The sequence below is a fragment of the Devosia ginsengisoli genome, from assembly GCF_024707105.1.
GTDB lineage: Bacteria > Pseudomonadota > Alphaproteobacteria > Rhizobiales > Devosiaceae > Devosia > Devosia ginsengisoli_A.
In genome coordinates this window covers 55745-109161 of sequence record NZ_JANQAJ010000012.1, presented here as the reverse complement: position 1 = coordinate 109161, position 53417 = coordinate 55745, and the positions used below count along the sequence as shown (strand labels likewise).

The window sequence follows — 53417 nt, the reverse complement described above, 5'->3', positions numbered from 1 at the left end:
TTTGCGGCGTGGTGTTCCAGAACCAGAGCCGGCGCAATTCCTGCCAGTTCTCCTTTGCCTGCGATGGCATTCCCGAGACCGTCAACGACCGCAAGTCATGGGCGCAAGCCGAGGATATTGCCAAGAGATTTACCGATGGTCAGCTCTACCTGACCGAAGTCGGCGACGCCACACACTACCATGCCAGCTATGTGCGTCCGGCCTGGGCACCCCGCATGACCAAGGTCACCCAGATCGGGCTGCATATTTTCTACAAGTTCAAGCGCGGTTGGCTGTTCGGCTAGCGGTTGAAGCCGTAATAGACGAAGGAGCCGGCGGTGCCGGTGCGGAAAGCCGACCAGCGGCCGTTGGTCCAGTAGCTGAAGAAGTTGCGGTCGGGTTCGGCGGGGGAGACAGTTATCCCCGGATACTGGACGTGATTGGAGAACATCGCGTCGGTTGAATAAGTGCCTGATGCGGTGGTGGTGATGCTCACATAGCTGACCTTGCCGGCCTCGACCTTCTTGACCCTGATAGTCGAGAGCGGATCGGTGGCGACCCAGTCTTCATAGTCGACGAGATAGTCGCGATCCTCGAACTTGACGAGCTTGCTGGCATCGACGCCGCTGGGCGCGAATTCGTCGGCCAGGGCGGTAAAAACCATGCCGGGGCCGATGGCCGCAACGCCGGTGGCGCAGATGGCGCCGAGGGTCATGCCAAGCAGCAGGCGGCGATCTGGCAGGTTCATGGCTGTTCCGTCCCGAAATGAAGCGATTGGCGACATTGTCTTAACGGTTCAGTAACCATGGCGGCCCCATGGGGGGCAAAGTTCATCTTTGATTAAGGTTAATGTCCACAGGCCCGCCGGCCCTTGGCCCTAGACCGAAATCGCCTCGAAGGCGGCGATGAAACGGTCATGCGCCTCGCGCGTCGGCCAGGGCCGGATTAGCCGGTCGAAGGCGTCCACGTCAAAGGCTGGCAGGCTGGGTTCGCCGAAGAATTTACGGGCCTCGGCCTCCTCGAATCCGGCCAGGTGGATGGCCTCGAAAAAGGCGGCTTCCCGGTCGGCTTTCTTGACCTGCTTGGCCAGGGCCGCCGGCATGGAAGCGGGCAGGGAGAAGCGGAGGTAGATCGCCGAAAGCAGGCGGTTTTCGACATCCTTGTAATTGCCGCCCATGGCCGCCTTGAAGGGCGAGATGATGTCGCCCATGACATATTCGGGCGCGTCATGCAGCAGCGCCTGGGCCTGGGAAACCGAATCGCAATCGGGGCTGTGGGCGCGGAATAACTCGAGGACCAGCACCGAATGCTGGGCTACCGAAAATGGGTAATCCCCCTCGGTCTGGCCGTTCCAGCGGGCGACGCGCGCCAGGCCGTGGGCGATGTCGGAGAGCTCGACATCCATCGGCGAGGGATCGAGAATATCAAGCCGGCGCCCCGACAACATGCGTTGCCAGGCGCGTGCGCTAATGCGTGCCATCGGTCCCCAAATGCTAACAGACTGTTAGCATCGACAGTAGCATCGGGGCTCGATTCGGAGAATGTCGCTACTCTTCCGCGACCACGTCGCCCAACTTGTAGGTCGCCCAGACCGGCAAAGCCACGCTGACCTTCTTGCCGCCCACCGTGACGGCTTCGGGATCCGTGATGCGATCGAGGCGGAGTATGGCGACGGCCATGCCATCGACCACCTGGCCGATCGTGCCGGCTTCGCGGCTGCCGGCGACCACGGCGCTGCCGGCGGGGGCGTCGATGCCCGAGACGATGACCGGACGTCGGCGAGCGGTGCCGCGATGCTTCATGCGGCTGACGACTTCCTGGCCGACATAGCAGCCTTTCACGAAGTCGATGCCGTCGAGGATGTCGAGGCCGATATCATGGGCGAAGGCGTCGTTGGCGGGAAAGTCATTGCCCTGATGGGCAATGCCGACGCCGATCCGCTCGGACTGGTAGAAGGTGTCGTCCTGCACCCAGCCCGAGGTCGCTTCGACCGGGGCAATGGTGCGCCAGCCCATGTCGATAGGTCCCATACGATCGGTATGGCGGATGCCTGACGGCTCCTCGTCCTGCGCGAAGCCGACCCGGTGGGTTTCGCGCAGGTCATCGATCACGGCCTGGGCGCGCAGGCGGTACATCTTCATGCGCTTTAAGAAGTCATCGGCCACGGACTGATGCACATCGACCCAGATGGCATCCTCGGCATGGCCGGCGAGACCCTCGGCGAGAATCTTGCCCTGCGGCGATAGCAGGGCCCAAGCCGCGGCTACTTCGCTTTCGCCGGTGCCCGTGGCCGGGATTTCGCCGGTGACCACATCGTTCAGCAGTTTATGCGCGTCGGGCCCGGAGAACCGGAACACGGCACGGTCGGCGCGCAGATGGATGGTCATGGCCTTGCCTCTCGAAGCGTCCGTCGCATATGTGGTGCAACATTCATGCTACAGATGCGACAAGCAGCAGGACCCAAGACATGGCGCAGTACGATACCATTTTCAAGAACGCGACCGTGGTCAATCAGGACGGCGAGGGGCTGGCCGATATTGCAGTCAAGGACGGGCGGATCGCGGCGCTGGGCAGCGTCGGCAGCGATGCCGCCGAGGTGGTGGATTGCACGGGCCTGCATATCCTGCCCGGCGTCATCGATACGCAGGTGCATTTCCGCGAACCGGGGCTGACGCATAAGGAAGACCTCGAATCGGGTTCGCTCTCGGCCGTCATGGGCGGGGTGACGGGTGTGTTCGAAATGCCCAACACCAATCCGCTGACCACGACGCGCGAAACCTTTGAAGCGAAGATCGCGGCCGGCACCAACCGCATGCATTGCGACTTCGCCTTCTATATCGGCGGCACCCACGAAAACGTCGATCAACTGCCCGAACTGGAACGGCTGCCGGGCTGCGCCGGGGTCAAGGTATTCATGGGCTCGTCCACCGGCTCGCTGCTGGTGGCCGATGACGACGGCGTTGAAAGAATTCTGCGGGCAATCAGCAGGCGTGCCGCCTTCCATTCGGAAGACGAATACATGCTGGAGGAGCGTAAGCATCTGCGCGTGCCCGGTGATCCCAGCAGCCACCCGGTCTGGCGCTCGCCCGACGTGGCGATGAGCTGTACCACGCGGCTCGTGAACCTGGCCCGCAAGACCGGCAAGCGCATCCATGTGCTGCACATCTCGACCAAGGAAGAGATGGTCTACCTGGCCGCTCACAAGGATGTGGCCAGCGTGGAAGTGACGCCGCACCACCTGACGCTGGACGAAACGGCCTATGTCAGGCTCGGCACCTATGCGCAGATGAATCCGCCGGTGCGGGACAAGGCGCATCGGGAAGGCATCTGGAAGGGCGTGGCCAATGGCGTGGCCGATATATTGGGCTCGGACCATGCGCCGCATACGCGCGAGGAAAAGGACCATGCCTATCCCGAAAGCCATTCGGGCATGACCGGGGTGCAGACGCTGGTGCCGACCATGCTGGACCATGTGAATGCCGGCAGACTGAGCCTAGCTCGGTTCGTGGACATGACCAGCCACGGGCCGAACCGGCTGTTTGGGATCGCCAACAAGGGGCGGATCGCGGTGGGCTATGATGCCGACCTGACGGTCGTGGACATGAAGCGGCGAGAGACGATCACCAATGACTGGGTGAAGTCTCGGGCCGGCTGGACACCTTATGATGGGGTGACCGTGACCGGCTGGCCGGTGGGCACGGTGGTGCGCGGCAATACTGTGATGTGGCAGGGGGAACTGGTGACGCCGAGTGTCGGGCAGCCGATGCGGTTTCTGGAGGCATTGCCGCCGGTCGGAAACTAGTCGAATTTGTCCGGCCATTGCCTGGCCGTATGAACAACGGCCAGAATCTCCACCCTTTTGGTGACGCGATAGACAATGATATAGGGCAGGTCTCCCAAGACCAGTTCACGCGTTCCCCGTGCTCGTCCAATGCGCCTGATCATCGGATTGCCGGCTAACAGCCGATTCGGTCGCTCCGTAAGCGCAACGGCCAGGTTATAAGCCGCAGCCGGGCTATCTTGCGCGACATAGTCCTGGATTTCCTCGAGGTGGAGCAGCGCCGTTCGCGTCCAGGCGACCTGCATCTACGCCGGACGGTATTTGTTCACAATGGCAGCAAGTTGGTCATCGGTGGCAAAGGCTTCGCGGTCGGCATCGTCGAGGCCGGCGGCTACTTTCTCCAGAAAACGCTCCTGCCACTCCAGCGAGTGACCATTTTCGAGAGCATCGGCGATAACCTGCGAGGGGGACAGACTGGAACGCGCGGCGATGGCATCGACGCGAGCTTTCAGATCGTCTGCAATATCGAGCGTGATCGTCATGGCGTTACTATGCCAGTTTTAATGGCTGAAATCAAAACGCCTGACGCTCAATCCCCGGCGACGAATGCCTGCCATTCGCCATCCTGGCCGATATAGACGCGCCACCAGAACCAGCCGCCGAACTGGTGCATGTCTTCGAGCTGTTCTGGCGTGATCAGGCGGAAGGCGTCGACACTCTGTTCGGGGGTGAGATTCTCGATGTCGGCGAGGGCGAGATAGGGCCAGACATAGTTGGGTGTGTCGCTGGAGGCGCCAAGCACGGCATAGGGCATTTCGAGCAGGTTGCGCAGGAGGGCCAGCATCTGCCGGCCTTCCGGATCGGCCGATTGTTCCCTGAGATAGGCAACCGGGTCATCGGGTCGGCCGAAGCTGACATTGGGTGGGGTGTCCTGCGCCTCGATGATAGCGCGCAGGCTTTCGATATCGCCGGTTTTCGTCGCCTCGACCAGTTGCGCATGCTTGAGGCGCACCGCCTCGGGCAGGGCGCTCAGGTCGTCGCTGACCACCATGTCGGCATAGGGATCGTAATCGGCTGCATCTTGGGCCAGGGCGACCGGCATTGATAGCAGCAGGGCGCTGATGATGGTGATAAAGAGGCGCATGGTTGAATCTCCCGGTGACGGACGCTTCGACGCTAGCACGGGGACATGCCGGTTCTGAGGCAGGCGCTATTGCAGGATGCGCTCGAGATTGTATTCGCCCGAGCGGATGCGGTCGGGCAGCAGGGCGATGAGGTCGGCGGTAGCATCGTCGCCATGCATCTTGACGAAGGTGGCGAGCGCCGCGAACAGCGAGGCATGGGCCAGCGACGCGCTCTGCACGCCATCGTCTTCGGCACAGTTCCAGGCTTCGGCGAGATATTCGAGCGCCAGTTGCCGTTCGCCCTGATCGCGGTCGAAGACGGCAGTCCCGGAAGCGGGTGCGAACATGGTTTTGCTCGTGGTCATGGCATCGGGACTAGCATGGCGGCGGCGGGGTGGCGCGCAGGAAGTAACCCGAAGGTTAACGGAGAGTGCGCACTTGTACGGAGAGGCCCTTATATGCCCGTTCCCGCCTATTCGGCAAAGCGCGTATGGATGTCGCGCGCCGTGGTTTCGGCTTCGACCAATAGCCGGGTCAATGCCTCGCGGGCGGCCGGCGTGCAGGCGCGGTGGAAGCGCGAATAGGCAGTGTAGCCGACGTTGAAAGCGCCGGCCAGGCGCTGGCGGCGGTCTTCATCGGGCTCGTCCAGCGCGATGAGCTCGGCCATCTGGGCGCGCCAGTCCTCGGTGCCGGCATCGCAAAGCGGCTGCAGAAAATAGAGGCTGCCCATGATCTCGGCGAGCCGCTCCATCTGTCGCTGATAGGGCGGATCGATGGCGAGGGCCGGGGCAGTGCCCAAGGCAAGCAGCAGGGCGATGGCAAGGCGGATGCGCTTCATGGCCGATTGCTTATCACCCTTGCGCCAGAACTGCGAAGGCTCTCGCAAGCACGTCATCGAGCCTAGTGGTGGTGCGCAGGGCGATGAGGGCGGCGGGGTCTATCCACTGGTGACCGGCCACTTCGCTGGAGGGGCGCAACTGGCCGGAGAAATCGCGCGTGGCAAAGACTGCGAGACGGAAGGCGCCGTCGCGGCCCAGCGGCTGGACGAGAACCGGGCGCGGATTGCGGATGGTGAGGCCGACTTCCTCCGCAATCTCGCGAATGGCGCATTGCTCGATGGTCTCGCCCGGCTCGATGCGGCCGCCGGGCAGGGTCCACAGGTGCTGATAGGGCGCGAAGGCACGCTTGATCAGCAGCACCTTGCCGTCGCGGACAATGGCGACGCTGGCGGCATTGGGGACTTCGTCGGTCAATTGGGGCTCATTTGCGATTCGGTTGCGCGCAGACTACCTGTTGTTTGCTGATTCAGGAGTGCGATCATGTGCGGACGCTATGCTTCGACGCTGCCGCCCGAAATGATGGGAGAATTGTTCAAACTGTTCAATTCCATCGATCTGGTGCCGCGCTACAATATCGCGCCGACCCAGCCGGTGGCGGCCATCTGGGAGGCGCATGGCAGGCGCGAGGCGCATTTCGCCCGTTGGGGGCTGGTGCCCGGCTGGGTGAAGGACCCGCGCGACTTTCCGCTGCTGGTCAATGCGCGGGTGGAGACCATGGCCGACAAGCCGGCCTTTCGCGATGCGCTCAAGCATGGCCGCTGCATCATCCCGGCCAGCGGCTATTACGAGTGGCACACCAATCCGGACAAGTCCAAGCAGCCCTATTACATCACCATGGAAGACGACCGGCCGATGGCGCTGGCTGGGCTCTATACAAGCTGGATGGGGCCGAATGGCGAGGAGATCGACAGCGTGGCGACGATCACCGTGCCGGCCAATGGGCAATTGTCGGAAATTCATCACCGGATGCCGGCGATCCTCGAGGGCGAGGCGATCGACGACTGGCTCAATGTGCGCGAAGTGCGGGCGCGCGAGGCGGGGCAACTGGCGCTGCCGCTGGAAGACGGGGCGCTGAAGTTTCATCCGGTCTCGACGCGGGTGAACTCGGCGTGGGACGACGATGCGGGGCTGATCGAGCGGGTGACGGTGGAGCGGCCGCAGCCGAAGCGAACGGACAGGCAACTGGACCTGTTCTGAGGGGAGCTATCCCCCGATCCCGAAATAGCCCAAGGCATCGCCCATGGCGTCTTCTTCCCAGCCAAGATGGGAGAGCAGCACGCGTTCGAGCGCGTGATAGACCGTCCTGGCATCCTCGAAGCGGGCCGGGGTCGGTTCCTCGGCCAGGGCATTGAGGGCGGCGACGAGGCGTTCGAGCAATTCGTGGACCACGACATGCTCGGCGCGCAGGCGGTCGGCAATGGCCTTGAAACCCGGCCCCTGCTGCGCCAGAGCCGGGAAAATGGCGTAGTCCTCGATATTGTGATGCATGTCGACAATGCCGCAATGGTGGCCGCAGAGATTGCCGAAGCGGCGATAGTTGGCGACCATGGCCAGATCATCGGTTTCGGCGGCGATCTCGGCCGACGTCACGCCGCCTGCATTGGCGCGCTCGATGAGCTTGCCGAGGGTGAGCATATTGGCGCGCAGGTGATCATGGATCTGCCGCAGATGCAGGCCCGGCGCGCGCTGGGCATCGGTCAGGCCGTCGAGCTTCTGGATGGGCGGGCGGGTGGCGTCGTCGAGGAAGTCGATATTGAGCAGCATGGGCGGATAGATGGGCCTGCTGATGCGCCGGCGCAAGGCGGCACCGGTCGGTAACTCGATTACACCGAGGTTACCCGAGCATCTTGCCAGGGTTGAGGATGCCCCTGGGGTCGAGCGCCATCTTGATGGCCCACATCATGTCCAGCGCCACCGGGTCCTTGACCTGTCTGAGCAGGTCCACCTTGAGCTGGCCGATGCCGTGTTCGGCCGAGACCGAACCGCCCAGGCGCAGGACGATTTCGTAGATCGCCTCGTGCAGCATTTCGTCGGCGCTGGCCATGAATGCCTTGGGATCGGCGCCGACGGGCTGGCTGAAATTGAAGTGGATATTGCCGTCGCCCATATGGCCGAAGGGCACCGGGCGAATGCCGGGCACCAGCCGCTCGGCGGCAGCGCTGCCCTCGGCGATGAGCTGGGGGACGGCGGCGATGGGCACGGAAACGTCGTGCTTGATCGAGGCGCCTTCCTTCGATTGCACCTCGCTCATCTGTTCGCGGAAAGCCCACATGCGGGTGCGGTCGGCAAGGGATTCGGCGAAGACGGCATTGTCGAGCAGGCCTTCGGCAAAGGCCGCCTCGATGGCGGCCTGCAACGCGCCGGGCGCGCCGCCCTTCATGCGGCTGACTTCGATCAGCGCATACCAGGGGGAGGGACCGGCGCTGGGATCGCGATCGAGCACGCCATGGCGCAACTGCATGTCGAGGCCGATATGGGGCACGATCTCGAAAGCGTTGAGGCGGCTGCCGACGCGCTCGCGCAGATGCTGGAACAGGGTGAGGGCGGCCTCGGGGCCGGCAATGCTGATCAGCGCGGTTTCGTAGTCCTCCGGCTTGGGGAAGAGCTTGAGCGTGGCTGATGTGATGATGCCCAAAGTGCCCTCGGCGCCGACCAGGAGGTCTTTGAGGTCGTAGCCGGTATTGTCCTTCTTGAGGGAATTGAGGCCTCGGTAGAGGCGGCCATCGGCCAGCACGGCCTCGACGCCCATGGTGAGTTCGCGGGCATTGCCATAGGCCAGCACGTTGACCCCGCCGGCATTGGAGGAGAGCAGACCCCCGATGCGGGCCGAACCCTGCGAGGCCAGCCAGAGCGGGAAGATCATGCCCTCGGCTTCGGCGGCCTTGTGGGCGTTTTCGAGAATGGTGCCGGCCTCGGCCGTCATGGTGCCGGCGGCGGCGTCGACGGCACGGATGCGGTCGAGCTTTTGCAGGCTCACGATGACCTCGTCGCCACGCAGGGGAACCTGCGCGCCCACCAGTCCGGTATTGCCGCCCTGGGGGATGAGACCGACCTGATTTTCATTGGCCCAGCGGACCACGGCCTGCACCTGCTCCACCGAAGCGGGCAGGGCGACGGCAACCGCCTTCTGGTGGAAGCGCCGGCGCGGTTCGTTGAGGTAACCCGACATCCGATCCGGCTCGCCGATGATGCCACTGGCGCCAATGAGCGCGGTGAGCTGGGCAATTGTGTCGGCGGGGGAAAGTGTCATGGAAAAACCGAGGCTTGGCGGGCTGTGCAGGCAGGCGAACTTGCCCCGCTGGGCCGCCATGTGCCACAACCGGCGCGACAACTCCAGCAAGGGATAATAACAATGGCCACTGGATTGATGGCAGGCAAGCGCGGCCTGATCATGGGCCTTGCCAACAACCGTTCGATCGCCTGGGGCATTGCCAAGCAGTTGCATGCGCAGGGCGCCGAAATGGCCTTTTCCTACCAGGGCGAAGCGCTGAAGCGCCGCGTCGAACCACTGGCCGCCGAGGTGGGTTCGGACTTCCTCGTCGAATGCGACGTGACCGACGATGCGGCGATGGACGAGACCTTCCGCCAGATCAAGGAAAAGTGGGGCAGGCTGGACTTCGTGGTCCATGCCATCGGCTTTTCCAACAAGGATGAGCTGGAAGGCCGCTATATCGACACGTCAGCCGACAATTTCGCGCTGACCATGAACATCTCGGTCTATTCCTTTACCGCCGTCGCCAAGCGCGCCGAAGCGCTGATGAGCGAAGGCGGCGCGCTGCTGACGCTGACCTATTACGGCGCGGCCAAATATGTGCCGAACTACAATGTGATGGGCGTGGCAAAGGCGGCGCTGGAAGCCTCGGTGCGCTATCTCGCGGTGGACCTGGGCAAGGCCGGCATCCGCGTCAACGCCATCTCGGCCGGTGCCATCAAGACGCTGGCCGCCTCGGGCATTTCCGGCCTGCGCGACATGCTGCACTGGCAGGAGGCCAATTCGGCCCTGCGCAAGAATGTCTCGATCGACGATGTGGGCGGCGCGGCGACATATCTGCTGAGCGATCTTGCCGGTGGCGTTACCGGCGAAATCCACTACGTTGATGCGGGCTTCAATATCGTCGGCATGAAGCTGCTCGACGATGCCGCGCCCGAGGCGAGCGAATAGGCGCTCGCTTCCACCCCAATTGCAGGACGCGCCGGCTCGGTGGCGCGGGAATATCATGACAGCCCTCGTCTGGCCGGAAATCTACTTTGTCCGGCATGGTGAAACGCCCTGGAATGCCGAACGTCGCTATCAGGGGCGCAAGGACATTCCGCTCAATGACAAGGGGCGCGGCCAGGCCAGCCAGAACGGCAGGACGCTGGCCGCCCTGTTCGCTTCGCGCGGGCTCGACCCGCAGGCATTCGAATGGCACGCCTCGCCGCTGGGCCGGACGCGCGAGACCATGGACCGGGTGCGCGCCGGCTTCGCGGGGCACCTGCCGGATGTGCAATATGACGTGCGGTTGATGGAGATTTCCTTCGGCGTGCTGGAAGGAGAACTGTTCGAACAGCTTCCTGCCAATATGGCCATCGCGCCGGGCGAGCGTACTGAGGACTACTGGGACTACCGGCCCGAGAACGGCGAGAATTATCGCGATGTCGAGGCGCGGCTGGCCGAGTTTTCCAGCGTGCTCAAGGGACCATCGGTGGTGGTGGCCCATGGCGGCATTGCGCGCACCCTGCGAGTGCTGATCGAGCATGCCCCGATCGTCGAAGTGATCAACTGGGCGCCGCCGCAGGACGCGATCATGCATTTCACGCCGGGACGGATGGAGCTGCTGCGGGGGTAGGTTGTTTGCTGGCGCGATCAGGCATATGTTATGGCATATGCCTGATGGAGGCGCCGATGAATGAGATCAAGATCGATAGGGGGCAGACCCGCACGGCGAGCCTGTTTCGCAATGGGCGCAACCAGGCCGTGCGTATTCCGGTGGAGTTCGAATTGCCCGGAACCGAGGTGACCATCACCAAAGATGGCGACCGACTGGTTGTGGAGCCGAAAGTAAACCGGAAAAAAACGTTCCTCGATGTCGTCGCCGAATATGGTCCGGTGGACTTTCCCGATATTGACGACTCCGATCTGTTGCCCTTGGACGAACCCCAGCTATGAGCCTGAGGGTCCTGCTGGACACCAACATCGTATCGCGGCTGATGCGCGACGGGCAGGGCAAGCTTTGGCACAAGGCGATGGCATTCGGCCATCAACATATCGGTGTAAGCATCGTAACGGCTTGTGAACTGCGGTTCGGCGCTGCCTATCGGCAATCTGAGCGGCTTTCACGAGAGGTCGACGAGTTTCTGAACGGGATTGCGGTCGTGCCAATGGAACATCCGGTTGATGTAGCCTATGCAGACATCCGCGCGCATCTGACCAGGTCAGGCCGTCCAATCGGTCCAAACGATATCCTTATCGCCGCGCACGCGCTCGCTCTTGATCTCACCATAGTCACCGACAACATCCGCGAGTTCTCCCGCGTGCCAAATCTCCGCGTCGAGAACTGGCTCGATTGACCTGATGCGCGGGGCTGCCTAGAAAGCGGCCAACCACGAGGTCGCGCCATGTCTTTCAATACGTCAGGACATCTCTTCCGCTTCACCACCTGGGGCGAGAGCCACGGGCCGGCTTTGGGCGTGGTGGTGGATGGCTGCCCGCCGGGCATTTCCCTGACCCCGGAGATGATCCAGCGCGACCTGGATCGGCGCAAGCCGGGGCAGAGCAAATATACGACACAGCGGCGCGAGGCTGATGAGGTCAAGATTTTGTCAGGCGTGTTCGAGGACGAGCGCACCGACGGGCCGCGCACGACAGGTACGCCGATTTCCCTGCTGATCGAGAACACCGATCAGCGCTCCAAGGACTATGCGGAAATCCGCGACAAGTATCGTCCGGGCCACGCCGACTATACCTATGACCAGAAATACGGCCTTCGCGACTATCGGGGTGGCGGTCGCACCTCGGCGCGTGAGACGGCGGCGCGCGTGGCGGCCGGCGCGGTGGCGCGGCAGGTGCTGGCGGGGATTTCGATCCGGGCCAGCCTGGTGCAGGTGGGACCGCACAAGATCGACTATAACAATTTCGACTGGGAGCAGGTAGGCGAGAACCCGTTCTTCTGTGCTGACGCCAAGGCCGCGGAACTGTGGGCCGACTATCTCGACGGCATCCGCAAGGCCGGCAATTCGGTGGGCGCAGTGATCGAGGTGGTGGCCGAACGTGTACCGGCCGGCTGGGGCGCGCCGATCTATGGCAAGCTGAGCGCCGACCTCGCCTCGGCCATGATGAGCATCAATGCCGTCAAGGGCGTCGAGATCGGGGCCGGCTTCGAGGCGGCGAGCCTGACGGGCGTCGAGAATGCCGACCAGATGCGGGCCGGACCGGAGCGGCCCTATTTCCTCAACAACCATGCCGGCGGCATTCTTGGCGGGATTTCGAATGGCGATCCGGTCGTGTGCCGCTTCGCGGTGAAGCCGACCTCGTCCATCCTGACGCCGCGGCAGACCGTGACCACGGCCAATGAGGATACCGACATCATCACCAAGGGACGGCACGACCCCTGCGTGGGTATCCGCGCCGTGCCGGTGGGCGAGGCGATGATGGCGCTGGTGCTGGCCGACCATGCGCTAAGGCATCGCGGCCAGACCGGGCGGGAGGGCGCGGTGGGGTTCGAGCGGAACTAGAACTCAGCGCTTGCGCACGAATTCGGTGCGCAGCACGAGGCCCTTGATGGCGTCGTGGCGGCAGTCGATTTCCTCGGGATTGTCGGTCAGCCGGATCGACTTGATGACGGTGCCCTGCTTGAGGGTCTGCCCTGCGCCCTTGACCTTGAGGTCCTTGATCAGCACGACGGAATCGCCATCGGCCAGCACATTGCCCGATGCGTCCACGACGGCCGGGCCGGCTGCCGCCTCGGCCGCCAGCTCGGAAGCCGGGCGCCATTCGCCGGTCTGTTCGTCGTAGACATAGTCGTCATTGGCGTCAGCCATGGCTGGATTCCTGTCGAGATCAAGGGAAGGTGTCCTGCCCTAGCCGAAGCGGGCGGCAAACACAAATTCGGGTGCTAATCGCGGTCTGAGCGCGCGAATACCAGCACGGTTTCCAAATTGCCGTCACCGCCGACAATAGGCGAGGTGACGGATAGACGGTGGGCGAAGCCCTGTGCGGTGACGAAGGCGATGACCTCGGCCAGTGCGGTGGCGATGGCCGCTTCATCCGTCACGATGCCGCCCTTGCCGATGTTCTGGCGGCCAACCTCGAATTGCGGCTTGAACAGGATCACCGCATCGGCATCGGACGTGCAGAGAGCCAGCGACGCGGCGAGGACCTTGGTGACCGAGACGAAGCTGATGTCGGAGACCAGCAGGTCGATGGGTTCGGGGATCAGTTCGGGCGTAAGGTCGCGGGCATTGACGCCTTCCATGCTGGCGACGCGGGTGCTGCCCTTGAGGCGGGCGTGCAACTGGTCGTGGCCGACATCGACGGCGTAGATGCGGGCAGCGCCGCGCTCCATCAGCACCTGGGTGAAGCCGCCGGTGGAGGCGCCGACATCGAGGCAGGTCTTGCCCGACGGGTCGATGCCACCGGCGTCCAGCCCAGCCACCAGCTTGAGGGCGGCGCGGGAGACGTAGTTGGCGGCGGGGTCACTGAGGGCGAGCTTGTCGGCGGGGCCTACCATCTGGTGCGGCTTGGTCGCGGCAATGCCGTTGATGGTGACGGTGCCGCGCAGGATGGCGTCGCGGGCCCGGGCGCGACTGGGGACGAGCCCGCGCTGTTCGAGGGCGAGATCGAGGCGGATGCGCTCGGTCATCCCTCGACCAGGCGCTTGACCTTGGCAATGGCGGTGTCGCTGGCTTCCTCATAGGCGACGGTGCCGTCGAAACTGCCGTCGGCGTCGATGAGGAAGGTCAGGGCAGTGTGATTGACGAGATAATAGGGGTCGTCATCGGCATAGCCATCGGCCTTTTCACCGACCACGCCAAAGGCGGCCTTGACCGCTTCGGTCTGGGTTTCGTCGCCGACCAGGCCGATGATGGAGGGGTCGAAGCCCTCGACATAGCCCTTGACCGCATCGAGCGTATCGCGCGCCGGATCGACGGTGACGAAGATGATGCGGAGCTGTTCGGGCGTGAGGCCGAGCGCTTCGCGCCAGGCGGTGGTTTCGGCCAATGTGGTGGGGCAGACATCGGGGCAGAATGTGTAGCCGAAGAAGATCAGGCTTGGCGTACCCTTGAGGCTGTCCTGGGTGAAACTGCCGCCCTGGGTGGAGGCCAGCTCGAACGGCTGGCCGGTAACGCCGAGCGGGCGGGCCGGCGGGCGGAACAGATAAAGCGCGGTGGCGCCGATGGCCACCACGGCGACCAGCGCCCAGAGCACGATGCGGAAATTGCGGAGGGATTTGGGACTGGTCATCTTGCCTGGGTCTGCTGGAACCCGCGAATTCTACGCGTCCAGCGGCTCGGTGCCAGTGGGCTTTCCGTCGCGGGAGAGGGTGATCTTCTCGATGCGGGCTTCCGCCGCCTGCAGCAGCGCCTCGCAATGCTTCTTGAGGGCTTCGCCGCGCTCGTAGATGGCGATGGACTCGGCCAGCGGGGCGCGGCCTGATTCGAGCTTGCCGACGATTTCCTCGAGCTGGGCCAGAGCGGCCTCGAAGCTCAGCGTCTTGACATCGTCATTGTCGGCCATCGTCCCGGCTCCTAGTCTTCGAGGCGCCCGGTGGCGCCGTCCATCAGCATGGCGACATGGTACGAAACACCCCCCGCCAGGCCCTTGAGGTCATAGCCACCTTCGAGCAGCGACACAATGCGGTTGCCGCAGCACTGCGCGGCGGCATCCATCAACTTTCCCGTGAGCCAGCCATAGTCGGATGATTGCCAGTTGAGCTGGGCCAGCGGGTCGCGCTCATGGGCATCGAAGCCGGCGGAGATGAGGATGAGGTCGGGCGCGAAGTCGATCAGCGCCGGGATAATGCGGTCCGTATAAGCCTGGCGCATGCGCTCGCCGTCGGTGTCGGGTGCGAGCGGGGCATTGGCGATATTGCCGACGCCGGTCTCGCTGGCTTTGCCGGTGCCCGGATAGAGCGGCATCTGGTGGCTGGAGGCGTAGAAGACGGTGGGATCGGCCTGGAAGATGTCCTGCGTGCCATTGCCGTGATGCACGTCGAAATCGACGATGGCCACGCGCTCGGCGCCATATTTGCGCTGTGCCTCGCGGGCGGTGATGGCCACCGTGTTGATGAGGCAGAAGCCCATGGGCGTGGCGATCTCGGCATGGTGGCCGGGCGGGCGGATGGCGCAGAAGGCATTGTCGGCTTCGCCCAGCAGCACCGCATCGAGCGCGGCCAATGCGCCGCCCAGTCCGGTGGCGGCGGCGGCGAGCGAATTTGCGGAAATGAAGGTATCGGCATCGAGCTGGCCGATGCCCTCGGCCGGCCGACCGCTGCGCAGATGGGCGAGATAGCTGCCGTCGTGGACCAGTTCGGCCAGCATGAGATCGCCAGTGGGGGCATCGCGGCGCAGGAGCTTGTCGAAGCGCGGGTTTTTCAGCGCTTCCTCGACGGCACGGATGCGGTCGGCGCGCTCGGGGTGACCCTGCGGCGTGACATGGTCGGCAAAGTTCGGCTGGCTGACGAGCAGCGTGGTCACGCGGGATGAGTCTCCTGATTCGGTCCTTCGTCTTGACGCGCGAGGGCGGCATTGTCAAACAACCGGCATGACCCACGCCGCCGCCGATCCCCGAACCGTGGCCGAAGCCGCCGCCCTGCTGCGCGCGGGCAGGCTCTGCGCCTTTCCCACCGAAACCGTCTATGGGCTGGGGGCGGATGCGACGGATGCCGATGCGGTGCTATCGATCTACGAGACCAAAGGGCGGCCGCGTTTCAACCCGCTGATCGTGCATTGCGCCGACCTCGCCATGGCCGAGGCGCTGGCGGAATTTTCGCCGCTGGCGCTGAAGGTTGCCAGTCTGTGGCCCGCCAGTCTGACGCTGGTGCTGCCGGCCAGGCCGGGCAATGGGCTGGCCGATGTGGTCATGGCCGGGCTCGACAGTGTGGCGATCCGCATTCCCGATCATGCTCTGGCGCTGGAGCTTATCACTGATGTGGGGCGGCCGCTGGCAGCGCCGTCGGCCAATCCGTCGGGGCGCCTGTCGCCGACGACGGCCGAGCAGGTGCGGAAGGGGTTTGCGGGAAAAGTGCCGGTGCTCGATGGCGGGCCGTGCCGAGCGGGGGTGGAGTCGACCATCATCCGCGTCGAGGGGGGCGGCTGGTGCAGTTGCGGGCCGGGGCGGTGGCGCGGGGGGAGATCGAGCGGCGGCTGGGCGTGTCGGTGGAACTGGCGGAGAAGGGCGGTGCCGTGGCGGCGCCGGGCATGCTGGCGAGCCATTATGCACCCAATGCGCAGATGCGGCTCAATGCCGAGCCGCGGGCGGGCGAGGCCTATCTGGCGTTTGGGGATGTGCCGGACTTCGACGGCGTGGTGCGGAACCTGTCACCGGCGGGGGATTTGCACGAGGCGGCGCGGAATTTGTTTTCGATGCTGCATGAGCTGGATGCGGCGGGGGTGGGGGTGATTGCCGTGGCGCCGATCCCGGAGGAGGGGTTGGGCGAGGCGATCAATGATCGGCTGGCTAGGGCGGCGGCGCCGCGAGGGTGACCACCGACCCCCTTCTCCCCTCGTGGGAGAAGGTGCCCGAAGGGCGGATGAGGGGGCGCCGGATCATCCCCAGGCATTGAAGCATGGGATAGCGCAGACCCCTCACCCGTAATTTCTTCTGAACGAAGAAATTACAAGGGGCGAGGGGTGGCTCCACTCTGGGGGCAACGTCAGTCCCTGACCTTATACGGCTTCTGGTCGCGCATGAATCGGGCCAGCGCTTCCAGGTCCGGGTCGCCGCCGGGGGGCAGGACGACGCGCAGGTTTACATACAGGTCGCCATCGCCATAGAGGCCCTTGCCCTTGAGGCGCAGGGCCTTTGACGTGTCGACGCCGGGGGGCAGGTTGAGTTCGACCGAGCCGTCGAGCGTGGGCACACGGACCTTGGCGCCGAGCACGGCTTCGTAAAGCGCCAGCGCGACATCGGTGCGCAGGTCCGCGCCGTCGCGACGGAATTGCCTGGACTTTTCGAAGCGGACGGTGACCAGCGCATCGCCGGGCTCGCCGAGCCCGGGTGAGCCCTGGCCCTTGAGGCGGATCTGCTGGCCTTCCTCGACCTTGGCGGGAATCTTGACCGACAGCACCTTGCCCGAGGGCATGCGCACGTCGATGGGCTTGGCGTTATGCGCATCTTCCAGCGAGATCGTGGCATTCACCACGATGTCCTCGCCCTTCATGCTGCGCCCGCCACCGGCGGTCGTGCCGGCAAAGGGGTCCCACTGGGCGCCGCCGGCCGGGCCGCGGTCCCCGCCCATGCCGCCGCGCGGCTGGCCGCCGAAGCCGCTCATGAATTCCTTGAGGATGTCCTCGGCCGAAAAGCCACCCGCTGCGCCACCGCCGCCACGAGCGCCGCGCGAGGCACCGCTGAAGCCGCCGGGGTTGAAGCCGGCAAACTTCGGGTTGCCGTCGGCGTCGATTTCGCCACGGTCGAACTGGGCCCGCTTGTCCTTGTCGTTCAGCAGGTCATAGGCATTCGTCGCCTCGGCAAATTTGCCGTGCGCCGCTGGGTCATCCGGGTTCTGGTCGGGGTGATACTTCTTGGCCAGCTTGCGATAGGCGGACTTGATGTCCTTCTCGCTCGCCGATCTTGGCACCCCAAGCACGGTATAGGGATCGCGCATTTGGTCCGTTCAATGTCGAGGGCGTTGCTTCGCCCAAGGTTCGAGTCCTATATGGCCATGCCCTCCTGGCTTGTCCAGTTATGCGCGACGAAGGGATGATTCCACCATGCTCCAGACGCTGACCGAGCGCCTGTTCGACGACAGCGACCGCACCGACCTCGACCCCTTCGCCGTGTTCGAGGAATGGTTTGCCCTGGCCAAGGAGGCCGAAGCCAACGATCCGCACGCCATGGCGCTGGCCAGCGTCGATGGCGAGGGTATGCCCGATGTGCGCATGGTGCTGCTCAACAGCCGCGACGCGCGAGGCTTCTGCTTCTTCACCAATTTCGAGAGCGAGAAGGGCAAGCAATTGCTGGCCCAGCCCAAGGCGGCCATGGTGATGCACTGGAAATCGCTGCGCCGGCAGGTGCGGATGCGCGGGCCGGTGGAAGTGGTGTCGCCGGAGGAAGCCGACGCTTATTTCGCCAGCCGCCCCAGGGGCAGCCAGATCGCTTCATCGGCGTCGGAACAGTCGCGGCCGGTGGCGAGTCGGGAGGCCTTGCTGACGCGCGTGGCCGAGATCAGCGCGGAAATCGGCGAGGATGCCGTGGTGCGCCCGATGCACTGGTCGGGGTTCCGGCTGGTGCCCGAAAGCATCGAGTTCTGGAAGGATGGGGAATTCCGGCTGCATGACCGGGTGCGGTTCGTGCGGGATGGGGATGGGTGGAGCAGCGCGCGGCTTTATCCTTAGGGGATACCCCCTCCTAGCCTCCCCCTGATAGGGGGAGGAACAGATCGCGTTTGTGGTGCGATGTTGCCCCATCCACGGACTACCCTTCTCCCCCCGAAGGGCGGATGAGGGGGCTACTGTGCTATCCGCCCACATTGAAGCATGGGGGGGCGCAGACCCCTCACCCGTAATTTCTTCTGAACGAAGAAATTACCCCCTCTCCCGCACGGGGCGAGGGGTGGCTCCACTCGGGGGCCGGCCATCCTGCCAGATGCCGACGCCCGCACCTTCCCAATCCCGCCTGCCTCGCCTAAAACCCTCCCGATGGCTTGAGGGTGGATCATGGTCTGGGGGCAGGAGCGGCCGGTGCCGGTCAAGTTTACCGGGACGCGGGGCGAATTGGGCGGCATGCTGCTGCGCGGCTATGTGCTGCTCATTCCCACGATCGGGCTTTATCGCTTCTGGCTGACCACGTGGAAGCGGCGCTTTTACTGGTCCAATACCGAAATCGACGGCGATCCGCTGGAATATACCGGCAATGCCATCCAACTGCTGCTCGGTTTCCTGATGGCGCTGGCGGTGTTCGTGCCGCTCTATGGGCTGTTCTTCTATCTCTCGACGCAATCGTCGGAAGCGGCCGTCATCGGCTATGCCGGCGTGGGCGTGCTGCTGTGGTTCCTCATGGGCTACGCGATCTATCGGGCGCGCGATTTCCGGCTGTCGCGGACGCTGTGGCGCGGCATTCGCTGCGACCAGGGCGGCAGCGCCTGGAACTATGCGTTCCGGCGCTTCTTCTGGTCGCTGCTGGTGCTGGTGACGGCGGGGCTGGCCTATCCCTTCATGGCAGGCAATCTGTGGAGCTACCGCTATCGCCATAGCTGGTATGGGGACCGGCAATTCGGCTTCACGGGCAGTTGGAAGCAGTTGGCCGGCCCCTTCTATCTCTCCTATGTGGCTATTGTGCTGCTCGGCGCGGGAGGATTGGGCCTGAGCTGGGTCACGGGTGCCATGCCGACAGTCGGGGTGCCGCGGCCGGGCGGCGTGCTGGTCATGCTCGTCGCCGCAGCGCTGATCGGGCTGGTGCTGCTGTATTACCAATCGCGCGAACTCAGCCGCATGTTCTCAGCGGTGCGGTTGGGACAGGCGGCACTGAGCGTGCATGTGCGGGCCAGGGGGCTGCTCGGGCGCTATATGCTGTTCGGGCTGGCGCTGGTGGGGAGCTATATCGTGCTGGCAATCGGCGGGGTCGTGGTGGTGGGCGCCCTGGCCAGCGACGCCTTTGCCGGGGGCGAATTCGATCCGGCGGTGTTCATGCAGCACCTGCAGGGCAGTTTCGCCGTGCTGGTGGCCATCATCTTCGGTTACCTGCTGCTACTGGCCGCGTTCAGCCTGATGGCCGAATTGTTCCTGGGGCTGGGCTATTGGAAACTGGTGGCGCAGGGCGCCAGCATTACCGGACTCGATAGCCTCGGCGACGTCCGGGCGCGGGGCGAGGACACCAGACTTGGCGGTGAAGGCCTGGCTGATGCGCTCAATGTCGGAGCCTATTGATGGGGATCGCTGCACGCTATCACGACGGGCTGACGGCGGCGGTTCACGCCGTTGACCTCGACCATGCGGCCGGCACGCTGGTGGTCCGCGCCGGGGATGGGGCCGAACTGGCGCGCTGGCCGACGGGTGACCTGTTCGCCGTGCCGAGCCGCAAGCATGAATTGCGGCTGGGTGCCAATGGATTGCCGGCCGGCGCGCGCGTGGTGGTCACGGGCCGCGAGAATGTGGGCCGGGTGCTGGCGACGCTGCCGGTGCTGACCGAAAAGCGCCGGCAACAGACCGGGCGCGAAATCCGGATCGCAGTGACCGCCACCGTGGCGCTGGCGGCGGTGATCGTGGCCTATCTCTATGGCGTGCCGCTGCTGGCCGGCCGCATTGCCGGGCTGGTGCCGCCGGCCTGGGAACGGAGCCTGGGCGAGACGGTGGCGCGGCAGATGGAGGCGAGTCTTGGGGACAGCGGAGGCCTCGTGGCCTGCGATCCCGATCCCGACAGCCTCGCCAACCGGGCGATTGCGCGCTTTGGCGCGGCGGTCCTGGAGGGGTCGGGGTCGCCGTTCGAACTCGATATCACCGTGGTGAAATCGGATATTCCCAATGCCTTCGCGCTGCCGGGCGGGCGGGTCTTTTTCTTTTCGGCACTGCTGGACCAGGCCGAGACGCCGGACGAATTCGCCGGGGTGCTGGCGCATGAAGTGGGGCATGTGGCCCATCGGCACGGCATGGAGCAACTGATCTCCACCGCCGGTACCGGTGCGCTGATCGGCTTTATCCTGGGCGACATGACGGGCATTTCGGTGGCGGCGGGCCTGGGTGCGACCATCATCGATGCGCGCTTTTCGCGCGATGCCGAGCGGCAGGCCGATAGTTTTGCGGCACATGCCGCCGAGCGCATGGATTTCAACCCGGCGGGGCTGGCGGACCTGATCAACCGGGTCGGGGCGGACGATGATTTTGCCCGGGCGCTGGCCTTGCTCAGCACCCATCCGCTGACCGAGGACCGCAAGGCGGCGCTGGAAGTGTTGAGCCAGCAGCGGCCGACCGGGCTGGAGCCGCCCTTTACCGCGGCGGAATGGAGCGCGATCCGCGCCATGTGCGGGGCGCCGGGCAAGATCAAGCGCAAATGAGCGTCGGGCGGGGAAATCTTCAAATTCGCGCAATACCTTGCGGCTAATCTTGCGGCGCATGTGAAGGGGCGGCATTGCGCATACTGATCCGGACATCGAAATGGGCCATTGCGGCGCGCCGGCTGGGCAGCGTTGCGATACCGCTCGTCATCATCTCTGTGCTGCTGCATCGCTTCGGCCTGATTACCAGCGATCTGTTCCTGGTGGCGGTGCTGGCCGCGGGGCTGGTGGCGCTGCTGGCTGTTTTGGCAGCGGTGATCGCGCTGGCCCGGCTGTGGCAGACGGGCGACCGGGGCTGGGACAAGGCGCTGGCCGGGCTGCTGTTCGGCACGCTGAGCCTGCTGCCCTTCGCTTGGTATGGCAATTTGATGCTGACCTATCCTGCTGTGACCGACATTGCCACGACGGACCGGGAACTGCTGCCGCTGGTCTTCGACCCCGGTATGCAGGCCATGCCGGCGCCGAAAATGCTGTCGGCGGAAGAGATGGCCTCGGTCTTTCCCAATGTCGAGACGCGCACCTATCCGCTGGGGCTGGTGCCGACCTTCGGACTGGTCGAAGCGCTGGTGGCGGGCAATGGCTGGGATATCCGCACGTTGCGCGAGCCCACATCAGGGCTCGATGCCGGGCAGGTCAATGCCCGCATCATGACGCTGCCCGGCTGGCGCGAGGAGGTGGTGATAAGGGTGACCGGCACGCTGACCAATTCGACGGTGGACATGCGTTCGGCCTCGCTCAACGCGCTGCATGATTTCGGTGCCAACGGCAAGCGGATCGAGGATTTCCTCGCGGCGCTGGACGAGGCGGTGACCAGCCTGCTGCGGGACAATCCCAATGCCAACCTGCCGGTGGAGGCAGGGGTGGAGGAGACACCCGAGACGGTGACGGAGTAGTGGCGGTTCTCCATCGATGTCATTCCCGCGAAGGCGGGAATCCACGCTTCATCCCGGCGCTTGTCATGCGTTTTTAGGCTTCTGCGGTAATGCGCGTTCCCAGCAATCCGCGCGACACCTTCAGCAGGCCCAGTCCCTCCAGATATTCGACATGGGCCGTGATGGTGAGGCCGGCGGCGCGACGCACGGGCAGCGGCTGGGCCGGATAGATCGCGGCGACGATGGCCTTGATGGTGCGGGCGCCGGCCTTGACGGAGGCGATGACCTGTTCGTTGCGCATCTGGCGGTGGGCCTTGAGCGCGGTGGCATAGGCGGGGCCATCGGCAATGGGGCCGCCATGGGCGGGGATATATTGGCGGCAGGGCAGGGCGATGACCTTGTCGAGCGAGGCGAAATAATCGGCCATGGAGCCATCGGGCACCGAGACCAGGGTCGAATTCCAGCCCATGACATGGTCGCCGCTGAGCAGGATGTCTCCAACGCTGAAAGCCAGGTGATTGGCGCAGTGGCCTGGCGTGGTGTGGACGGTGATGGGCAGGTCGCCCGCCATGATGGATTCGCCATCGACGAGGGTGCGGTTGGGCACCAGATTCCAGTTGCAGGACTTGCGGATGGGGTTGCGCTCGAATCGCCGCAGCGGGCGCGACAGGCGATGCCGGCCGCCGAACCAGAGCGGAACGCCCAGATCGCGCGCCAGCCGCGCGGCCGATGCGCTGTGGTCGCGGTGGGTATGCGAAAGCAGGATGGCTTCGAGGGGCCGCCCGCCAATGGCATCGATGAGCGCGACAAGATGGATCGGATCGTCCGGCCCCGGATCGACCAGCGCCAGCCGCTCATGGCCCAGCAGAAAGCTGTTTGTGCCGGTGAATGTATAGGCGCTGGCATTGGGCGCGGTGATGCGGATTATGCCATCGGCGACGGGAACGGGCTGGCCGGTCTGGGGGTCGAAGTCCCTGTCGAAGGACAGGACGGGGGTGGGCGATGCCATTGCACTCACTTTGCCGAGAGACTAAAGAAGTCGTGATTTGAACGACAGCGCGGCCCGGGAGGGGACGCCGGTTCAGACAAGCATGGAAGGTATGAAATGGCCGTGACTTTGACCACGCCCAATACGCTGCTCGGTGTATTCCAGCCCAAGGGCGATGCTGCGCGCCTCGCGTCCAATCTCGCAACCGTCGTGCTCGGCACGCTGCTCATCACCATCTGCGCCAAGATCAACGTGCCGGTCTGGCCCGTCCCGGTGACGCTGCAGGGCTTTGCCATCGCGGCGCTCGCGGCGGCCTTCGGCCTGCGCATCGGCGTTGCCACTGTCGCGCTCTACCTGCTCGAAGGCGCTGTCGGCCTGCCGGTCTTCGCCACTGGCGGTGGCCTGGCCTATCTCGTCGGCCCGACCGGCGGCTTCCTGCTCGGCTTCCTCGTCATGGCCGCCATCATCGGCTACGCCACCGACAAGGGCGCTTCGGGCAAGCCGCTGACCCTGTTTGTCGCCATGGTTGCCGCCGACGCCGTGCTGCTGGTGCTGGGCTTCGTCTGGCTGCTGGCTCTGTCCGGTAATGCCGGCTGGATCGACCAGAACAACGTGGTTGCCTCGGCCTTTGCCGGCGCCATCCAGCCCTTCGTCATCTGGGATATTCTCAAGATGGCCCTGGCCGCGCTGACTGTAACCGGCGCATGGAATATTCTGGCCAAGCGCTAAACCGCTGCAAAAGACTGAAAAAGGCCGGCCTTGTGCCGGCCTTTTGCTTGACATTCTACTGCTCACTGAGCAACGGATTGGGTGAGAGCGGGTTCTGGGGGAGCCGATGAATAACGCGTCGACCCGAACGGTGCTGATAGCCGATGCCAGTGCCGACAATCGCCTGCCACTGCAGCAGGCGCTGAGCGCGGTTGGCTTCAGCGTGGCCGAAGTCGGCAATGGCAGGGACGCCATCGAGGCCCTGCGTCGCGATACGTTCGACGTGGTAGTGACCGATCTGTGGATGCCGGGCGCCGACGGCATAGAGGTGATCCAGTCGATTCGCACCGTGTCGCCGCTGTCGGCGATTTTCGTGGTGACCGGGGGCGGGCCGGGGCTCTCCATCGCGTCGGCTGCGGCGCTGGCCCTGGTCTGGGGTGCGCGCAAGGTCTATGTGAAACCCTTCGATATCGGCGAGCTGGTCCGGGAGATCCTGGCGCTGTTTCCGCCCCTAGCGCCAATCGACATTCACTGAGGCCGGCCTGAGATGAATGTTGATTAGCCCTAGCGCAGCACTGACAGGCGCCGGACGATGAGTTCGAGCGAGCGGGCAAAGCATTCCTGCTCGGCGATGCCCAGTTCGCTGATCACTTCCTCAAGCGCCAGCGTGGGGTCCTGCTCAAGCATGGTGCGGCCGGCGCTGGTCAATTCGAGCAGTTCGGCCCGTCCCTTGGGCTGCTCGGCGGCCTTGGCCAGCAGACCCTTCTGCACCAGCGTGCGCACGGTGCGGCTCACCGGTCCGTTGGCAAGGCCCTGGAAACGCGCCAGTTCGCTAGCCGTACGCTGGCCGACCGGGGCGCGGGAAAAATACCGCAAGGCGGCCCACTGTGCCGGAAACAGGTCCGCGGCATAGCCACGCGAATGCAACATTCGAGCCGTAAGCTCGAGTAGTTCGGCGAGCGCAGATGTCGAAAGGGACCGCAAAGCCAACTCCGCCGCAACACTTCGGCCCCGACGCGCTGGCGTCCGGGCCGGTTTGATCATTTTCGTGCCCCGCATTCATACAAACCCTTTTACACGACGAACAACGCCGCGTCACAGCATCGTTAAAAATGTTATTTGCTCACTGATTCATGTGTACAAAAGTGTGGATTTCCAATGGTCAGGTGGGCGTTGACGGTCCGCGTCTCGATATCGATTTCACCCCGAAATTCAGCCCGTAAAAAGGCGAACATGCGGGAGCGTCGGCGAGGCACCTTGACGGCGGCCATCCGCTGTGATTGCTCGCCGCCTTCGATGGAGCATGCGCTCCACTCCCCATTTCCTTCACGCGTCGAGGTCCGCAAGGCAGGGCGCGATACAGTATTGGACATTAGAGATGAAGGTCATCTTCGATACCGATCCGGGCATCGACGACGCCATGGCGCTGCTTTACCTGAGCAAGCTGCCTGAAATCGAACTGCTGGGCATCACCACGGTCGTGGGCAATGCCGACATTGCCACCACGACGCGCAACGCCCTGTTCCTGCGCCAGCGCTTCGGTCTTGCCGCGCCTGTCATCCAGGGCGCCGGCGAAACGCTGGACGGCAAGATCAAGCCGGAACCGGTCGCTGTGCATGGCCATAACGGGCTGGGTGATATCGAGATTCCGGCGCGTGTGGACGAGACCGGCCTGCAGCCCGGAACGGCAGCGCAGTTCATCATCGATACGCTGCGCGCCCATCCCGGCGAAGTGACGATCATCGCCGTGGGGCGCATGACCAACCTGGCGCTCGCGCTGCGGCAGGACCCCGCCATTGCCGGGCTGGCCAAGCAGGTGGTGATCATGGGCGGCGCCTTCGGCTATGAGGGCCGCAGCGGCAATATCACCCCGGCCGCCGAAGCCAATATCCATGGCGATCCCGTCGCAGCCGACGAGATTTTTGCCGCCGACTGGCCTGTCGTGGTGGTGGGGCTCGATGTGACGCATGACATCATCCTCAGCGAGGACTATCTGGCGGCGCTCTCGGCCGAGGCCGGCGAGAATGGCGAATTGCTGCGCCAGATGTCGGACCACTATGCCCGCTTCTACAAGGAAATCATGGGGCTGGCCGGGGTGGTGGGGCATGACCTGCTGGCCGTGACCTATACCCTATACCCCGATTGGTTCGAAACACGCTCCGGCCCGATCTGCGTGGTGCGCGACGGCATTGCCGCCGGCCAGACCATCCAGATGCCGGCCGCGCGCAAGGGTGGGCACCCCGACTGGGCGAACCGCCCGGCCCAACTGGTCTGCACCGCAGTCGACGCCGATGCCGTATTGCGGCACTACCGCGAGACGGTTGCCGGCTGAAGCAATCTTGGGGAAGTCCGGTTCCTCATGGGCAGCGAAACTAGATCAGCGCAACTTGGCGGCGACGTCGCGAACGGCCTGTTTCAGGCTGTCCGCGGCCATGGTGGATGCGGTATCGGTCCGCATTGTGAGGCCAACCGGGCCGGTCGTTTCGCTGGTATCGACCGGCAGCAAGGCGAGCCGTCCCTGTTCCAGATCGCGGGCGACCACGCCCTCTGAAATGATCCACACTGCGTCGGTCTGGCCGAGATAGGCGCGCCCGAAGGCGTCGGAGATGGTTTCCACCTCGTCGCGCAATTTGGTGATGCCATGGGTTAGCAGCATCCGGTCGACCAGCCGGCGGATGAGCGAATTGGGCGTGGGCATCAACGTCTGATAGGGCTCGATCATCGACAGGTCGAAGCTGCGCTCGCTGAGCAGGGGATGACCCGACCGGACCACCATGACCACGCGTTCCGAATAGAGATGCTCGAAGGACAGTCCAACCATGGCATCGGGCTCGGCCATGCGGCCGATGACGAAATCGACATCGCCGGTGCGTAACAGGTTCAGCAGGTGATCGTTGGGCCCGGTAATGACCCGGGTATGCACGCCCGAACCGGTCGCGGTGAAGGCCTTGACCGCATCGGGCAGGATGCGGGCGGAGACTGTCGGCAGCGCGCCGACCCGGACGATCGTGGCCTCATGCGCGCCACGGGCCACGTCGACGCCCTGTCGCAAGGCGGCGAGGCTGGTCGAAGCATAGCGATAGAACACCTCGCCGAAGGGCGCGAGGAACAGGTTACGCTTGCTGCGATCGAACAGGCTGCCGCCCAGCAGTTGCTCGAGCTCCTGGATGGTCTTGGAAGCCGCGGGCTGGCTGATATTCAGCGCTTCGGCGGCGTTGACGACGCTCTTGAGCCGCGCCACCTCGATGAAGCAGACAAGGTGCCGCAGCTTGATGCGGGGGTCGATGAGGCGCGCGACCAACGACTTCTCCGGTTATGATATGGGCCCTGCGATGCGATCCGACCGCAAACTTGTCCAGTTTGTATAATCGTCAGGTTATCGTTTGGTGTGTTTTAGTCATTTTACTTCTGCGACGATAGCGCCTTATATCGGGGGCGGGGAGGCGGGATGGACTGCGTTCGGATTAACGATGTGCTGCTGCATTACCGGCTGGCCGGCCCTGCCGATGCGCCGGTGCTGGCGCTGGTCAATTCGCTGGGCACCGATGCGCGCATCTGGGACGGGGTGATCGACATACTCTCCGCCCGCTATCGCGTGCTCTCCTATGACAAGCGTGGCCATGGCCTGAGCGACACGCCGCCGGGAGACTACGCGCTGGAAGACCATGTGGATGACCTCACGGGCCTGCTCGATCATCTAGGTATCGAGCGGCTGGCGCTGGCTGGGGTTTCGGTCGGCGGGCTGATCGCCCAGGGGCTTGCGCTGCGCGATCAGGAGCGGCTGGCGGCTTTGATACTCTGCGACACGGCACCCAAAGTGGGCGATGCGGCCGGCTGGAACGCGCGTATCGACACCGTGCGCAAGGAGGGGCTCGGGGCTATCGCCGACCTGGTGATGGATCGCTGGTTCAGCCCCGACTTCCAGCAGCAACACCCCGATGCGCTGGCCGGCTGGCGCAATCTCTTCCTGCGCAGCGATCCGGTGGGCTATGCCGCCACCTGCGCAACTTTGCGCGATACCGACCTAACGGCGCAGATCGGCGCTATCGCCACACCCACTTTGGTAGTTGCCGGCGAGGCCGACCGGTCGACGCCAGTGGAACTGGTGCGGAGCTGCGCCGAATCCATCGCCGGATCGCGCTTCGAAATCCTTCCCGGCGTCGGGCATATTCCCTCCATCGAGCAACCCGCCGAGCTGGCGGCGTTGATCCTCGGTTTCCTCAAGGAGCACGGCCATGGCTGAAACCACGCGCTTCGAGCACGGCATGGCGACGCGCCGGTCGGTGCTCGGCAATGCCCATGTCGATGCCGCCACTTCGCGCAGCACCCCGTTCGACGACGATTTCCAGACCTTCATCACCGAAGGCGCCTGGGGCTCGGTATGGTCACGCCCGGGCTTGAGCAAGCGCGAGCGCTCCATGCTGACCATCGCGCTGCTGGCCGCACTGGGGCATGATGAGGAAGTGGCCATGCATGTGCGGGCCACCACCAATACCGGCTGTTCGCCGGACGATATCAAGGAGGCCCTGCTGCATGTGGCGGTTTATGCCGGCGTGCCAGCAGCCAACCGGGCCTTCAGGGTGGCAAAGGAAGAACTGGCCAAGCGGGAGGCGCGGCAATGAGCGGCATAATTCTACCCGGAGCGGACGGCGCGCTCTATCCGCGCAATCGCGACTGGCATCCGCCGGCCAATACGCCCGGCTACAAGAGCACGACCTTCCGCGCCCCCAAACACGCCTTGCTGTCGCTCGGCGGCACGGCTTCGGAACTGACCGGGCCGACTTTTGGCCATTCGTCAATCAACCCGCTCGATAACGACCTGATCCGCAATTACAGCCAGGATGGCAGCGAGGCCATCGGCCAGCGGCTGATCGTCTATGGCCAGGTGCTTGACGAGAATGCCCGGCCGGTGCCCGATACGCTGGTGGAATTCTGGCAGGCCAATGCCGGTGGCCGCTACCGCCACAAGAAGGAAGCCTATCTCGCCCCGCTCGACCCCAATTTCGGCGGATGCGGGCGGACCCTGACCGACGAGAACGGCTTCTATTCCTTCCGCACTATCAAGCCGGGGGCCTATCCCTGGCCCAATGGCGGCAATGACTGGCGGCCGGCCCATATCCACTTCTCGGTCTTCGGCCATGCCTTCGCGCAACGGCTGATCACCCAGATGTATTTCGAAGGCGACCCGATGATCTGGCAATGCCCGATCGTGGGCTCCATCGCCGACAAGTCGGCCATCGACCAGCTTATCGCCCGGCTCGACCGCCACAACACCACGCCCATGGATGCGCTGGCCTATCGCTTCGATATCGTGCTGCGCGGCCGCCGCTCGACCATGTTCGAGAACAAGCTGGAGGGCAATTGATGCTGCACCCGGTTCCCACGCTCAAGGAAACCCCGTCGCAGACGGCAGGACCTTATGTGCATATCGGGCTGACGCCCAATTTCGCCGAGATCAGGGGCGTCTACGACGCCGATCCGGGCAGCACCATGCTGACCGATGACACCAAGGGCGAGCGCATCATCATTACCGGGCGGATTTTCGATGGTTCGGGCGCGCTGGTGAACGATGCGCTGCTCGAGCTGTGGCAGGCCGATGCAGACGGCTCCTATACCGCGCCCATGGGGCCGAATTCCAATTCGGCCCCGGCCTTTACCGGCTGGGGCCGCCAGCCGACCAATGCCGAAGGCATCTTTACCTTCGAAACCATCAAGCCCGGCCCGGTGCCCGGCCCCGACGGCAGGCCCATGGCCCCGCATGTGAACCTGTGGATCGTGGCCCGCGGCATCAATATCGGCCTGCAGACCCGCCTCTATTTCGAGGACGAGGCCGAGGCGAATGCCACCGATTTCGTGCTCAACAAGATCATGGACCCGCGCCGCCGCCTGACGCTGATTGCCCGCAAGGAGGCGGGGGACGTGCCGCGCTACGTGCTGGACATTCACCTGCAGGGCGACAAGGAAACAGTGTTCTTCGATATGTGAGCAGGCCATACTGGTTGCCATGAACCCGCTGCTCTCAGCCCTTGCCGGCGACGCCGAAATCGAAGCGCTGCTTTCCGACGATGCGCAACTGACGTCCATGCTGGCCGTCGAAGCCGCCCTGGCCGAGGCCAGCGCCGATTGCGGCTGGATCGATGAGGCTGCGGCAGACGCCATCCGTTCGGCCATTGCCACTTTCGTGCCCGACCGGGCCGAGCTTGCTGCAGGCATGGCGCAGGATGGCGTCGTGGTGCCGGCGCTGGTGCGGCAATTGCGGGCCGACGTGGCCGAGCCGCATCGCGCCGCTTTGCACAAGGGCGCCACCAGCCAGGACGTGATCGACACCGCGCTGATGCTGCAGCTGGCCAAGGCCTTCGATATCTACGAGGCGCGGCTGACGGCGCTGCTGGACCGGCTGGAAGCACTGGCTGCCCAAGCCGGGTCCCGCCCGCTGATGGCCCATACACGCATGCAGGTGGCGCTGCCCACCAGCTGGGCCGCCAAGATCGGTAGCTGGAGCGAGCCCTTGCAGCGCTACCTGCGGGCGCTGGCCGGCATGCGCCGGACTTTGCTGGTGGTGCAGTTGGGCGGGCCGGTGGGTGATCGCGGCAGCTTTGGCGGCCATGGCGACGCCATTGCCACCGGCATGGCGCGGCGGCTCGATCTCGGCATTGCCGGCCCCTGGCAGGCGACGCGTGACCCTATTGTGGCGCTGGGCAATCTCCTGGCGCTGATCAGCGGCTCGCTCGGCAAGCTCGGCGCCGACGTGGCCCTGCTGGCGCAGAACGAAGTGGGGGCAGTTCGGCTCGAAGGAGCAGGGGGCTCGTCGGCCATGGCGCACAAGGCCAACCCGGTCAATGCCGAGGTGCTGGTGGCGCTGGCGCGTCACAATGCCGGCCTGTCGGGCATTCTCGGCCAGGCCATGGTGCATGAATATGAGCGCTCGGGCGCCGCCTGGACGCTGGAATGGCTGACCCTGCCACCCCTGCTGGTCACGACCGGCGCCAGCCTGCGGCTGACCGATATGCTGCTGGACCAATTGAGCATAACCAGCAACTAGTTAGCGGACTTGCAGCAAGATCTTACGGCATGAAAAAAGCCCGGCCTCGTGAGAGGCCGGGCTGATTGGTCGGAGTAGCGTGATTCGAACACGCGACCCCCTGCTCCCGAAGCAGGTGCGCTACCAGGCTGCGCTATACTCCGTCAGAAAAGCGACTCGGGATGTGGTGGCGGCGGGCCGGTTTCGGGCGCGCTGCCTGTCGCAATGGGGCGGGTTATAGCTGCGCTTGCCCGCGCATTCAAGCGTCTAGAGCAGGCTTTTTACAGCCGTTGCGGCCGTGTTGCGAAGCCCGGGCAAACCGTGTAGGAACCGCGCCAAGTTGGGGGTGTCGCCAAGCGGTAAGGCACCGGTTTTTGGTACCGGCATTCCCAGGTTCGAATCCTGGCACCCCAGCCAACCTTCCGTAAATCGCTGAAATCATCGGCATGCGGGCTTGGCCTTTGGCCGTTGCGCGCCCGGTGTTTGCCGCGAGCTTTCCCACAGCTTTCCCGCTTGTTGCCTGCCGGGGCTTGCTCTCGGTCATTCATCCGCTTATGACATATGACTTATGACATATGTTGGAGCGGTTGATGTCTGATCTGTTTAGCGTCGCGGGGAAGGTGATTGTCGTCACGGGTGGCCTGGGGCAACTGGGGCGCGAATTCGCGACCTCGCTGGCCAAGGCCGGCGCCAAGGTGGCGGTCTATAGCCGCCGGCCGGTGACGCAGGACAAGCTCGACGAGCTGTTCCCCGGTCTCGGCGACAGCATCAGGGTCTACGAGGCCAGCGTGACCGACAAGGCGGCGCTCGAAGCCGCCACGGACAAGCTGATCGCCGATTGGGGCGTGCCTGACGTACTGGTCAACAATGCCGGCATCGACTCCAAGCCCGATGGCGGCGCCGAGCAGAACGCGCCCTTCGAGGTCTATCCGCAGAAATTCTGGGACGACATCATCGATGTGAACCTGACCGGCGTCATGCTGTGCAGCCAGGTGATCGGCGCCAAGATGGCCGAACAGGGTCGCGGCAGCATCATCAATGTCGGCTCCATCTACGGCATCGTCTCCCCCAACCAGGCGCTCTATGCCTATCGCGAGAAGCGCGACGGCGTACCCTTCATCAAGGCCGTGTCTTATGCCGCGTCCAAGTCGGGCCTGGTGAACCTCACCCGTTATGTGGCGACCTATTGGGCCGAGAAGAATGTCCGCTGCAACCTGATCTCCTTCGGCGGGGTCAAGACCGGTAGCTTCGACAAGGAATTCGTCGACAATTTCCTCGAGCGGGTGCCGATGCGCCGCCAGGCCGAGAAGGGCGAATATAACGGCGTCATCCAGTTCCTCGCTTCCGACGCCTCCTCCTACATGACCGGCTCCAATGTCGTGGTCGATGGCGGTTTCACCGCATGGTGACCCCGGCCGCACCGGATCGCGGGAAGCTGCATGCCTCGGTGGTTTCGGCCATCGAGGCCGAAATCCTGTCCGGTGAGTTGAAGGTGGGTGAACGCCTGCCGTCCGAGGCCGACCTGGCGCGGCGCTTTGCCATCAGCACGCGCTCGGTGCGCGAGGGCCTGCAAATTCTCGAGACCAAGGGGCTGGTGCGCCGCAAGCATGGCGAGCGGGCCGAAGTGGTGCGTGATGACGTCGAGCAGTTCCTCGGCTCGCTGGCCACCACGGTGCGCAGCCTTTTTGCCGAAGACCCGGCCTATCTCGTCCAACTCATGGATGTGCGGCGCATGTTCGAGCTCGAAGTGGTGGGCCGGCTGGCGGCGGGGGAGGGGCAATTGTCCCCCGATGTCGCCGCCGCGCTCGACGAACTCTCTGGCGCCAAGGAGTTTTCTCAATATGCCGAGGCCGATGCGCGGTTTCATCGGGCTTTAGTGCAGTCGCTGGGCAATGAAATTCTCTCCAGCGTCTACGGCAATCTCTATGCGCTGATTACCGACGTCATCCGCCTGACCAGCCGCGTGCCGAGCAAGACGCAGGCCGAGGGCGTGGCCGAGCATGAAGCCATCTTCGACGCCATTCGCACCGGCAAGGTCGAAGGCAGCCGCGCGCTGATGCGCGAGCATATCGACAATTCCACCGCCTATCTCCAGCAGGCGATCGACGCCGCCAACCAACAAGGAAAACCCAGCTAAATGGCCGCTTACGACTACAACCAGACCGATTGGGCCGCCATCAAGCGCCTCGCCAAGTGGTATTCGGGCGATATCCACGACGTGCTCGACGGGCGCGGACCCTATGGCTACCTCAAGGGCATCAGCCAGTTCGGCGTGCTGGCGCCCGGCCAGGTGGTGTGCGGGCCGGTCTCGACCGTGCTCTATGAACCCAGCCCCCGCGTGGGCCAGCCGCAGGACGTCTATCACGGCGCCATCGATGCGGTGGTCAAGGGTGGCATCCTGATGGTGGATTCCTCCTGCGCCGAAGGCTCGGGCACCGGCGAACTGATGTCGAGCGGCGCCAAGACCAAGGGTGCGGCGGCGACCGTGGTCAACGGCACGGTGCGCGACCTCGCCGAGGTGCGCAAGCTCGACTATCCCCTGTTTGCCAAGGGCATGAGCCCAGTGGGCGTGTCGGGCCGCATGGAAGCGACCCACTATCAGGTCGACCTGAATATTGACGGCGTCCGCATCCGACCTGGCGACGTGATCTTCGCCGACGTGACCGGCGTCGTGGTTATTCCATCCGAGCTGGTCGGCGTGATCGCCGACGCTGCGGACGAGCTGGGCAAGAACGAAGTCGCCTGCCGCCAGCGCATCCTGGCCGGCGAGAACCTGCAGAGCATCTGGCCCGTCGGCAAGACCGGCGGCCCGGTCTGAACAAAGCGGCCGGCCCACGGGCCGGCCAATCAGAATTTTGTCACGTCACCAGAGGAGGGGGCGTTGGTTCGACTACCGTACGTATCCCAGCCGCTGGGAAATCAGGTTGGCGTGGTAGATGACGACCTTGTTGAGTTCGTCCACCTCGGCCACGGGCATCTGCCAGGCCGGGGCACTGACGCTGATGCCGGCAAAGACCGCGCCGGCCTGGTTGCGGATCGGCGCGCCGATGCAGCGCAGGCCCGGCTGATGCTCGCCATTGTCGATAGCGTAACCGCGCTGCCGCGTCTGCTCGAGTTCGTCTTCCAGCGCCGCCGGATCGGTGATCGTCGTTTCGGTGAAGCGCTCGAGCCCGGCCGCGATGACGCGATCGACGATCTCGGCCGGCTGATGCGCCAGGATGGCCTTGCCGACGCTGGTGCAGTGCACCGGCGAATTCTCGACCATGGTATTGGTGAGCATTGGTTCGGATTCGGTGCGCTGGATGACCACGGCGCGCAGGCCGTCGAACACCGCCAGATGCACGGCGCGGCTGGTGAGGCGGTGCAGGGCATCGACGATGACGCGGCCTTCACGATGCAGTTCGAGATTGGCCAGCACCGTATTGCCCAACTCGAACAGGCGCAGTCCCAGCCGGTAGAAGTCGCGCTCCCGGTCCTGCTCGATGAAGCCCACTTCGCGCATGGCCGCCAGCAGGCGATGGGTGGTGGAGCGCGGGTAACCGGTGCGGGCGCAGATATCGGCCAGGCTCAGCGCCCGGTGCGAAGTGGTGAAACAGTCCAGCACGCGCGAGACCTTGGTGAGAGACTTGAGGCTCTCGTCGCTGCGGGCCGGTTTGGCGGGCACGGATACTTCGACGGAATCGGTCATTGTCTACGTTTCAGCGCCTTGATTGCTCAGTCATTTGTGACTGAAGGGGTTCGATTCGATAGTCTAGTGGCCACTCCACCTCAAGCAAGCGGGGTGGCACCATGATCTGCGATTACCGCGCGGATGATTTCGGCCAGGCCGAGCATGCCGGGATCGTCGAGGCCGACGCTCTTTTCGGCGAACATGCGGGCGCGGCCCATGGCAGAGGGACGCTGGCGGAACTCGGCCAGCACCTGGTCCATGGCGTTACGCGCAGCGACAGCAATGGCGGTGGGATCGTCCTTGCCGTCCACGGCTCTGGCCAGGGCGTCGAGCCCGTCGATAATGGTCTTGGCGCCCAGCTCAGCCTTGCCACGCGCCATGGCGGCGTCGCGGATGGCCGCGATGGTGTCGCCCAACCGGCTCCAGTCCATGTCCTTCTGTCCGGCAGTCAGCTTTCCGGCCGTCATCATCGCGGTGATGATGAGCGTGCCCAGGCTCGATCCGGTCGAGGCCGCGCCGGCCTTGGCCAAAGCCATGAAACCGGCGCCCAGGTCGGGTGCGTTGCGCACATCGACACTGGCAAAGGCGCCGATGAGACGGGCCAGCATGGTGCCGGTATCGCCGTCGCCCAGCTTGGCGTCGGCGGCATTGAGCACGTCGGTGAGACTAGTCATGGACTGGTTGGCGCGGGCAATGGCATCGGCCAGCGTGTTGACGTCAATGGCCATGGTTCAACCCACCTTCCAGAACGGGCAATCGGCCGCCGCGGCCAGCAGGCCCTCGATCTCGTCATCGAGGAAGCACAGGCTGATGGATGCGCCACCCATTTCCATCGAGGTGACATAGGGCCCGATCAGCGGGCGGACGATGGTGAGGCCGGCCGCATCGAGCTGCTGCGCCACGCGGCGATAGAGGATGAACAATTCCTCGAAGGGCGTGGAGCCGAGGCTGTTGACCAGCACGGCCACCCGGCTGGCGTCTGCGGGGCGTTCGGCCAGCAGCATGGAGATCATTTCGTCGACCAGCGCGTCGGCGGGGCGGATCTTGTGGCGCCAGATGCCCGGCTCGCCATGAATGCCCATGCCGAATTCGATCTCGTCATCGGCAATGGTGAAATTGGGTCCGGCCGCGCCGGGGATCTGGCACGAGGACAGGGCCACGCCGATGGTGCGCGTGCGGTCCACCACCTTCTGGGCGACGGAAGCGACGGCGTCGAGATTGCCGCCCGCCTCGGCCAGTGCGCCGGCCGCCTTGTAGGCGAAGATCAGGCCGGCGACACCGCGGCGCTTATGCGCCTCTTCGGGGCTGGCGCTGGCAATGTCGTCGGTGCCGAGCACGCTGCGGGTCTCGATATTCTCCATGGCGGCGAATTCGCTGGCCATTTCGAAATTCATCTTGTCGCCGCCGTAATTGCCGAACAGGCACAGCACGCCCGCGCCGCCATTGGCGGCTGCGATGGCATCCTGGCAGGAATTGATGGTCGGGCCCTCGAAGACATTGCCGATCGCGCAGGCATCGAGCAGGCCCTGGCCGACATAGCCGGTGAACAGGGGCAGGTGGCCCGAGCCACCGCCGGACACGACGCCGACCTTGCCCTGCCGCATCGGCACGTCGCGGGCAATGGCGCGGCGGTCATCGCCGACGCGCTTGAGGCCCGGATGGGCCAGGCACAGCCCGTCGAGCATCTCGTCGACATAGTTGGCGGGGTCGTTGATCAGCTTCTTCAAATCGTCCTCCCGGGCGCTGTAGCGGAAGGCGGGCCGCTTATGCGGCGGCCCGCCTCTGTTCAATCAGGCGGCGGACTTTGCCCGCACGTCAACCAGTTCCAGAACCGGGCCGAGTGCGGCGTCGATAGCCTTCTTCTGTTCGTCGGTGACGCGCTCCATCGGGGCGCGCGGATGGAACATGGGCAGGCCCTGGCGGTGCTGGATGTATTTGACGCAGGCCGGCAGGTTGTCGTGGCGCAGGGCGTTCCACAGCGCATTGAGGCGGAAGTGGATATCCTTGGCGGTCTTGTGGTCGCCGGCCTCGACAGCGTTGAACAGCTTCACCGTCACGCCCGGCACGGCGCAGGTGAGGGCGCTGATGGCGCCATGCGCGCCGAGCGCGAAGCTGGGATAGAGCAGGGCGTCGATGCCGGTCAGCACGATATTTTCCGGCTTGGCGCGCAGCATGAGGTCGGAGACGGACTTCACGTCGCCCGAGGACTGCTTCATGCCCACGACGCCCGGCACGGCATCCATGATGGCCAGCATGTCGTCGATGGAGAGGTAGTTCCACGGAATGACGTTGTAGATCAGGATCGGCACCTGGGTCGCTTCCCAGATGGCGCGGAAATGCTCGATCGTGGCTTCGCGGCCGGGCTTGAACAGGTAGTGGACCGGCGTCACCTGCAGGGCGTCGATCTTGAGGTCGCCAAGCGCCTTGACGCGGTCGATGGCCTCGCGGGTCGACTGCACGATGAGTCCGACAACGAAGGGCACGCGACCGGCATTGGCGTCGTGGGCTTCGATCATCGCTTCGGTGAATTCGCTGGAGGACAGCGTGTGGCCTTCGCCGGTCGAACCGCCGACCACCAGCCCACGCACGCCCGATTCTATCATGAAATCGACCTGCGCCTTGAGCGCGCCTTTGACAAGGTTGCCGTCGTCATCGAAGGGCATCGACAGGGGCGGCAGTATCCCCGTCAGCGTGTTGCGCAGCTTGAGCGCGATCTGGTTCGTCATCGAAGTCCTCCAAAGCCGGGACGGCCGCCACCGTGGCGAGCCCGGTCCGAAATGTTTTGCACGCCTGGCGCCCGATTGCGCCAGTGCCATCATGAAATTCCACAATACGGAATATCATTCCTTCATTTGATAGGAAGGAAAGCCCGATGATGTCAATCAAATTGGTATATATCGGGATATTCTATGCATCTTGCACAGTGCTCGAACGCATGGTAGTTCCGGAGTGTGGTATAGAAGTTTGCGATACGGCAAGCGTCACACCGATGTCGGCTAGCCCGACCCACCCTTGGGAGGACAAAGAATGACCCTGATGAAGAAACTCGCCGGCGCCCTGGCGCTCTCCGTTCTGGCCGTTGCCCCGGCAGTGGCTCAGTATCCCGATCACGCCATCAACCTGATCGTGCCGTGGGCCGCAGGCGGCGGCACCGACGCCACCGGCCGCATCGTGGCCACGCTGCTGGAAAAGGAACTCGGCCAGCCGGTCAACGTCATCAACCGCACCGGCGGTGGCGGCATTGTCGGGCACACCGAAATTTCCTATTCACCGCCCGATGGCTACACGCTGGGCGTGATCACCACCGAATTGTCCATGTATCACTGGACCGGCGTTTCCCCGCTGAACTACTCGAACTACGAAGCCCTGGCCCTGTTCAACGCTGATCCGGAAGCGGTCTATGTGCGCACCGACGGCCCTGACATCGACGCCCTGCTGGAAGAGATCTGCGCCAATCCCGGCTCGATCAAGGCCTCGGGCGCCAATCTGGGTGGCATGGCCCATCTGGGCTGGGCCGGCGTGTTGAGCACCAATGGCATCGACCCGGCAGATGCGCCGTGGGTGCCCTCCAGAAGGCGCTTCGGCCAGCCTGCAGCTGCTGGCTTCGGGCGCCATCAGCGTGGTGACCACCACCATGCCCGATGCCCAGCCGATGGTTGACGCGGGCGAAGTGAAGCCCCTGATCGTTGCCGCCGACGCGCGCGTTGCATCGGCCCCCGACGTTCCCACCGCCGAAGAAGCCCTGGGCAACAAGTGGGCCGCCTATGCCTGGCGCGGTATCGGTGCGCCCAAGGGCCTGCCTGACGACGTCAAGGCCCGGCTGGTCGAGGCGCTGGACAAGGTGGTCAACAGCGATGAATTCAAGGAATTCATGTCCCAGCGCAACTTCGGCATCGATTACCGCGATGCCGCTGGGTTCGAGGCCTTCATGAAGGATGCCGACGAGTCTATCGGCCAGGCGCTCCAGGCTGTCGGCCTGGCTCAGTAAGCCGACCACAAATTCCAATGCCAATGACGGCCGGGGCTCGCCCCGGCCGTTCAACCAACAAGGGGGAGCGCATGAAGCGGTCAATTCCTATGGATAGCGTGCTGGGACTGCTGTTCGCCCTGGCGGGCGCGGCAATCCTGCAGCAGGCGCTCAACATGCATACCCTGCCGGGGATGAATGTCGGGCCGGGCCTGTTTCCCCTCCATTGTCGGCGGCGCCATGGCGCTGATGGGCGTAGCGCTGACCGTCCAGGGCTGGCTGGTTCGCGATGTGCCCGAAGAAGATGCGCCGCCGCTGGTGACCTGGTTCGCCATCGGCATCGTGGCCGCCATCGCGGCCGTCATCTTCATCATGCCCTATCTGGGGTTCCTCGTGGCCGGCACGATCTTCTCGATCGTCATCGTCCTGCTCAGCCGGGGCGGGTGGCTGCCGGCGCTGATCTTCAGCCCCATCGCCACCGCCACGATCTATTACCTTTTCACCATGGCCTTGCGGGTTCCGCTGCCGCGCGGGCTGCTGGGGTAGACATCAATGGAAGCCTTTGCTCTCGCCGCCGGCCTCGTCTTCAACTTCGAAACGCTGCTGACCATTTTCCTCGCGGCCGTTTTCGGTCTCTTCGTCGGGGCCATTCCCGGCCTAACCGCCACAATGGCGACGGCGCTGCTGGTGCCGATCACCTTCTACATGGCGCCCATTCCTGCCATTGCGGCGATCATTTCCTGCACCGCCATGGCCATTACGGCCGGCGACCTGCCCGGTACGCTGCTGCGTATTCCCGGTACGCCCGCTTCGGCCGCCTATGTAGAAGACTCCTATCGCCTGGCGCAGCAGGGCAAGGCCGGGCTCGCCATCGGCATCGGCGTGGTGGGCTCGGTGCTGGGTGGCCTGTTCGGCTTCCTGTTCCTGCTTTTCACCGCGCCCATGCTGGCCAAGGCAGCTTTGGGTTTCTCCAGCTTTGAATATTTCTGGCTGGCCGTGCTGGGCCTGAGCTGCGCGGCGCTGATCTCGTCCGGCGGCATGGTCAAGGGCGCCCTGGCGTTGCTGTTGGGCCTGTTCATCGCGCAGGTGGGCATGGACCCGCTGACGGCGACGCCGCGCTACACGTTCGGCAATCTCGAACTCATGGGCGGCATCAGCTTCATTCCGGTCATGATCGGCATGTTCGCCGTGTCCGAAATCATGCGCTCGGGCCGTCGCGCCATGGCCGAGGTGCCCCAGATGAACCTCAAGAACCCCTTCGAAGGCACGCTTGGGGCGCTGTGGAAATATCGCAAGAACCAGGTGCGCGGCTCGATTATCGGCTCGCTCCTGGGTGCCCTGCCCGGCGTGGGCGGCGACCTGGCGGCCTGGATCACCTATTCGCTGGCCAAGCGCACCTCCAAGGAGCCGGAAAAGTTCGGCAAGGGCCATCCCGAAGGGCTGGTCGAGGCCGGCGCCACCAATAATGCGGCGCTGAGCGCCTCGTGGATCCCGGCCATGGTGTTCGGTATTCCCGGCGATGCGGTGACGGCGATTGCCGTGGGCGTGCTGGTCATGAAGGGGCTCGACCCCGGGCCGACGCTGATGAGCCTGCATCCGGAAAATTTCTACGCGGTGATGATCGTCTTCGCCATCGCCAATATCCTGATGCTGCCGCTGGGCTGGGTCGCCGCAAAATCGGCCCGCTGGATCTTCGAAGTGCCGCGCGCACTGCTCAACGCCGCCATCCTGCTGTTCTGCATCGTCGGCTCCTATTCGATGAACAATTCGATGTTCGGGGTTACCCTGATGCTGATTGCCGGCGTCGTCGCCTATATCCTGGAGGCGCGGATGATCGCCATCGCCCCCATCATTCTGGGCATCGTGCTGGGGCCGCTGGTGGAGACCAACTTCACCACTTCGATGATGATCTCGGACGGCAGCCTGCTCGGCTTCTTCAGCCGTCCCGTCGCCGCCGTACTGGGCATTGCCACGCTGATCATCTGGGGTTTTGCTATATTTGGCACGATCCGGCGCCTCGTACGGGGCAGCGGCGAAGTGGGGCAGGTCCCCGGATAGCCGGGTACTGAAAACGACACGCCCCGGCTCGATTTTCGCGCGTCGAAACAAGGCAGAACAGGTGACGCCATCAGGCGTCACCTTGGTATCGACTCCGCACAAGGAGTCGATCCATGCCGCCCACTACTGCTTCCTTTCGTCAGTTCGCCGCGCGGCTGAGAGCCGGCGCGCACCTGGCCGGCACTTTCGTCAAGACACCGACCAGCCACGCCATAGAAATCCTCGGCCAGACCGGGTTCGATTTCGTCGTCATCGATATGGAGCATGCCGCGATCGGCCTGGCGGCACTGGACCAGATGCTGCTGGCCGCGCGTGGCGCCGATATCGCCGGGGTGGTTCGCGTTGCCGAAGCGGCGCCGTCGGCGATCCAGACGGCACTGGATACCGGCGCTTCTGGCGTGCTGGTGCCCCATATCTGTTCGCGGGAACGCGCCGAGGCCATCGTGGCGGCGGCCCGCTACAAGGGTGGCAGGCGCGGCTTTGCCAATACGACGCGGGCCGGGGCCTATGGCGCGGTCGGATACGAGGCCCATAAGGCCACACAGGATCACGAAACCGCCTGCATCGCCATGATCGAGGACCTGGAAGCCCTCGATGTCCTCGATGACATTCTGTCCGTTGCCGGGCTCGACGCCATCTTCATCGGGCGCGGCGACCTGACGGCAGCGCTGGGCGGCGAAGCAATCAACGACCCCCGGACGATGGAGGCGGTGCGTTCGATCATGGCCGCCGCCATCAGGCATGGGGTGTCGGCCATCACCATCTGCAGTGACGGCGAGGACGCCAGAGCCATGGCCGCGCTGGGCGCGACGGCATTCATGATGGGTTCGGACCAGGGTTTCATGGCCAAGTCGGCGCGGGCGGCATTGACCACTCTCGCCGAACTCGAAGGGAGAGACAAAGATGCGCATTGACGAAAACAGGTTCGAACTGACGCGGGTGCTGCATACGCTGCTGATCGACTACTGGCACGATGTCGATACGAACTGGGGCCGCAATGCGCCCGATTATTATACGCCCGACGGGCTGTTCGAGGGTCCTGCAGCGTCCTATGCGGGCCGCGAGAAAATCCGCGCTTTCTACAAGTGGCGCGAGGATCGCGGCGCCCGCACCGTGGTGCATTCGGTGCAGAATTTTCAGGCGCAGTTCGACGGCGGTCCCGACAAGGCGGTCTGCCACTGGTTCATGATGCTCTATGCCGCGGACGGCAAACCCGTCCTGCCGACGCATCCACCCATCCAGATCGCCTATATGACCGACCGTCTTATCAACACGGCCGATGGCTGGAAGGTCACCTTCCGCAAGTTCGACATCTGGTTCGAGGGCGGCGCGCCGGCCACCAACCCGGTCCTGGACGATGACTGACGGGGACTAGAGGTCCACCTCGTAATCCCGCTCGGCGGACGGATCGAGATGCGGGCGATCGCTGATGAAGGCGAGCGCGTGTTCGATATTGATCCGCGTCTCGATCAGCGGCTCCAGTACCGTCTGACGCACATCCTTGCGGGGCACCGACGCGGTAAAGAAGCTCACCGACATGACAGCGGCGACCCGTTCCTTTTCCAGGATGGGTACGCTGAACGTGGTCATGCGGGTCGGCCCGGTGCCGGGCACCCGCATGGCGAGGCCGGACTGCCGGATGCGATCCAGCAGGTCGCGGAATTCGACCTCTTCGTCGGCGCCGAATTCTGCCGGCAGCCGCTTGCGCAGGGCGCGAATGTGCCGGTCGCGCTCGTCGTCGCCGCAGAAGGCCATATAGGCGCGGCCCATTGCCGATGTGAGCAGATCGGGACGCTTGCCGAGGACGGTATTGGTGTGGACGACGGGGCTGATCGTGCCGGTCCAGTAGCGGATTTCGATGGCGTCGCCGTCGATTTCGCCCAGTCCGATCGGCCACTTGATCTGCCGGGTCAGCCCGATGGCGAGCGGGCGGGCAATCTCGATCACCCGCGATATGCCGCTATAGCCCGCCGAAAGCTCCGCCACCTTGCCCGTGACGCGATAGCCGCCACACATATTGTCACGAACCACATAGCCTTCATGCATCAGCGTTTCGAGCATGCGCACGATCGTCGGGCGCGGAATGCCGGTCTCGGCATGCAGCGAATTCACGGTTGCGATGGATTTCTGGTTCGCGACCTTGAGGATTTGCAGGGCACGACGCACGGAGTTGACCGGCGGATAGGAGCGGTCCTGCGGGTCGGTCGAGCCACGCCGGGAATTGGTGCGGCGATGCACGCTGGTCGAGGTGGGGCTGGCGACGATCTCCCGCGCGGGCCCCTCACGGTCCTCGTCGTGAACAGCTATTTCCATTTTTCCCCCGATCTGCCGCACAGGCGGCGCTAGAGCTGCCAACTCTAGGGGTTGCGGTGCCGGCAACGAAATCACAGCGACTTCGATTTCACAAGGTGAAACCGGGAAGCCGGAATTTTCATCGCTCGAAATCCTGCAGGCGCGGCCCGTCCCTCGCCGGACCTTGCCACATACTGGCCCGATCTAGATCGGCGCCCGGATTGGTTTGGCCGCCGCGCAAGGAGAATGAACATGAGCGAACTCTCACGCCGGCAGGCGTCCCGGTCGGTCTTTTCCGAACAGGAACCCCAGCAGGTCGGCAAGGACGGCCTGTCGCGGACTTGGATCACGCGGGGTGGCAATATGGCCGTCTGCGTCTCGGAGGTCGAAGCCGGCGCGGTGCTGACCTGGCAGAACAATCCCGAGGAGCACATGCTCATCATTCCGCCGCGCGGCGCGGCAATGGAAGTGGAAACCGGCGGCGAATCCATACTGGCCGAACCTGACTCGCTCACCATCCTGCCACCCAGCTCGGGCCGGCTCATTGCCCGCAATGCCGGCAGGATTGCCCGGATATTTTCAAAGGCGGCGACCAACGTCATGGCGCTTGCCATCAACAACGACGTCTATGCCGACGGCGCGCCGGAACTGGCGCCGGTCGATCTCTGGCCCGAGCCCATCGGCGGCTTCAGGATCCGCCACTATCCGCTGGCGCAATATTTCGATCCCGAGGGGGATCGCATCCAGCCCCGCTGCTTCCGGTCCACCAATATGATGGTGAACCTCTTCGGCCATTTCTTCACCCGCCGCGGCACGACGGAGCTGAGCCCGCACTGGCATGATGATTTCGAACAGGCCTCGTTGTGCCTGGACGGCGCCTGGATCCACCATATCCGCTACAACTGGGGCGCCGACCTGAGCGCCTGGATTCCCGACGATCATTCGGTGACGCCGACACCATCGGTCGTGGTCATTCCCGCTCGCGCCATTCACACGAGCCGGGATGTCGGGGCGGATGGTCCGGAGAGTTCGCTCTACGACATCTTCTGCCCGCCGCGCATGGACTTCGCCTCCAAGCCCGGATTTGTCCTGAACGAAGACGACTATCCCCTGCCGGCGCAAGGCCGTGACGGGGAGCCGAAGACCGGCGGCACGCTACTCAGCTGGCAGAAATCGGGCTGATGGCGACTGGCCGGGGCCGCCCTGGCTCCGGCCTTAGAAATTCACGCGATCGCTGCCCTTCAATGCCAGCATGTCGCGGGCCTCGTCGGGCGTGGCCACGGCAAAGCCGAGCGCTTCGACCATCTGGCGCGCGAGCTGGACCTGCTGGGCATTGGATTCCGCCAGTTTTCCCGGTCCGGCCCATAGCGAGTCTTCGAGCCCGACCCGCAGATGGCCGCCCATGAGCACTGATTGCATGGCGATGGCCATCTGGCTCCGGCCCGCGCCCAGCACGGACCAGCGATAGGCGTCGCCGAACAGGCGGTCGGCCGTGCGCTTCATATGCATCACGTCTTCATTATGCGTGCCGATGCCGCCCAGGATGCCGAAGACGCTCTGGATAAAGACCGGCGCCTTGAGCAGCCCACGCTCGAAGAAATGGGCGCAGGTATAGAGATGGCCGATATCGTAGCACTCGATCTCGAACCGCGTGCCGTTCTCGGCGCAGGTCGTCAGGATTTTCTCGATATCGGCGAAGGTGTTGCGGAAGACCCGGTCGCGCGAGCCTTCGAGATAGGGACGCTCCCATTCATGCTTGAAGGTGCCGTAGCGCGACAGCATGGGATAGAGGCCGAAATTCATCGATCCCATATTGAGCGACGCTACTTCGGGCTTGAATTCCGCCACCGGCCGCAGGCGCTCGTCTATGCTCATGGTCGGGGAGCCGCCCGTCGTGATGTTGAGGACGCAGTCGGTGCGCTGCTTGATCGCCGGCAGGATGGCGCCAAACTGCTCGATCGACTGGTCGGGCTGCCCGGTCACCGGGTTGCGCGCATGCAGGTGAATAATGGCGGCTCCGGCCTCGGCGGCGCCGACGGCCGCATCGATGATCTCGGCAGGCGTGACGGGCAGATGCGGCGACATCGATGGCGTATGGATGGCGCCTGTAACGGCGCAGGTTATGATGATCTTGCGTTGTTTGGTCATGTTGGCGCTCCGCTTCTGACCGGCATCGGTGCAGCGTCAGTAGCGAAACCGCCGGGTTATTCCCCCGCCAAAACCGCAGATTTCGAGGGCCGAAAGAAACGCGGCCTCCAGCCTCGGCGGGGCCGTCGGCCGCGAATGCTTTCGGCAAATGAAAATCACGCAGAAAAGGATTCTCGGGGCAGGGGCCGTCGCCTAACGTCGATACTCGTTCACGGGTATCCCGAGCCGGCTCCCCGTGTTTATCGTCATATGCAGGAGGTCTCATGGGAGACGTTGTTATTGTAACGGGTGCCAGCAGCGGCATCGGCGCGGCCACGGCCCGCCTGCTCGGGGCCGCCGGCGCCAGCGTGGTCGTGAACTACAAGAGTTCGCGCGAGCTTGCCGAAGGCGTCGTCGCCGAGGTCGAGAAGGCCGGTGGCAAGGCGATCGCTGTTGGTGCCGATATGGGCAAGGAAGCCGATATCCTGCACCTGTTCGCCGAGAGTGACAAAGCCTTTGGTCCTCTGACCGGCCTGGTCAACAATGCCGGCGTCAATGGCCCGCAGCACCGCTCTGCCGATAATTACGACTTTCAGGAAGCCATGGACATTTTCGCGGTCAATACCGTTGGCGTGCTCATCGCCTGCCGAGAAGCCATCAAGCGGATGTCGACCAAGCATGGCGGCGCCGGCGGCAGCATCGTCAATATTTCCTCGATCGGCGCCCTAACGGGCTCGCCCGGTCGGTTCATCCACTATGCCGGCTCCAAGGCTGCCGTCGATATCATCACCAAGGGCCTGGCCGTCGAGGTCGCCCGCGATGGCGTCCGCATCAATGCCATCCGCCCGGGCATGATCGACACACCGATCCATGCCAAGGCCGGTCAGGCGGACCGGGTGAAGGAATTCGCCGCCAAGAACCCGCTGGGGCGGGCCGGCCAGCCCGAGGAAGTGGCCGAGGCCATTGCCTGGCTGCTGTCGAACAAGGCCTCGCTGGTCACCGGCGCGGTGCTGGATGTGATGGGGGCGCAGCGCTAGGAGCGCCGGGCCCTTGGCGAGCGACAAAGCGGGTGGTTTTCATTGCTCGAAACAATATGCGCGCGATCTGGCCCGGACCGAAATCTGCCATAGCATCCCGATGCTGACGCCGCGCGGCGTCTTGCGGCGGACCGCGCCTACCACGTTTGCGACCATATACAGATGGCGTTACGACGCCACACCAGGGAGGAATTTCGATGAATAGCTTTGTTTCAGGGCCTCGAAACACGGGCCGGAAAATGCGGCACCGGCTGGCCGCGACGGCTCTTGTCGTGGCGGCAGTTTTCGGTCTCGCACCATCAGGCGCGATGGCTCAGGACTACCCCAACCAGCCCATCACCGCGATCGTGCCGTTCGGTGCCGGCGGAGGGGCCGACACCCAGACCCGCATCTGGGGGAAGCCATCGCGCCGCTGATCAAGCAGCGTATCATCGTGGAAAATGTGGCTGGTTCGGCGGGCGTGGCCGGCACCAAGCAGGGTATCGCCGCCACACCGGATGGCTACAGCGTGATCCTGGGCGCCGCTTCGACCATCGCCATCAACCCCGCTACCAATACCGCGGCCGACTATGACCCGCTCACCGACATGCGCCCCGTCGCCCTGATCGGCTACACGCCCTACGTCATGGTCGTGGCCAACAATCTCGAGGTGAAGACGCTGGGCGAGTTGATCGAATACGGCAAGGCCCATGAAGGCGAGCTGACCTATGCGGGCTGGACCGCCGTCGGCGAATTCGCCCGCAAGGGCCTTGAAAACCGGACGGGCCTGACAATGACTCCTGTGCCCTACAAGGGCGTGACGGAAGCCATGACCGACGTCATCGCCGGGCGCGTCTCGGCGAGCATCCTCGATATCTCGACCGCTCTGCCATTCATCCGCTCGGGCAGCGTCACGCCCATCGTAATGACCGGTCCCGACAAGTCGCCGGCCTTGCCTGACGTGCAGACCATCGATGAGGCAGGCGTCAGCGACTATCTCATCGACTCCTGGATCGGCCTCTTCGTTCCCAAGGATACCCCGGACGAGATCGTCGAATTCCTCAACGCCAAGACGCTCGAGGCACTGCAGGGCCAGATGGCTACCGATCGCTATGCCGACCTCGAGATCGAGCGGCGCGACTACAATGTCGCTGAAACCTATGACTTCATGGAGCGGCAGGTCAGCGGCTGGAAGGCCCTGATCGAGGAAGTCGGCCCGGCCGAGTGACGGAATGCGCAACTGGCGGCCGGGCAATGTCCCGGCCGCCGGGGCTGTGCTGGGCACGGCGAGCCGACAGGAGGAACTTCGAACATGACATCTGAACGCGTGGCCATGGCGCCGCCATCGCCGGTTCCCCATTACAGGCGTATCGATGTGATCGGCGGCGCGACGATCATCTTCATCGCCGGCCTCATCTGGTATGGCGCGATCGAACTCACCGTTGGCCAGATTGCCAATTTCGCCTCCGGCGCCTTGCCGAAGGCCATATCGATCATCCTGTTCGCCGCCGGTGGCTGGGTGTTCCTGCATGGCCTGATGCAGCGCGGCGAGGAGGCCGAGCGTTTCGAATTCGCCTTTCGCCCCACCGCCATCGTCGTCCTGGCCATCGTGCTGTTCGGCCTGTTCATCCGCGGCGGTGATTTCGGACTGATCTCCACGCCGCAGCTTGGGCTCATGGTGGTCGGGCCGTTGACGGTCTTCATCGCCGGCAGCGCGACACCCCAGATGCAGGTCAGGCAGTTGCTGATCCTGTCGTTCGGGCTGACCGCGGGCATGCTGCTGCTGTTTCCCGATCTCCTGCGGGCGCCGATCCCGGTCTTTCCGAAATTCCTCCAGGGCGCCATCCCGCCTTCGTTCGGCATCGGCGCTGCCGTGAGAGTGCTCTACGCGGCCTACGCTGCCCTGGCAGCGGCGCTCTATGTCGTCTTCTACAGAATGGCGGAGACGCAGCGTGACTGATCTCGCCCACCATCTGCTGCTCGGTTTCTCCGTCGTCCTGTCGGTGGAAAACCTCATGCTTTGCCTGATCGGTTGTCTCGTGGGCACGCTGATCGGCGTGCTGCCCGGCATCGGCCCGCTGGCGACCATCGCCATCCTGATGCCCCTGACCTACAACTCCGACCCGGCCGGCGCGATCATCATGCTCGCCGGCATCTATTACGGCTCCCAATATGGCGGCTCGACCACCGCCATCCTGGTGAATATGCCCGGAGAGTCATCATCGGTGGTGACGGCGCTGGACGGGCATGCCATGGCCCGGCAGGGCAAGGCCGGCAAGGCCCTCGGCATAGCCGCGATCGGTTCGTTCATCGCGGGCACCTTCGCCACCCTGGTCCTGGCGGGTATCGCCATTCCGCTGTCCAAGCTGGCCCTCAGCCTGACCGCCGGCAATTACTTTGCCCTGATGGTGCTTGGCCTGACCCTGGCCATTGTCGTTGGCGGCGGCTCGCTGCTCAAGGCCTTCTGCGCGCTGCTCATCGGCGTCGTCATGGCGCTGGTCGGCGCCGACCAGATTACCGGGGAACCGCGGCTCACCTTCGGCACGCAAGTGCTCTATGACGGCTTCGACATTGCCGTCGTTGCGATGGGATTGTTCGGCATCGCCGAAATCCTGCGAAATCTCGAAACGCCGGAAAGCCGCCCATTCGTGGGCGATGTGGTGGGTGGCCTGCTCCCCAACAAGCAGGACATGAAGGCCTCGGCCGGCGCCATAGCGCGCGGCTCGATCCTCGGCAGCCTTGTCGGCATCGTGCCCGGAAATGGCGCCACGCTGTCCTCCTTCGCCTCCTATGCCCTGGAAAAGCGGGTGGCGCGCCATCCCGAAGAATTCGGCAAGGGTGCGATCCAGGGCGTCGCCGGCCCGGAATCGGCCAACAATGCCGCGGCGCAGACGACATTCGTTCCGTTGCTGACATTGGGCCTGCCCTCAACCGCCACCATGGCCCTGATCGGCGGGGCGATGACGCTGCATGGCGTCGTGCCGGGGCCGCAACTGATCCAGATGCATCCCGACCTGTTCTGGGGCGTCGTCACCTCCATGTGGCTGGGCAACCTGATGCTTGTCGTCATCAACCTGCCGCTGATCGGCATCTGGGTGCGGCTGCTGAAAGTGCCTTATCACCTGCTGTTCCCCGCCATCGTGCTGATCTGCTGCATCGGCATCTATTCGGTGAATTCCCGCCCCACCGATATTCTGATGGTCGCCGCCTTCGGGGCCATCGGCTACCTCTTCTACAAGCTGAAATTCGAGCCGGCGCCCCTGCTGCTTGGCCTCGTCCTGGGGGGAATGCTCGAGGATTCCCTGCATCGCGGGCTGATCCTGAGCCGGGGCAGCATCTGGGGTTTCCTGGCAGACCCGATGACACTCGTGCTGTTGCTGATCTCGGTGATCGTCGTCGCTTCGGCGCTTTCGCCCTCGATCAGCCGGCGCCGGCATGTCCTGGCCGAGGAGGGGTAGCCAACCCCCAAGATCACCATCAATCAACCACCATCCACGCGAACCGGATTCCGTGCTCGCGTCCCCTGAATCACGCCTTCAAGGAGAAGAGCCTTGTCACTGTTCGGAAGCCTGCGCATGCCGCGCAACCTGATTTTCGGCGCCGGCCAGCGGCGCTCGCTTGCCGGTTACGCATCGGCATTGGGGTGCCGCGCCCTCATCGTCACCGACGAGCGGCTCGGCGCCGACCGCGAGCTGGCAGGCCTAGTGGACATGCTGCGGCAGGCTGGGGTCGATGTGCATATCTTCGACGGCGTGATCGCCGAGCTTCCGACCAGTTGCATCGCTCGGGCGGTGGAAATGGGCCGGGCCGCCAATGCCGATCTCGTCATCGGCATTGGCGGGGGCAGTTGTCTCGATGCGGCAAAGGTCACCGCTTTGTTGCTGACCCATGGCGGCAAGGCGTCGGACTACTACGGGGAGTTCAAGGTGCCGGGCCCTGTGCTGCCCCTGATCTCGATCCCCACCACTTCGGGCACCGGATCGGAGGTAACGCCGGTTGCGGTGGTGACCGATCCCGACCGGGAGTTGAAGGTGGGCATTGCCAGCCCGCATCTCATCAGCCACACCGCGATCTGCGACCCCGAACTGACCTATTCCTGCCCGCCGGGGCTGACCGCCGTCTCTGGCGCCGATGCCCTGACCCATGCGATCGAAGCCTTCACCACGGCGCGGCGCGAGGCCACCGCGACGATCGCTCACGAACACGTGTTTCTTGGAAAGAATGCGCTCACCGATCATTATGCCCTGATGGCCATCTCGCACATCGCCTCGGGCCTCAAGCGGGCCTATGACGACGGTTCCGATATCGAAGCCCGCGGTCGGCTCATGCTGGGCGCGACGGCGGCAGGGCTTGCCTTCGGCACCGCCGGAACCGCCGCCGCGCATGCCGTGCAATATCCGGTTGGCGCCATGACCCATACGCCACACGGCGCCGGTGTCGCGGTGATGATGCCCTATGTCATGGAATTCAACCGCAACTGGTGCGAGCCCGAACTGGCGGAGATTGGTGGGGCAATGGGGCTCGGCATCTCCGAGCGGCCAGTCGCGGAGCAGGCGGGCGCCACCATAGATGCCGTCGCCCGGCTTTTTGCCTCGATCGGCATCCCGCGCACGATTGCCGACCTGGGTGTCAGCGGCGCACAATTGCCGCGTGTGGCCGAGCAGGCAATGGGGATCACCCGTCTCATCAAGAACAATCCGCGTCCAATAGACCATGGCTCCATGACCAGGCTGGTCGATGCCGCTTTCAGCGGCGATCGGGCAGGGCTTCGCGGAGACCACATCGAACCAAAGGCCAGTTGAGCAATGACCACGATGCAGAAGATCACCCCGCAGCTTAGTTTCGATATGGCCGCCGTGCCGACCGACCTGTTCATCGGTGGAAAATGGATGCCGGGCTCGACCGGCCAGCGCATTGACGTCATCGATCCCTCCACCGGCGCCGCCATAGCGGCGATTGCCGATGCCAGCGTCGAGGACGCCATGGCAGCGGTGCAGGCAGCGGCCGATGCCGGCCCGAACTGGGCGGCTACACCGCCCCGCAAGCGGTCGGAAATCCTGCGGCGCTGCTTCGAGCTGATGGTGGAGCGCAAGGATATGCTGGCCCAGCTCATCAGCCTGGAGAATGGCAAGGCCTTGAATGACGCACAGGGCGAGGTCGCCTATGCCGCCGAATTCTTCCGCTGGTTCGCCGAGGAAGCGGTGCGGCTCAATGGCGACATCTCCACCGCGCCGTCGGGCGCCAACAAGATCATCGTCCAGCACCAGCCAATCGGTGTGGCCGTGCTGGTAACGCCGTGGAATTTCCCGGCGGCCATGGCGACCCGCAAGATTGCGCCGGCTCTCGCCGCCGGGTGCACCTGCGTGCTCAAGCCGGCGACCGAGACGCCGCTCACCGCCTACGCCCTGGCGGCTCTGTTCGCCGAAGCCGGCGTGCCCGATGGCGTCGTCAACGTGATCACGACCGGTCGTTCCGGGCCGGTGGTCAGCGCCATGCTGCACGACCCCCGCGTGCGCAAGCTGTCCTTCACCGGCTCGACCGAAGTGGGCAGGCGATTGCTGCATGAAGCCGCCGATACGGTGATTTCCTGTTCCATGGAACTCGGTGGCAATGCGCCCTTCATCGTCTTCGACGATGCCGACCTGGACGCCGCCATCGAGGGCGCCATGATCGCCAAGATGCGCAATGGCGGCGAGGCCTGTACCGCGGCCAATCGTTTCTACGTGCAAGCCGGCATTGCCGAGGCGTTTTCACGGCGCCTGGCGGAGCGGATGGGGGCGATGAAGGTCGGGCCCGGATATGAGGCGGCAACGCAATGCGGCCCGCTGATCAATCAGGGCGCGGTCGATCGCATTGCCGGCCTGATCCATGATGCGACGGGCCGCGGCGCCAAAGTGCTGACGGGTGGTCAGCCGGTCGCCCGACAGGGCTTCTATTTCCCCCACCGTCATCACCGGCGTCGCTGATGACGCCACGCTCATGCAGGAGGAGATTTTCGGGCCGGTTGCCGCGATCGCTACCTTCGAGAACGAAGACGCGGCCATCACGGCGGCCAACGCTACCGAATATGGCCTCATCGCCTATGTCTATACGCGTGACCTTGCCCGCGGGCTGCGCGTGTCCGAGCAGTTGGAAAGCGGCATGGTCGGCCTCAATCGCGGCATTGTCTCCGATCCGGCGGCGCCGTTTGGCGGCGTCAAGCAGAGCGGCCTCGGCCGCGAAGGGGCGCATCACGGCATCCTCGAATTCTGCGAGACCAAGTATATCGCCGTTTCCTGGGGGTGACGGGGCGTCGCCGGCCGGGCTTGCATATTAATATGATTATGTTACTCCACTTAAGGCCTGCCGACCGGCCTTAAGTGGAGTAACGCCATGTCCAGTGACCGCACCGCTACCTTTGCCGCCGTTCGTGCGGCACTGATGGCGTCTTATTCCGGTACGCTGGCCTCGACGCGCATGTCGCCGCTCGAGGCGCTCGAATGCATGGCTGCCGCCTTGGGCTCGCTCTATCGCGAAGTCGCCGACGCTCATATCGATCCGCAGGGCTGCCGCTGCGGCTGGCAGCCCCATGCCGTGCTTGACATGGTTGCGCTGGAGCAGGCATTGGCGGCAAATGGCGCGCATGACGAAGACGAGGACATGTTCGACCTGCGTTCGATAGCGCCGGCCGGCCATGGTTGACCACCAAACCCCTGTTAGACCCATTTCATGATCAAGCGTTTCTTTTCCTATTACGCCCCTTACAAGGGCCTGTTCGCCCTCGACTTCGGCAGCGCCGTTATTGCCGGCTTGCTCGAACTCGCCTTTCCGCTGGCCGTGGCCTATTTCATCGATACGCTGCTGCCGCAGAATAATTTCGGCCTCATTCTCCTCACCAGCATCGTCCTGCTGGTCATATATAGTCTCACCGCCGTGCTGCGCGGTGTGGTCAACTATTTCGGCCATATGCTCGGCATCCATATCGAGACCGATATGCGCCGCCAGGTCTTTTTCCCATTTGCAGAAGCTCAGTTTCCGCTTCTTCGACAATCACAAGACCGGCCATCTCATCACCCATGTCACCAAGGGTCTGGAGGATATCGGCGAAGTCGCCCATCATGGCCCCGAGGACCTGTTCCTGGCGATCATGACCTTCCTGGGCGCCTTCGTGCTGATGTTCATGACCAATTGGCAACTGGCTGCCATCACGGTCGTCCTGGTGCCGGTCATGACCTGGCTTGTCAGCACCTATGGCGCGCGCATGAACAGCAACTGGCGCGAGCTTTACGGCCGGGTAGGGGACTTCAACACCCGCGTCGAGGATTCCATCGGCGGCGTACGCGTCGTGAAGGCCTTTGCCAATGAAGGGCATGAGGAAAGGCTCTTCGCCGGCAATAACGAAGCCTACCGCACGACCAAGCTGCAGGCCTATGCGCTGATGACCGCCAGCAATGTGGTCACCTTCCTCAGCACCCGCCTCATCCAGCTCGCCGTCATGATCTTCGGCGCCTGGATGGTGACGCGCGGCGATCTTTCCTATGGCGGTTTCGTCAGCTTCCTGCTGCTGGTCAATGTCTTCATGCGCCCGATAGACCAGATCACGCAGGTGCTCGAAATGTATCCCAAGGGCATTGCCGGTTTCACCCGCTTCACCCAGTTGATCGATACCGAACCCGACATTGCCGACCGCCCCGGCGCCAAGGTTGTCAATCACCTGCGCGGCGACATCGTCTTCCGCGATGTCAGCTTTTCCTATGAGCATTCCGGCCGCAGGATCATCGATAATCTCAGCCTGGATGTCTCGGCCG

Annotated in this window: 63 protein-coding genes, 2 tRNA genes and 3 pseudogenes (2 of these 68 running past the window's edge); 41 read left to right on the top strand and 27 right to left on the bottom strand. The window is 64.3% G+C overall.

Translation table 11 applies throughout. The features are described from left to right. Positions 1-284, top strand: the 3' portion of a protein-coding gene (locus NVV79_RS19775) for a cell wall hydrolase (protein WP_303993105.1). It extends 757 nt beyond the left edge of the window; the window shows 284 of its 1041 coding nt (coding positions 758-1041); its start codon lies beyond the left edge, outside the window; it ends in the stop codon at positions 282-284. Here the strand turns inward: NVV79_RS19775 and NVV79_RS19770 are convergent. The 3 genes from NVV79_RS19770 to NVV79_RS19760 all read right to left on the bottom strand — a co-directional run bounded on the left by NVV79_RS19770 (position 281) and on the right by NVV79_RS19760 (position 2366). After that, entirely contained in the window at positions 281-727 is a 447-nt protein-coding gene (locus NVV79_RS19770; protein ID WP_303993103.1) for a hypothetical protein, read from the bottom strand. The genes NVV79_RS19775 and NVV79_RS19770 overlap by 4 nt on opposite strands. Positions 728-856: 129 nt before the next feature. Further along, positions 857-1459, bottom strand: coding sequence for an HD family hydrolase (locus tag NVV79_RS19765; RefSeq protein WP_303993101.1), 603 nt, complete (start codon positions 1457-1459; stop codon positions 857-859). A gap of 67 nt (positions 1460-1526) precedes the next feature. Continuing rightward, entirely contained in the window at positions 1527-2366 is an 840-nt protein-coding gene (locus tag NVV79_RS19760; RefSeq protein ID WP_303993097.1) for a folate-binding protein YgfZ, read from the bottom strand. 80 nt (positions 2367-2446) lie between these two features. Here NVV79_RS19760 and NVV79_RS19755 point away from each other — a divergent pair, with 80 nt between their 5' ends. Beyond that, the gene (locus NVV79_RS19755; protein ID WP_369684751.1) at positions 2447-3781 is read left to right on the top strand and encodes a dihydroorotase; all 1335 of its coding nucleotides are present in this window, start codon (positions 2447-2449) and stop codon (positions 3779-3781) included. Here the strand turns inward: NVV79_RS19755 and NVV79_RS19750 are convergent. The 6 genes from NVV79_RS19750 to NVV79_RS19725 form a co-directional block, all read right to left on the bottom strand. Then, complete coding sequence (locus NVV79_RS19750; RefSeq protein WP_303993091.1) at positions 3778-4065, bottom strand: type II toxin-antitoxin system RelE/ParE family toxin; 288 nt, start codon at positions 4063-4065, stop codon at positions 3778-3780. The two genes, NVV79_RS19755 and NVV79_RS19750, sit on opposite strands and share 4 nt — an antisense overlap. After that, on the bottom strand, positions 4066-4302 hold the full coding sequence (locus NVV79_RS19745; RefSeq protein WP_303993088.1) for a CopG family ribbon-helix-helix protein: 237 nt from the start codon (positions 4300-4302) through the stop codon (positions 4066-4068). It abuts the gene before it with no gap. Positions 4303-4349: 47 nt separating this feature from the next. Then, on the bottom strand, positions 4350-4904 hold the full coding sequence (locus NVV79_RS19740) for a hypothetical protein (RefSeq protein WP_303993087.1): 555 nt from the start codon (positions 4902-4904) through the stop codon (positions 4350-4352). A gap of 66 nt (positions 4905-4970) precedes the next feature. Beyond that, positions 4971-5231, bottom strand: coding sequence for a hypothetical protein (locus NVV79_RS19735; protein ID WP_303993085.1), 261 nt, complete (start codon positions 5229-5231; stop codon positions 4971-4973). A 125-nt stretch (positions 5232-5356) separates the two neighbouring features. Beyond that, complete coding sequence (locus tag NVV79_RS19730) at positions 5357-5722, bottom strand: TIGR02301 family protein (RefSeq protein WP_303993082.1); 366 nt, start codon at positions 5720-5722, stop codon at positions 5357-5359. A gap of 13 nt (positions 5723-5735) precedes the next feature. Continuing rightward, the gene (locus NVV79_RS19725; protein ID WP_303993080.1) at positions 5736-6137 is read right to left on the bottom strand and encodes an NUDIX hydrolase; all 402 of its coding nucleotides are present in this window, start codon (positions 6135-6137) and stop codon (positions 5736-5738) included. A 66-nt stretch (positions 6138-6203) separates the two neighbouring features. Between NVV79_RS19725 and NVV79_RS19720 the strand changes: the two genes are divergently transcribed. Further along, positions 6204-6920 (top strand): SOS response-associated peptidase, encoded by a 717-nt coding sequence (locus NVV79_RS19720; RefSeq protein WP_303993078.1) that lies wholly within the window; start codon positions 6204-6206, stop codon positions 6918-6920. Positions 6921-6926: 6 nt separating this feature from the next. Here the strand turns inward: NVV79_RS19720 and NVV79_RS19715 are convergent, their stop codons facing one another. Together NVV79_RS19715 and NVV79_RS19710 are read right to left on the bottom strand one after the other, a co-directional pair. Then, the gene (locus tag NVV79_RS19715) at positions 6927-7523 is read right to left on the bottom strand and encodes a hemerythrin domain-containing protein (protein ID WP_303993077.1); all 597 of its coding nucleotides are present in this window, start codon (positions 7521-7523) and stop codon (positions 6927-6929) included. 34 nt (positions 7524-7557) lie between these two features. Next, positions 7558-8973 carry an FAD-binding oxidoreductase gene (locus tag NVV79_RS19710; RefSeq protein ID WP_303993075.1) on the bottom strand — a complete coding sequence of 472 codons (1416 nt, stop codon included), beginning with the start codon at positions 8971-8973 and terminating at the stop codon, positions 7558-7560. 96 nt (positions 8974-9069) lie between these two features. Here NVV79_RS19710 and fabI point away from each other — a divergent pair, with 96 nt between their 5' ends. The 5 genes from fabI to aroC are packed head-to-tail and all read left to right on the top strand — an operon-like array spanning position 9070 to position 12437. After that, positions 9070-9885: an enoyl-ACP reductase FabI gene (gene fabI, locus NVV79_RS19705; protein ID WP_303993217.1), complete on the top strand. Its 816-nt coding sequence runs from the start codon at positions 9070-9072 to the stop codon at positions 9883-9885. Between the two features lie 55 nt (positions 9886-9940). Next, complete coding sequence (locus tag NVV79_RS19700; RefSeq protein WP_303993073.1) at positions 9941-10552, top strand: histidine phosphatase family protein; 612 nt, start codon at positions 9941-9943, stop codon at positions 10550-10552. Between the two features lie 56 nt (positions 10553-10608). Continuing rightward, on the top strand, positions 10609-10872 hold the full coding sequence (locus NVV79_RS19695) for an antitoxin (RefSeq protein ID WP_303993071.1): 264 nt from the start codon (positions 10609-10611) through the stop codon (positions 10870-10872). Beyond that, positions 10869-11273, top strand: a complete 405-nt coding sequence (locus tag NVV79_RS19690; RefSeq protein ID WP_303993070.1) for a type II toxin-antitoxin system VapC family toxin — start codon at positions 10869-10871, stop codon at positions 11271-11273. Before NVV79_RS19695 ends, NVV79_RS19690 begins: the two co-directional genes overlap by 4 nt. 48 nt (positions 11274-11321) lie before the next feature. Beyond that, positions 11322-12437, top strand: coding sequence for a chorismate synthase (gene aroC, locus NVV79_RS19685; protein WP_303993068.1), 1116 nt, complete (start codon positions 11322-11324; stop codon positions 12435-12437). A gap of 3 nt (positions 12438-12440) precedes the next feature. On the opposite strand, the gene NVV79_RS19680 is transcribed toward aroC, so the two are convergent. From NVV79_RS19680 to NVV79_RS19660, 5 genes are all read right to left on the bottom strand, one after another. Further along, entirely contained in the window at positions 12441-12743 is a 303-nt protein-coding gene (locus tag NVV79_RS19680; protein ID WP_303993067.1) for an alkylphosphonate utilization protein, read from the bottom strand. A 74-nt stretch (positions 12744-12817) separates the two neighbouring features. After that, complete coding sequence (locus tag NVV79_RS19675) at positions 12818-13564, bottom strand: TlyA family RNA methyltransferase (RefSeq protein ID WP_303993065.1); 747 nt, start codon at positions 13562-13564, stop codon at positions 12818-12820. After that, positions 13561-14166 (bottom strand): SCO family protein, encoded by a 606-nt coding sequence (locus NVV79_RS19670; protein WP_303993062.1) that lies wholly within the window; start codon positions 14164-14166, stop codon positions 13561-13563. Before NVV79_RS19670 ends, NVV79_RS19675 begins: the two co-directional genes overlap by 4 nt. A 30-nt stretch (positions 14167-14196) precedes the next feature. After that, positions 14197-14439: an exodeoxyribonuclease VII small subunit gene (locus tag NVV79_RS19665; protein ID WP_146288287.1), complete on the bottom strand. Its 243-nt coding sequence runs from the start codon at positions 14437-14439 to the stop codon at positions 14197-14199. Between the two features lie 11 nt (positions 14440-14450). Continuing rightward, positions 14451-15398 (bottom strand): histone deacetylase family protein, encoded by a 948-nt coding sequence (locus NVV79_RS19660; protein WP_303993057.1) that lies wholly within the window; start codon positions 15396-15398, stop codon positions 14451-14453. Positions 15399-15465: 67 nt separating this feature from the next. On the opposite strand from NVV79_RS19660, the pseudogene NVV79_RS19655 reads away from it, so the two are divergent. Further along, positions 15466-16406, top strand: a pseudogene (locus tag NVV79_RS19655) (L-threonylcarbamoyladenylate synthase). Between the two features lie 170 nt (positions 16407-16576). Here NVV79_RS19655 and NVV79_RS19650 read toward each other — a convergent pair. Then, positions 16577-17527 carry a DnaJ C-terminal domain-containing protein gene (locus tag NVV79_RS19650; RefSeq protein ID WP_303993055.1) on the bottom strand — a complete coding sequence of 317 codons (951 nt, stop codon included), beginning with the start codon at positions 17525-17527 and terminating at the stop codon, positions 16577-16579. 106 nt (positions 17528-17633) lie between these two features. On the opposite strand from NVV79_RS19650, the gene pdxH reads away from it, so the two are divergent. The 4 genes from pdxH (at position 17634) to NVV79_RS19630 (ending at position 21804) form a co-directional block, all read left to right on the top strand. After that, positions 17634-18257 carry a pyridoxamine 5'-phosphate oxidase gene (gene pdxH / locus NVV79_RS19645; protein WP_303993053.1) on the top strand — a complete coding sequence of 208 codons (624 nt, stop codon included), beginning with the start codon at positions 17634-17636 and terminating at the stop codon, positions 18255-18257. Between the two features lie 345 nt (positions 18258-18602). Then, a complete protein-coding gene (locus NVV79_RS19640) occupies positions 18603-19787 on the top strand; it encodes a DUF898 family protein (protein ID WP_303993049.1) in 1185 nt (394 codons plus the stop codon). Continuing rightward, positions 19787-20911: a M48 family metallopeptidase gene (locus tag NVV79_RS19635; RefSeq protein WP_303993046.1), complete on the top strand. Its 1125-nt coding sequence runs from the start codon at positions 19787-19789 to the stop codon at positions 20909-20911. The genes NVV79_RS19640 and NVV79_RS19635 overlap by 1 nt, the downstream gene beginning before the upstream one ends. A gap of 74 nt (positions 20912-20985) precedes the next feature. Continuing rightward, complete coding sequence (locus NVV79_RS19630) at positions 20986-21804, top strand: DUF1499 domain-containing protein (RefSeq protein ID WP_303993044.1); 819 nt, start codon at positions 20986-20988, stop codon at positions 21802-21804. A 73-nt stretch (positions 21805-21877) separates the two neighbouring features. Here NVV79_RS19630 and NVV79_RS19625 read toward each other — a convergent pair whose 3' ends face one another. Beyond that, positions 21878-22792: an MBL fold metallo-hydrolase gene (locus tag NVV79_RS19625; protein WP_303993041.1), complete on the bottom strand. Its 915-nt coding sequence runs from the start codon at positions 22790-22792 to the stop codon at positions 21878-21880. Positions 22793-22888: 96 nt separating this feature from the next. Here NVV79_RS19625 and NVV79_RS19620 point away from each other — a divergent pair, with 96 nt between their 5' ends. Continuing rightward, the gene (locus tag NVV79_RS19620) at positions 22889-23500 is read left to right on the top strand and encodes a biotin transporter BioY (protein WP_303993038.1); all 612 of its coding nucleotides are present in this window, start codon (positions 22889-22891) and stop codon (positions 23498-23500) included. A gap of 106 nt (positions 23501-23606) precedes the next feature. Beyond that, on the top strand, positions 23607-24014 hold the full coding sequence (locus NVV79_RS19615) for a response regulator (protein ID WP_303993035.1): 408 nt from the start codon (positions 23607-23609) through the stop codon (positions 24012-24014). A 29-nt stretch (positions 24015-24043) separates the two neighbouring features. On the opposite strand, the gene NVV79_RS19610 is transcribed toward NVV79_RS19615, so the two are convergent. Then, complete coding sequence (locus NVV79_RS19610; RefSeq protein ID WP_303993033.1) at positions 24044-24409, bottom strand: MarR family winged helix-turn-helix transcriptional regulator; 366 nt, start codon at positions 24407-24409, stop codon at positions 24044-24046. A gap of 448 nt (positions 24410-24857) precedes the next feature. Between NVV79_RS19610 and NVV79_RS19605 the strand changes: the two genes are divergently transcribed. After that, complete coding sequence (locus NVV79_RS19605) at positions 24858-25811, top strand: nucleoside hydrolase (protein WP_303993031.1); 954 nt, start codon at positions 24858-24860, stop codon at positions 25809-25811. 45 nt (positions 25812-25856) lie between these two features. Here NVV79_RS19605 and pcaQ read toward each other — a convergent pair whose 3' ends face one another. Next, entirely contained in the window at positions 25857-26780 is a 924-nt protein-coding gene (pcaQ, locus tag NVV79_RS19600) for a pca operon transcription factor PcaQ (RefSeq protein ID WP_303993029.1), read from the bottom strand. Between the two features lie 147 nt (positions 26781-26927). On the opposite strand from pcaQ, the gene pcaD reads away from it, so the two are divergent. The 5 genes from pcaD to NVV79_RS19575 are packed head-to-tail and all read left to right on the top strand — an operon-like array spanning position 26928 to position 30521. Then, entirely contained in the window at positions 26928-27722 is a 795-nt protein-coding gene (gene pcaD / locus NVV79_RS19595) for a 3-oxoadipate enol-lactonase (protein ID WP_303993026.1), read from the top strand. Further along, complete coding sequence (pcaC, locus tag NVV79_RS19590) at positions 27715-28101, top strand: 4-carboxymuconolactone decarboxylase (protein WP_303993023.1); 387 nt, start codon at positions 27715-27717, stop codon at positions 28099-28101. The genes pcaD and pcaC overlap by 8 nt, the downstream gene beginning before the upstream one ends. After that, positions 28098-28844: a protocatechuate 3,4-dioxygenase subunit beta gene (pcaH, locus tag NVV79_RS19585; protein ID WP_303993021.1), complete on the top strand. Its 747-nt coding sequence runs from the start codon at positions 28098-28100 to the stop codon at positions 28842-28844. Before pcaC ends, pcaH begins: the two co-directional genes overlap by 4 nt. Next, complete coding sequence (gene pcaG / locus NVV79_RS19580; protein WP_303993018.1) at positions 28844-29464, top strand: protocatechuate 3,4-dioxygenase subunit alpha; 621 nt, start codon at positions 28844-28846, stop codon at positions 29462-29464. Before pcaH ends, pcaG begins: the two co-directional genes overlap by 1 nt. A 19-nt stretch (positions 29465-29483) precedes the next feature. Beyond that, positions 29484-30521, top strand: coding sequence for a 3-carboxy-cis,cis-muconate cycloisomerase (locus NVV79_RS19575; protein ID WP_303993015.1), 1038 nt, complete (start codon positions 29484-29486; stop codon positions 30519-30521). 66 nt (positions 30522-30587) lie between these two features. Here NVV79_RS19575 and NVV79_RS19570 read toward each other — a convergent pair. Continuing rightward, positions 30588-30664 (bottom strand) — tRNA-Pro (locus NVV79_RS19570). A 177-nt stretch (positions 30665-30841) separates the two neighbouring features. On the opposite strand from NVV79_RS19570, the gene NVV79_RS19565 reads away from it, so the two are divergent. The 4 genes from NVV79_RS19565 to NVV79_RS19550 all read left to right on the top strand — a co-directional run bounded on the left by NVV79_RS19565 (position 30842) and on the right by NVV79_RS19550 (position 33318). Beyond that, a tRNA-Gln gene (locus NVV79_RS19565) sits at positions 30842-30917 on the top strand. A 173-nt stretch (positions 30918-31090) separates the two neighbouring features. Continuing rightward, positions 31091-31909 (top strand): SDR family oxidoreductase, encoded by an 819-nt coding sequence (locus tag NVV79_RS19560; RefSeq protein WP_303993013.1) that lies wholly within the window; start codon positions 31091-31093, stop codon positions 31907-31909. Next, positions 31903-32637 (top strand): FadR/GntR family transcriptional regulator, encoded by a 735-nt coding sequence (locus NVV79_RS19555; RefSeq protein WP_303993011.1) that lies wholly within the window; start codon positions 31903-31905, stop codon positions 32635-32637. Before NVV79_RS19560 ends, NVV79_RS19555 begins: the two co-directional genes overlap by 7 nt. Beyond that, positions 32638-33318: an RraA family protein gene (locus NVV79_RS19550; protein ID WP_303993009.1), complete on the top strand. Its 681-nt coding sequence runs from the start codon at positions 32638-32640 to the stop codon at positions 33316-33318. 72 nt (positions 33319-33390) lie between these two features. On the opposite strand, the gene NVV79_RS19545 is transcribed toward NVV79_RS19550, so the two are convergent. The 4 genes from NVV79_RS19545 to NVV79_RS19530 form a co-directional block, all read right to left on the bottom strand. Beyond that, positions 33391-34188 carry an IclR family transcriptional regulator gene (locus NVV79_RS19545; protein WP_303993006.1) on the bottom strand — a complete coding sequence of 266 codons (798 nt, stop codon included), beginning with the start codon at positions 34186-34188 and terminating at the stop codon, positions 33391-33393. Between the two features lie 80 nt (positions 34189-34268). Beyond that, a complete protein-coding gene (locus NVV79_RS19540; RefSeq protein ID WP_303993004.1) occupies positions 34269-34898 on the bottom strand; it encodes a DAK2 domain-containing protein in 630 nt (209 codons plus the stop codon). A 3-nt stretch (positions 34899-34901) separates the two neighbouring features. Further along, entirely contained in the window at positions 34902-35897 is a 996-nt protein-coding gene (locus NVV79_RS19535; RefSeq protein WP_303993001.1) for a dihydroxyacetone kinase subunit DhaK, read from the bottom strand. 63 nt (positions 35898-35960) lie between these two features. Next, positions 35961-36896, bottom strand: coding sequence for a dihydrodipicolinate synthase family protein (locus NVV79_RS19530; protein WP_303992999.1), 936 nt, complete (start codon positions 36894-36896; stop codon positions 35961-35963). Positions 36897-37197: 301 nt separating this feature from the next. Here NVV79_RS19530 and NVV79_RS19525 point away from each other — a divergent pair, with 301 nt between their 5' ends. The 6 genes from NVV79_RS19525 (at position 37198) to NVV79_RS19500 (ending at position 41560) form a co-directional block, all read left to right on the top strand. Next, complete coding sequence (locus NVV79_RS19525; RefSeq protein WP_303992996.1) at positions 37198-37830, top strand: tripartite tricarboxylate transporter substrate binding protein; 633 nt, start codon at positions 37198-37200, stop codon at positions 37828-37830. Further along, positions 37790-38158 (top strand): tripartite tricarboxylate transporter substrate-binding protein, encoded by a 369-nt coding sequence (locus NVV79_RS19520; protein ID WP_303992993.1) that lies wholly within the window; start codon positions 37790-37792, stop codon positions 38156-38158. Before NVV79_RS19525 ends, NVV79_RS19520 begins: the two co-directional genes overlap by 41 nt. Before the next feature lie 177 nt (positions 38159-38335). Continuing rightward, entirely contained in the window at positions 38336-38683 is a 348-nt protein-coding gene (locus tag NVV79_RS19515; RefSeq protein WP_303992990.1) for a tripartite tricarboxylate transporter TctB family protein, read from the top strand. Between the two features lie 6 nt (positions 38684-38689). Further along, positions 38690-40195, top strand: coding sequence for a tripartite tricarboxylate transporter permease (locus tag NVV79_RS19510; RefSeq protein ID WP_303992987.1), 1506 nt, complete (start codon positions 38690-38692; stop codon positions 40193-40195). A gap of 113 nt (positions 40196-40308) precedes the next feature. Next, positions 40309-41109 (top strand): HpcH/HpaI aldolase/citrate lyase family protein, encoded by an 801-nt coding sequence (locus NVV79_RS19505; protein WP_303992984.1) that lies wholly within the window; start codon positions 40309-40311, stop codon positions 41107-41109. Further along, positions 41099-41560, top strand: coding sequence for a nuclear transport factor 2 family protein (locus NVV79_RS19500; RefSeq protein ID WP_303992981.1), 462 nt, complete (start codon positions 41099-41101; stop codon positions 41558-41560). Before NVV79_RS19505 ends, NVV79_RS19500 begins: the two co-directional genes overlap by 11 nt. A 6-nt stretch (positions 41561-41566) precedes the next feature. On the opposite strand, the gene NVV79_RS19495 is transcribed toward NVV79_RS19500, so the two are convergent. Further along, positions 41567-42508, bottom strand: a complete 942-nt coding sequence (locus NVV79_RS19495; protein ID WP_303992979.1) for a helix-turn-helix domain-containing protein — start codon at positions 42506-42508, stop codon at positions 41567-41569. Positions 42509-42739: 231 nt separating this feature from the next. Between NVV79_RS19495 and NVV79_RS19490 the strand changes: the two genes are divergently transcribed. Then, positions 42740-43669 (top strand): hypothetical protein, encoded by a 930-nt coding sequence (locus tag NVV79_RS19490; protein WP_303992975.1) that lies wholly within the window; start codon positions 42740-42742, stop codon positions 43667-43669. A gap of 33 nt (positions 43670-43702) precedes the next feature. Here the strand turns inward: NVV79_RS19490 and NVV79_RS19485 are convergent, their stop codons facing one another. Continuing rightward, complete coding sequence (locus NVV79_RS19485) at positions 43703-44635, bottom strand: 3-keto-5-aminohexanoate cleavage protein (protein WP_303992972.1); 933 nt, start codon at positions 44633-44635, stop codon at positions 43703-43705. 263 nt (positions 44636-44898) lie between these two features. Here NVV79_RS19485 and NVV79_RS19480 point away from each other — a divergent pair, with 263 nt between their 5' ends. From NVV79_RS19480 to NVV79_RS19440, 9 genes and pseudogenes are all read left to right on the top strand, one after another. Further along, positions 44899-45651: an SDR family oxidoreductase gene (locus NVV79_RS19480; RefSeq protein WP_303992969.1), complete on the top strand. Its 753-nt coding sequence runs from the start codon at positions 44899-44901 to the stop codon at positions 45649-45651. 197 nt (positions 45652-45848) lie between these two features. Then, complete coding sequence (locus NVV79_RS19475; protein WP_303992967.1) at positions 45849-46067, top strand: hypothetical protein; 219 nt, start codon at positions 45849-45851, stop codon at positions 46065-46067. Positions 46068-46084: 17 nt separating this feature from the next. Further along, a complete protein-coding gene (locus tag NVV79_RS19470) occupies positions 46085-46858 on the top strand; it encodes a tripartite tricarboxylate transporter substrate binding protein (protein ID WP_303992964.1) in 774 nt (257 codons plus the stop codon). Between the two features lie 84 nt (positions 46859-46942). Then, positions 46943-47590, top strand: a complete 648-nt coding sequence (locus tag NVV79_RS19465) for a tripartite tricarboxylate transporter TctB family protein (RefSeq protein ID WP_303992961.1) — start codon at positions 46943-46945, stop codon at positions 47588-47590. Then, a complete protein-coding gene (locus tag NVV79_RS19460; protein ID WP_303992958.1) occupies positions 47583-49088 on the top strand; it encodes a tripartite tricarboxylate transporter permease in 1506 nt (501 codons plus the stop codon). The genes NVV79_RS19465 and NVV79_RS19460 overlap by 8 nt, the downstream gene beginning before the upstream one ends. Positions 49089-49181: 93 nt before the next feature. Then, on the top strand, positions 49182-50432 hold the full coding sequence (locus NVV79_RS19455) for an iron-containing alcohol dehydrogenase (RefSeq protein WP_303992957.1): 1251 nt from the start codon (positions 49182-49184) through the stop codon (positions 50430-50432). Between the two features lie 12 nt (positions 50433-50444). Next, positions 50445-51915: pseudogene (locus tag NVV79_RS19450) on the top strand (NAD-dependent succinate-semialdehyde dehydrogenase). A gap of 87 nt (positions 51916-52002) precedes the next feature. Further along, entirely contained in the window at positions 52003-52311 is a 309-nt protein-coding gene (locus tag NVV79_RS19445; protein ID WP_303992955.1) for a hypothetical protein, read from the top strand. A gap of 11 nt (positions 52312-52322) precedes the next feature. After that, positions 52323-53417: pseudogene (locus tag NVV79_RS19440) on the top strand (ABC transporter ATP-binding protein); it runs 650 nt beyond the window's last position.

Excerpts from the sequence above, each read along its gene's own strand:
- NVV79_RS19770 (WP_303993103.1), bottom strand. The coding sequence starts at position 727 with ATGAACCTGCCAGATCGCCGCCTGCTGCTTGGCATGACCCTCGGCGCC.
- NVV79_RS19765 (WP_303993101.1), bottom strand. The coding sequence starts at position 1,459 with ATGGCACGCATTAGCGCACGCGCCTGGCAACGCATGTTGTCGGGGCGC.
- NVV79_RS19760 (WP_303993097.1), bottom strand. The coding sequence starts at position 2,366 with ATGACCATCCATCTGCGCGCCGACCGTGCCGTGTTCCGGTTCTCCGGG.
- NVV79_RS19755 (WP_369684751.1), top strand. The coding sequence starts at position 2,447 with ATGGCGCAGTACGATACCATTTTCAAGAACGCGACCGTGGTCAATCAG.
- NVV79_RS19750 (WP_303993091.1), bottom strand. The coding sequence starts at position 4,065 with ATGCAGGTCGCCTGGACGCGAACGGCGCTGCTCCACCTCGAGGAAATC.
- NVV79_RS19745 (WP_303993088.1), bottom strand. The coding sequence starts at position 4,302 with ATGACGATCACGCTCGATATTGCAGACGATCTGAAAGCTCGCGTCGAT.
- NVV79_RS19740 (WP_303993087.1), bottom strand. The coding sequence starts at position 4,904 with ATGCGCCTCTTTATCACCATCATCAGCGCCCTGCTGCTATCAATGCCG.
- NVV79_RS19735 (WP_303993085.1), bottom strand. The coding sequence starts at position 5,231 with ATGTTCGCACCCGCTTCCGGGACTGCCGTCTTCGACCGCGATCAGGGC.
- NVV79_RS19730 (WP_303993082.1), bottom strand. The coding sequence starts at position 5,722 with ATGAAGCGCATCCGCCTTGCCATCGCCCTGCTGCTTGCCTTGGGCACT.
- NVV79_RS19720 (WP_303993078.1), top strand. The coding sequence starts at position 6,204 with ATGTGCGGACGCTATGCTTCGACGCTGCCGCCCGAAATGATGGGAGAA.
- NVV79_RS19710 (WP_303993075.1), bottom strand. The coding sequence starts at position 8,973 with ATGACACTTTCCCCCGCCGACACAATTGCCCAGCTCACCGCGCTCATT.
- NVV79_RS19700 (WP_303993073.1), top strand. The coding sequence starts at position 9,941 with ATGACAGCCCTCGTCTGGCCGGAAATCTACTTTGTCCGGCATGGTGAA.
- NVV79_RS19695 (WP_303993071.1), top strand. The coding sequence starts at position 10,609 with ATGAATGAGATCAAGATCGATAGGGGGCAGACCCGCACGGCGAGCCTG.
- NVV79_RS19690 (WP_303993070.1), top strand. The coding sequence starts at position 10,869 with ATGAGCCTGAGGGTCCTGCTGGACACCAACATCGTATCGCGGCTGATG.
- aroC (WP_303993068.1), top strand. The coding sequence starts at position 11,322 with ATGTCTTTCAATACGTCAGGACATCTCTTCCGCTTCACCACCTGGGGC.
- NVV79_RS19680 (WP_303993067.1), bottom strand. The coding sequence starts at position 12,743 with ATGGCTGACGCCAATGACGACTATGTCTACGACGAACAGACCGGCGAA.
- NVV79_RS19675 (WP_303993065.1), bottom strand. The coding sequence starts at position 13,564 with ATGACCGAGCGCATCCGCCTCGATCTCGCCCTCGAACAGCGCGGGCTC.
- NVV79_RS19670 (WP_303993062.1), bottom strand. The coding sequence starts at position 14,166 with ATGACCAGTCCCAAATCCCTCCGCAATTTCCGCATCGTGCTCTGGGCG.
- NVV79_RS19665 (WP_146288287.1), bottom strand. The coding sequence starts at position 14,439 with ATGGCCGACAATGACGATGTCAAGACGCTGAGCTTCGAGGCCGCTCTG.
- NVV79_RS19650 (WP_303993055.1), bottom strand. The coding sequence starts at position 17,527 with ATGCGCGATCCCTATACCGTGCTTGGGGTGCCAAGATCGGCGAGCGAG.
- pdxH (WP_303993053.1), top strand. The coding sequence starts at position 17,634 with ATGCTCCAGACGCTGACCGAGCGCCTGTTCGACGACAGCGACCGCACC.
- NVV79_RS19635 (WP_303993046.1), top strand. The coding sequence starts at position 19,787 with ATGGGGATCGCTGCACGCTATCACGACGGGCTGACGGCGGCGGTTCAC.
- NVV79_RS19625 (WP_303993041.1), bottom strand. The coding sequence starts at position 22,792 with ATGGCATCGCCCACCCCCGTCCTGTCCTTCGACAGGGACTTCGACCCC.
- NVV79_RS19620 (WP_303993038.1), top strand. The coding sequence starts at position 22,889 with ATGGCCGTGACTTTGACCACGCCCAATACGCTGCTCGGTGTATTCCAG.
- NVV79_RS19615 (WP_303993035.1), top strand. The coding sequence starts at position 23,607 with ATGAATAACGCGTCGACCCGAACGGTGCTGATAGCCGATGCCAGTGCC.
- NVV79_RS19610 (WP_303993033.1), bottom strand. The coding sequence starts at position 24,409 with ATGTTGCATTCGCGTGGCTATGCCGCGGACCTGTTTCCGGCACAGTGG.
- NVV79_RS19605 (WP_303993031.1), top strand. The coding sequence starts at position 24,858 with ATGAAGGTCATCTTCGATACCGATCCGGGCATCGACGACGCCATGGCG.
- pcaD (WP_303993026.1), top strand. The coding sequence starts at position 26,928 with ATGGACTGCGTTCGGATTAACGATGTGCTGCTGCATTACCGGCTGGCC.
- pcaC (WP_303993023.1), top strand. The coding sequence starts at position 27,715 with ATGGCTGAAACCACGCGCTTCGAGCACGGCATGGCGACGCGCCGGTCG.
- pcaH (WP_303993021.1), top strand. The coding sequence starts at position 28,098 with ATGAGCGGCATAATTCTACCCGGAGCGGACGGCGCGCTCTATCCGCGC.
- pcaG (WP_303993018.1), top strand. The coding sequence starts at position 28,844 with ATGCTGCACCCGGTTCCCACGCTCAAGGAAACCCCGTCGCAGACGGCA.
- NVV79_RS19575 (WP_303993015.1), top strand. The coding sequence starts at position 29,484 with ATGAACCCGCTGCTCTCAGCCCTTGCCGGCGACGCCGAAATCGAAGCG.
- NVV79_RS19560 (WP_303993013.1), top strand. The coding sequence starts at position 31,091 with ATGTCTGATCTGTTTAGCGTCGCGGGGAAGGTGATTGTCGTCACGGGT.
- NVV79_RS19555 (WP_303993011.1), top strand. The coding sequence starts at position 31,903 with ATGGTGACCCCGGCCGCACCGGATCGCGGGAAGCTGCATGCCTCGGTG.
- NVV79_RS19550 (WP_303993009.1), top strand. The coding sequence starts at position 32,638 with ATGGCCGCTTACGACTACAACCAGACCGATTGGGCCGCCATCAAGCGC.
- NVV79_RS19545 (WP_303993006.1), bottom strand. The coding sequence starts at position 34,188 with ATGACCGATTCCGTCGAAGTATCCGTGCCCGCCAAACCGGCCCGCAGC.
- NVV79_RS19540 (WP_303993004.1), bottom strand. The coding sequence starts at position 34,898 with ATGGCCATTGACGTCAACACGCTGGCCGATGCCATTGCCCGCGCCAAC.
- NVV79_RS19530 (WP_303992999.1), bottom strand. The coding sequence starts at position 36,896 with ATGACGAACCAGATCGCGCTCAAGCTGCGCAACACGCTGACGGGGATA.
- NVV79_RS19525 (WP_303992996.1), top strand. The coding sequence starts at position 37,198 with ATGACCCTGATGAAGAAACTCGCCGGCGCCCTGGCGCTCTCCGTTCTG.
- NVV79_RS19515 (WP_303992990.1), top strand. The coding sequence starts at position 38,336 with ATGTCGGGCCGGGCCTGTTTCCCCTCCATTGTCGGCGGCGCCATGGCG.
- NVV79_RS19510 (WP_303992987.1), top strand. The coding sequence starts at position 38,690 with ATGGAAGCCTTTGCTCTCGCCGCCGGCCTCGTCTTCAACTTCGAAACG.
- NVV79_RS19505 (WP_303992984.1), top strand. The coding sequence starts at position 40,309 with ATGCCGCCCACTACTGCTTCCTTTCGTCAGTTCGCCGCGCGGCTGAGA.
- NVV79_RS19500 (WP_303992981.1), top strand. The coding sequence starts at position 41,099 with ATGCGCATTGACGAAAACAGGTTCGAACTGACGCGGGTGCTGCATACG.
- NVV79_RS19495 (WP_303992979.1), bottom strand. The coding sequence starts at position 42,508 with ATGGAAATAGCTGTTCACGACGAGGACCGTGAGGGGCCCGCGCGGGAG.
- NVV79_RS19490 (WP_303992975.1), top strand. The coding sequence starts at position 42,740 with ATGAGCGAACTCTCACGCCGGCAGGCGTCCCGGTCGGTCTTTTCCGAA.
- NVV79_RS19485 (WP_303992972.1), bottom strand. The coding sequence starts at position 44,635 with ATGACCAAACAACGCAAGATCATCATAACCTGCGCCGTTACAGGCGCC.
- NVV79_RS19480 (WP_303992969.1), top strand. The coding sequence starts at position 44,899 with ATGGGAGACGTTGTTATTGTAACGGGTGCCAGCAGCGGCATCGGCGCG.
- NVV79_RS19475 (WP_303992967.1), top strand. The coding sequence starts at position 45,849 with ATGAATAGCTTTGTTTCAGGGCCTCGAAACACGGGCCGGAAAATGCGG.
- NVV79_RS19465 (WP_303992961.1), top strand. The coding sequence starts at position 46,943 with ATGACATCTGAACGCGTGGCCATGGCGCCGCCATCGCCGGTTCCCCAT.
- NVV79_RS19445 (WP_303992955.1), top strand. The coding sequence starts at position 52,003 with ATGTCCAGTGACCGCACCGCTACCTTTGCCGCCGTTCGTGCGGCACTG.